Annotated in this window: 52 protein-coding genes and 1 pseudogene (2 of these 53 cut by a window edge); 23 read left to right on the top strand and 30 right to left on the bottom strand. The window is 67.4% G+C overall.

Annotated elements, in window-relative coordinates:
• The 6 genes from DM194_RS19930 to DM194_RS19955 all read right to left on the bottom strand — a co-directional run.
• Positions 1-378 carry the 5' end (the start) of an alpha-hydroxy acid oxidase gene (locus DM194_RS19930; RefSeq protein ID WP_111069323.1) on the bottom strand. 705 nt of this gene lie to the left of the window's left edge, so 378 of the gene's 1,083 nt are visible here — the first part of the coding sequence; the start codon lies at positions 376-378; its stop codon lies off the left edge, out of view.
• Positions 375-1,037, bottom strand: coding sequence for a tetratricopeptide repeat protein (locus tag DM194_RS19935; protein WP_246024526.1), 663 nt, complete (start codon positions 1,035-1,037; stop codon positions 375-377). The genes DM194_RS19930 and DM194_RS19935 overlap by 4 nt, the downstream gene beginning before the upstream one ends.
• A gap of 23 nt (positions 1,038-1,060) precedes the next feature.
• Complete coding sequence (locus DM194_RS19940) at positions 1,061-1,747, bottom strand: Fe2+-dependent dioxygenase (RefSeq protein ID WP_111069325.1); 687 nt, start codon at positions 1,745-1,747, stop codon at positions 1,061-1,063.
• A 90-nt stretch (positions 1,748-1,837) separates the two neighbouring features.
• The gene (locus DM194_RS19945; protein WP_111069326.1) at positions 1,838-4,135 is read right to left on the bottom strand and encodes a TonB-dependent receptor; all 2,298 of its coding nucleotides are present in this window, start codon (positions 4,133-4,135) and stop codon (positions 1,838-1,840) included.
• A gap of 356 nt (positions 4,136-4,491) precedes the next feature.
• On the bottom strand, positions 4,492-5,943 hold the full coding sequence (locus DM194_RS19950) for a glycosyl transferase family protein (RefSeq protein ID WP_246024527.1): 1,452 nt from the start codon (positions 5,941-5,943) through the stop codon (positions 4,492-4,494).
• Between the two features lie 168 nt (positions 5,944-6,111).
• Positions 6,112-6,549, bottom strand: coding sequence for an EamA family transporter (locus DM194_RS19955; protein ID WP_111069328.1), 438 nt, complete (start codon positions 6,547-6,549; stop codon positions 6,112-6,114).
• Between the two features lie 325 nt (positions 6,550-6,874).
• Here DM194_RS19955 and DM194_RS19960 point away from each other — a divergent pair, with 325 nt between their 5' ends.
• The 4 genes from DM194_RS19960 to DM194_RS19975 are packed head-to-tail and all read left to right on the top strand — an operon-like array spanning position 6,875 to position 10,553.
• Positions 6,875-7,828, top strand: coding sequence for a siderophore ABC transporter substrate-binding protein (locus DM194_RS19960; RefSeq protein WP_111069329.1), 954 nt, complete (start codon positions 6,875-6,877; stop codon positions 7,826-7,828).
• A 52-nt stretch (positions 7,829-7,880) separates the two neighbouring features.
• On the top strand, positions 7,881-8,840 hold the full coding sequence (locus DM194_RS19965; RefSeq protein WP_111069330.1) for an ABC transporter permease: 960 nt from the start codon (positions 7,881-7,883) through the stop codon (positions 8,838-8,840).
• Positions 8,830-9,798: an iron chelate uptake ABC transporter family permease subunit gene (locus tag DM194_RS19970; RefSeq protein ID WP_111069331.1), complete on the top strand. Its 969-nt coding sequence runs from the start codon at positions 8,830-8,832 to the stop codon at positions 9,796-9,798. Before DM194_RS19965 ends, DM194_RS19970 begins: the two co-directional genes overlap by 11 nt.
• Complete coding sequence (locus DM194_RS19975; protein ID WP_111069332.1) at positions 9,795-10,553, top strand: iron ABC transporter ATP-binding protein; 759 nt, start codon at positions 9,795-9,797, stop codon at positions 10,551-10,553. The genes DM194_RS19970 and DM194_RS19975 overlap by 4 nt, the downstream gene beginning before the upstream one ends.
• A 1-nt stretch (position 10,554) precedes the next feature.
• Here DM194_RS19975 and DM194_RS19980 read toward each other — a convergent pair whose 3' ends face one another.
• Together DM194_RS19980 and DM194_RS19985 are read right to left on the bottom strand one after the other, a co-directional pair.
• Positions 10,555-11,106 (bottom strand): DUF6655 family protein, encoded by a 552-nt coding sequence (locus tag DM194_RS19980; protein WP_111069333.1) that lies wholly within the window; start codon positions 11,104-11,106, stop codon positions 10,555-10,557.
• Positions 11,107-11,427: 321 nt separating this feature from the next.
• On the bottom strand, positions 11,428-12,030 hold the full coding sequence (locus DM194_RS19985; RefSeq protein ID WP_111069717.1) for a histidine phosphatase family protein: 603 nt from the start codon (positions 12,028-12,030) through the stop codon (positions 11,428-11,430).
• A gap of 101 nt (positions 12,031-12,131) precedes the next feature.
• Here DM194_RS19985 and DM194_RS19990 point away from each other — a divergent pair, with 101 nt between their 5' ends.
• Together DM194_RS19990 and DM194_RS19995 are read left to right on the top strand one after the other, a co-directional pair.
• Positions 12,132-12,515, top strand: a complete 384-nt coding sequence (locus DM194_RS19990; protein ID WP_246024528.1) for a DUF6152 family protein — start codon at positions 12,132-12,134, stop codon at positions 12,513-12,515.
• Positions 12,515-13,018 (top strand): DUF6644 family protein, encoded by a 504-nt coding sequence (locus DM194_RS19995; RefSeq protein WP_111069334.1) that lies wholly within the window; start codon positions 12,515-12,517, stop codon positions 13,016-13,018. The genes DM194_RS19990 and DM194_RS19995 overlap by 1 nt, the downstream gene beginning before the upstream one ends.
• On the opposite strand, the gene DM194_RS20000 is transcribed toward DM194_RS19995, so the two are convergent.
• From DM194_RS20000 to DM194_RS20025, 6 genes are all read right to left on the bottom strand, one after another.
• On the bottom strand, positions 13,015-16,077 hold the full coding sequence (locus tag DM194_RS20000) for a patatin-like phospholipase family protein (protein WP_111069335.1): 3,063 nt from the start codon (positions 16,075-16,077) through the stop codon (positions 13,015-13,017). The genes DM194_RS19995 and DM194_RS20000 overlap by 4 nt on opposite strands.
• 336 nt (positions 16,078-16,413) lie before the next feature.
• Positions 16,414-16,659: a hypothetical protein gene (locus tag DM194_RS20005; RefSeq protein ID WP_111069336.1), complete on the bottom strand. Its 246-nt coding sequence runs from the start codon at positions 16,657-16,659 to the stop codon at positions 16,414-16,416.
• A gap of 45 nt (positions 16,660-16,704) precedes the next feature.
• Entirely contained in the window at positions 16,705-17,712 is a 1,008-nt protein-coding gene (gap, locus tag DM194_RS20010) for a type I glyceraldehyde-3-phosphate dehydrogenase (RefSeq protein WP_111069337.1), read from the bottom strand.
• A 311-nt stretch (positions 17,713-18,023) separates the two neighbouring features.
• Positions 18,024-19,250: an acetate/propionate family kinase gene (locus DM194_RS20015; RefSeq protein WP_111069338.1), complete on the bottom strand. Its 1,227-nt coding sequence runs from the start codon at positions 19,248-19,250 to the stop codon at positions 18,024-18,026.
• Positions 19,251-19,262: 12 nt separating this feature from the next.
• Complete coding sequence (locus DM194_RS20020) at positions 19,263-20,705, bottom strand: bifunctional enoyl-CoA hydratase/phosphate acetyltransferase (RefSeq protein ID WP_111069339.1); 1,443 nt, start codon at positions 20,703-20,705, stop codon at positions 19,263-19,265.
• A 465-nt stretch (positions 20,706-21,170) separates the two neighbouring features.
• The gene (locus DM194_RS20025; RefSeq protein ID WP_111069340.1) at positions 21,171-22,052 is read right to left on the bottom strand and encodes a formate/nitrite transporter family protein; all 882 of its coding nucleotides are present in this window, start codon (positions 22,050-22,052) and stop codon (positions 21,171-21,173) included.
• Between the two features lie 380 nt (positions 22,053-22,432).
• Between DM194_RS20025 and DM194_RS20030 the strand changes: the two genes are divergently transcribed.
• Positions 22,433-23,359 (top strand): ABC transporter ATP-binding protein, encoded by a 927-nt coding sequence (locus DM194_RS20030; protein WP_111069341.1) that lies wholly within the window; start codon positions 22,433-22,435, stop codon positions 23,357-23,359.
• The gene (locus DM194_RS20035) at positions 23,356-24,117 is read left to right on the top strand and encodes an ABC transporter permease (RefSeq protein WP_111069342.1); all 762 of its coding nucleotides are present in this window, start codon (positions 23,356-23,358) and stop codon (positions 24,115-24,117) included. Before DM194_RS20030 ends, DM194_RS20035 begins: the two co-directional genes overlap by 4 nt.
• Positions 24,118-24,164: 47 nt before the next feature.
• On the opposite strand, the gene DM194_RS20040 is transcribed toward DM194_RS20035, so the two are convergent.
• The gene (locus tag DM194_RS20040) at positions 24,165-24,749 is read right to left on the bottom strand and encodes a gamma carbonic anhydrase family protein (RefSeq protein WP_111069343.1); all 585 of its coding nucleotides are present in this window, start codon (positions 24,747-24,749) and stop codon (positions 24,165-24,167) included.
• A gap of 472 nt (positions 24,750-25,221) precedes the next feature.
• On the opposite strand from DM194_RS20040, the gene DM194_RS20045 reads away from it, so the two are divergent.
• Together DM194_RS20045 and DM194_RS20050 are read left to right on the top strand one after the other, a co-directional pair.
• Complete coding sequence (locus DM194_RS20045; protein WP_111069344.1) at positions 25,222-25,776, top strand: hypothetical protein; 555 nt, start codon at positions 25,222-25,224, stop codon at positions 25,774-25,776.
• Between the two features lie 138 nt (positions 25,777-25,914).
• Positions 25,915-27,435 (top strand): AMP-binding protein, encoded by a 1,521-nt coding sequence (locus DM194_RS20050; RefSeq protein WP_111069345.1) that lies wholly within the window; start codon positions 25,915-25,917, stop codon positions 27,433-27,435.
• Positions 27,436-27,454: 19 nt separating this feature from the next.
• Here the strand turns inward: DM194_RS20050 and DM194_RS20055 are convergent, their stop codons facing one another.
• Positions 27,455-27,880 carry a PAS domain-containing protein gene (locus DM194_RS20055; protein WP_111069346.1) on the bottom strand — a complete coding sequence of 142 codons (426 nt, stop codon included), beginning with the start codon at positions 27,878-27,880 and terminating at the stop codon, positions 27,455-27,457.
• 227 nt (positions 27,881-28,107) lie between these two features.
• On the opposite strand from DM194_RS20055, the gene DM194_RS20060 reads away from it, so the two are divergent.
• The 3 genes from DM194_RS20060 (at position 28,108) to DM194_RS20070 (ending at position 32,093) form a co-directional block, all read left to right on the top strand.
• Positions 28,108-28,743, top strand: a complete 636-nt coding sequence (locus DM194_RS20060; protein WP_111069347.1) for an SH3 domain-containing protein — start codon at positions 28,108-28,110, stop codon at positions 28,741-28,743.
• A 200-nt stretch (positions 28,744-28,943) separates the two neighbouring features.
• Positions 28,944-30,437, top strand: a complete 1,494-nt coding sequence (locus DM194_RS20065) for an ATPase domain-containing protein (RefSeq protein WP_111069719.1) — start codon at positions 28,944-28,946, stop codon at positions 30,435-30,437.
• Positions 30,438-30,446: 9 nt separating this feature from the next.
• Positions 30,447-32,093 carry an ATP-binding protein gene (locus DM194_RS20070; RefSeq protein WP_111069348.1) on the top strand — a complete coding sequence of 549 codons (1,647 nt, stop codon included), beginning with the start codon at positions 30,447-30,449 and terminating at the stop codon, positions 32,091-32,093.
• Positions 32,094-32,219: 126 nt separating this feature from the next.
• Here the strand turns inward: DM194_RS20070 and DM194_RS20075 are convergent, their stop codons facing one another.
• The 5 genes from DM194_RS20075 to DM194_RS20095 all read right to left on the bottom strand — a co-directional run bounded on the left by DM194_RS20075 (position 32,220) and on the right by DM194_RS20095 (position 37,081).
• Positions 32,220-33,545 carry an MFS transporter gene (locus DM194_RS20075; protein ID WP_111069349.1) on the bottom strand — a complete coding sequence of 442 codons (1,326 nt, stop codon included), beginning with the start codon at positions 33,543-33,545 and terminating at the stop codon, positions 32,220-32,222.
• A 139-nt stretch (positions 33,546-33,684) separates the two neighbouring features.
• Entirely contained in the window at positions 33,685-34,326 is a 642-nt protein-coding gene (locus DM194_RS20080) for an N-carbamoylsarcosine amidohydrolase (protein WP_111069350.1), read from the bottom strand.
• 12 nt (positions 34,327-34,338) lie between these two features.
• Positions 34,339-35,091 (bottom strand): maleate cis-trans isomerase family protein, encoded by a 753-nt coding sequence (locus DM194_RS20085; RefSeq protein ID WP_111069351.1) that lies wholly within the window; start codon positions 35,089-35,091, stop codon positions 34,339-34,341.
• A 17-nt stretch (positions 35,092-35,108) separates the two neighbouring features.
• Entirely contained in the window at positions 35,109-35,936 is an 828-nt protein-coding gene (locus DM194_RS20090) for an alpha/beta fold hydrolase (protein ID WP_111069352.1), read from the bottom strand.
• Complete coding sequence (locus DM194_RS20095) at positions 35,933-37,081, bottom strand: FAD-dependent monooxygenase (protein ID WP_111069353.1); 1,149 nt, start codon at positions 37,079-37,081, stop codon at positions 35,933-35,935. Before DM194_RS20095 ends, DM194_RS20090 begins: the two co-directional genes overlap by 4 nt.
• A gap of 468 nt (positions 37,082-37,549) precedes the next feature.
• Here DM194_RS20095 and DM194_RS20100 point away from each other — a divergent pair, with 468 nt between their 5' ends.
• The 4 genes and pseudogenes from DM194_RS20100 (at position 37,550) to DM194_RS20115 (ending at position 43,395) form a co-directional block, all read left to right on the top strand.
• On the top strand, positions 37,550-38,599 hold the full coding sequence (locus DM194_RS20100; protein WP_111069354.1) for a 2,5-dihydroxypyridine 5,6-dioxygenase: 1,050 nt from the start codon (positions 37,550-37,552) through the stop codon (positions 38,597-38,599).
• A gap of 134 nt (positions 38,600-38,733) precedes the next feature.
• The gene (locus DM194_RS20105) at positions 38,734-39,204 is read left to right on the top strand and encodes a MarR family winged helix-turn-helix transcriptional regulator (RefSeq protein WP_111069720.1); all 471 of its coding nucleotides are present in this window, start codon (positions 38,734-38,736) and stop codon (positions 39,202-39,204) included.
• 80 nt (positions 39,205-39,284) lie between these two features.
• Positions 39,285-39,755 (top strand): annotated as a pseudogene (locus DM194_RS20110) ((2Fe-2S)-binding protein); the annotation flags it as partial.
• Positions 39,756-39,804: 49 nt separating this feature from the next.
• Positions 39,805-43,395, top strand: a complete 3,591-nt coding sequence (locus tag DM194_RS20115) for a molybdopterin cofactor-binding domain-containing protein (RefSeq protein WP_111069356.1) — start codon at positions 39,805-39,807, stop codon at positions 43,393-43,395.
• Positions 43,396-43,488: 93 nt separating this feature from the next.
• Here DM194_RS20115 and DM194_RS20120 read toward each other — a convergent pair whose 3' ends face one another.
• Entirely contained in the window at positions 43,489-44,883 is a 1,395-nt protein-coding gene (locus DM194_RS20120; RefSeq protein WP_111069357.1) for an aminotransferase-like domain-containing protein, read from the bottom strand.
• A 146-nt stretch (positions 44,884-45,029) separates the two neighbouring features.
• Between DM194_RS20120 and DM194_RS20125 the strand changes: the two genes are divergently transcribed.
• From DM194_RS20125 to DM194_RS20145, 6 genes are all read left to right on the top strand, one after another.
• On the top strand, positions 45,030-45,890 hold the full coding sequence (locus DM194_RS20125; RefSeq protein WP_111069358.1) for a DMT family transporter: 861 nt from the start codon (positions 45,030-45,032) through the stop codon (positions 45,888-45,890).
• A gap of 72 nt (positions 45,891-45,962) precedes the next feature.
• A complete protein-coding gene (locus DM194_RS28255) occupies positions 45,963-46,139 on the top strand; it encodes a small membrane protein YohP (protein ID WP_162630127.1) in 177 nt (58 codons plus the stop codon).
• A 513-nt stretch (positions 46,140-46,652) separates the two neighbouring features.
• Positions 46,653-48,896, top strand: a complete 2,244-nt coding sequence (locus DM194_RS20130) for an ATP-binding protein (protein WP_111069359.1) — start codon at positions 46,653-46,655, stop codon at positions 48,894-48,896.
• Between the two features lie 4 nt (positions 48,897-48,900).
• Positions 48,901-49,374, top strand: coding sequence for a response regulator (locus DM194_RS20135; protein ID WP_111069360.1), 474 nt, complete (start codon positions 48,901-48,903; stop codon positions 49,372-49,374).
• On the top strand, positions 49,374-50,864 hold the full coding sequence (locus DM194_RS20140) for a sensor histidine kinase (protein ID WP_111069361.1): 1,491 nt from the start codon (positions 49,374-49,376) through the stop codon (positions 50,862-50,864). Before DM194_RS20135 ends, DM194_RS20140 begins: the two co-directional genes overlap by 1 nt.
• The gene (locus tag DM194_RS20145; protein WP_111069362.1) at positions 50,861-51,229 is read left to right on the top strand and encodes a response regulator; all 369 of its coding nucleotides are present in this window, start codon (positions 50,861-50,863) and stop codon (positions 51,227-51,229) included. Before DM194_RS20140 ends, DM194_RS20145 begins: the two co-directional genes overlap by 4 nt.
• Before the next feature lie 75 nt (positions 51,230-51,304).
• Here the strand turns inward: DM194_RS20145 and DM194_RS20150 are convergent, their stop codons facing one another.
• The 8 genes from DM194_RS20150 to DM194_RS20185 form a co-directional block, all read right to left on the bottom strand.
• Positions 51,305-51,823, bottom strand: coding sequence for a copper chaperone PCu(A)C (locus DM194_RS20150; protein WP_111069363.1), 519 nt, complete (start codon positions 51,821-51,823; stop codon positions 51,305-51,307).
• 121 nt (positions 51,824-51,944) lie between these two features.
• Positions 51,945-52,382 (bottom strand): DUF2946 family protein, encoded by a 438-nt coding sequence (locus tag DM194_RS20155; RefSeq protein WP_246024529.1) that lies wholly within the window; start codon positions 52,380-52,382, stop codon positions 51,945-51,947.
• Between the two features lie 162 nt (positions 52,383-52,544).
• Positions 52,545-53,231: an ABC transporter ATP-binding protein gene (locus DM194_RS20160; protein WP_246024530.1), complete on the bottom strand. Its 687-nt coding sequence runs from the start codon at positions 53,229-53,231 to the stop codon at positions 52,545-52,547.
• Between the two features lie 25 nt (positions 53,232-53,256).
• Positions 53,257-53,997: an ABC transporter permease gene (locus DM194_RS20165; protein WP_111069722.1), complete on the bottom strand. Its 741-nt coding sequence runs from the start codon at positions 53,995-53,997 to the stop codon at positions 53,257-53,259.
• 18 nt (positions 53,998-54,015) lie between these two features.
• The gene (locus DM194_RS20170; protein WP_111069365.1) at positions 54,016-55,011 is read right to left on the bottom strand and encodes an ABC transporter substrate-binding protein; all 996 of its coding nucleotides are present in this window, start codon (positions 55,009-55,011) and stop codon (positions 54,016-54,018) included.
• A 147-nt stretch (positions 55,012-55,158) separates the two neighbouring features.
• Positions 55,159-55,626 (bottom strand): cache domain-containing protein, encoded by a 468-nt coding sequence (locus DM194_RS20175; protein WP_111069366.1) that lies wholly within the window; start codon positions 55,624-55,626, stop codon positions 55,159-55,161.
• 67 nt (positions 55,627-55,693) lie between these two features.
• Complete coding sequence (gene pedF, locus DM194_RS20180; protein ID WP_111069367.1) at positions 55,694-56,122, bottom strand: cytochrome c-550 PedF; 429 nt, start codon at positions 56,120-56,122, stop codon at positions 55,694-55,696.
• A gap of 217 nt (positions 56,123-56,339) precedes the next feature.
• Positions 56,340-56,627: the final stretch of a methanol/ethanol family PQQ-dependent dehydrogenase gene (locus DM194_RS20185; RefSeq protein ID WP_176581473.1), read on the bottom strand. It continues 1,479 nt past the right edge of the window; 288 of the gene's 1,767 nt are visible here — the last part of the coding sequence; its start codon lies off the right edge, out of view; its stop codon occupies positions 56,340-56,342.

Raw genomic sequence — 56,627 nt, forward strand, 5'->3', positions numbered from 1 at the left:
GGAGGTCGCCCGCGCGGCGATCTCGTCCAGGCGCACGCTGGCCTGGGTGCTGACGGTCATCCAGCTGCGGGTAAGGCCGGCGGCCTCCACCGTCGCCAGTTCGCCGTCGGGATGGACCAGCTTGTGATAGGCCATCGGCGCCAGGATGATCGGGTGATCGAGCGTCTCGCCGAACAGCTGCGATCGGGCGGTGGCGTTGGACAGGTCGCGCAGCACGCGCGGCATCAGGCGCAGGCGGTCGAAGGCCTCGCGGTTGGCGCGCTGGGTGATGCCGTCCGCCCCGGCGCCGCCGATATAGGCGCGGGTGGCCGGATCGACGCGGTGGTTGAAATGGCGTTCATAATCGAACAGCGAAACTGTGTCGGGCGGAACGCTCATCGATGGGCTTTCGCTTCCTGCGCCGGGGCCGGTTCGGCGAGCGCGGCGGCCCGGGCGGCCAGCGCCTGGATCCGCGGGTCGGGGTGCGGCGCCAGCGCGGCGGCCATGCTGCGGTAGAAATCGGGGAAACCGCTGTCGAGCGCAAGGCCGAACCAGCGCAGCGCCTCGTCGCTCTGTCCGGCGAGCAGCAGCATGCGGGCATGGTTGAAGCGGCCCCAGCAGTCGCCGCTCTCCGCCGCCGCCTTGAACAGGGCGCGGGCGGCGGCATCGTCGGCGGGCACCGCGCGGCCGCTCTCGTGGAACAGGCCCAGCATGTTCAGCGCCTTGGCGTTTCCCTTGGCGGCGGAGGCGGCGTAGAGGCGGTAGGCGGCCTCGTCATCGGCGGGCACGCCGACGCCGCGGCAATAAAGGTCCGCCAGATTGAACAGCGCCCAGCCGTCGCCGAGTTCGGCGGCCTTGCGGTAATGGGCCGCGGCCTGGAACGGATCGGCGGGAACGCCCCAGCCATGCTCAAGGCAGCGGCCCAGCATGTTGAGGGCACGCGCGTCGCCGCCGCGCGCGGCGCTGCGGAACCAGCCATAGGCCTGTTCGCCTTCGCCGCGGTCGAGGCAGGACTGGCCGAGCGCCAGCAGGGTGTCGGCGACAGTCAACCCCGGCATGGGGCTCCGCACGGGCTCCGTCATCACACCTCCGCCCAGCGGCGCAGCAGGTTGTGATAGTGGTTGACCAGCGACAGGACGGCGTGGTGGCCGTCGCCCAGTTCCTGCCGCAGTTCGATGATCGCCATGTCGAGGTCGTAGAGCATGGCGCGCAGCCCGTCGTCGCGGACCATCGACTGGGTGAAGAAGAAGGAGGCCCAGCGGGAGCCGCGCGTCACCGGGCTGACCTGATGCAGGCTGCTGGACGGATAGACCACGGCGTGGCCGGCCGGCAGCTTGACCGCTCTGGTGCCGTAGGTGTCCTCGACGATCAGTTCGCCGCCGTCGTAATCCTCGGGATCGCTGAGGAAGATGGTGGTCGAAACGTCGGCCCGCATGCGCATGCCGCCGGTGCCGGGGATGGCGCGGATGCTGTTGTCGACGTGGTTGCCGTAGGTCATCGCCCGGTCGTAGCGGTTGAACATCGGCGGCAGGACCCGCAGCGGCAGGGCGGCGGAATTGAAGGCCGGGCTGCGGGCGAGCGCGCGCAGGATGACCACGCCGAGTTCCCGCGCGGTCTCGCTTTCCTCGGGGATCTGCAGGTTGTGCTTGGCGCGGGCGGCCTGGTCGCCGGCGGTGACGCGCCCGTCGACCCAGGGCGATGAGTCCAGCACCGCCCGGCACTGCGCGACCTCGTCTGCGGTGAGGATGTCGGGGATCTGCAGGAGCAAGGCGTATTCCCTCGTACGATTTGCCGGTCCGCCTCGAAGGCCCCTCTCCCGCAAGGGGAGAGGGGCCTTCCTAAAGGCGACCGCGGTGGATCAGAACGTCAGCCCCGTCGTCAGCATGACGGTGCGGCCGGAGGCCGGGACCGCGCGGGCGGCGTTGAAGGCCGAGGTGTAGTTGCGATGATCGGTCAGGTTATAGCCGTTCAGCGCCACCGAGACGTTGCGGAACTCGTAGGACAGCATCGCGTCGGCGGTGAAGGTATCGGGCATGCGGGCCGTGTTGGCGCTGTCCGACCAGTATTCGGAGGCGTACTGGACTCCGCCGCCGATGGTGAACCTGCCGGGGACGCCGGCCTCGAACTGGTAGGTCGTCCACAGGTTGGCGTTGTGCTTCGGCACGTTGGGAGCGACATTGCCGACCAGCGCCGGGTTGGTGCGGGAATCCGTCACCTTGCCGTTCAGGTAGGCGTAGTTGGTGTAGATGCTCCAGTTCTCCGTCACCTTGCCGCTGATGCTGGCCTCGAAGCCGCGGACGCGGATGCCGAGACCGGCTTCGGAGAAGCCGTCGGTGATGGTGCCGGTGGCCGGATCGACCGAGTAGGTGTTCGCCTTCTCGGCCTGGAAGAGGGCGCCGCTGACGCCCAGGCGGCCGTTCAGGAAGTCGGCCTTGCCGCCGATCTCGTAGAGGTCGGTCTTTTCCGGCTCGAAGTCACGGGCGCTGTTCGGCGTTTCCGCCGTACCGTTGGTGACGGCCGCCGCGATGTCGGTGCCGATCGGCTTGTAGGAGCGCGAGTAGGAGGCGTAGATCGACGAATCCGGGGTCGGTTCATAGATCAGGCTGACCGACGGGCTCCAGGTGCGCTCGGATGCCGAGCCGTCGGCGATCGCCGGATCGGCCGCGCTGAAGGTGGTGCGGAAGTAATCCCAGCGCAGGCCGCCCTGGAGCGACAGCTGGTCGGACACCCACACGCGGTCGGTGACGAACAGGCCGGCGTTGGTCACGCTGGCTTCGCGCCCGCCGGTCGCCGGGTAGAGGATGGCGGTGTTGGCGCCATAGCTGTGCGACGGGTTGCGGATGGTCTGGGTGTTGGTGCGGTTGACCCAGCTGCCGGATTCGCGGTTGTCGCGCTGGTAGCTGACGTCGAGGCCGCCGTTGAACGCGTGGCGCAGGCCGAACAGCTCGCCGTTCACCTTCGCACCGGTGACGTTCTGGACGCCGAAGCCCTGCTGCTTGAAGGCCATGCCGCCGCCGGCGCCGTAGCCGATCAGCGGGTTGCCGCCGGCAAGGAACTGGTTGGCGGGGGCGCCGGTCAGCGCCGCCGGGGTGGTGGAGGCGAAATTGCGCTGGTAATGGCTGAAGCGGGAGTCGTTGTAGACCGCCAGCGCCTTGTTCACCTCATGCACGAAGCTCGAGGTGAGGATGTGGTTCGACGTGTCGTCGCGGTCGAGGTTGCGGACATAGGAGGTTTTCCGGTCCAGGCCGAATTCACCCGCCGGACGGAAGATGCCGTCGCGGCCCTGCACCATCGGCTGGCCCAGGTCGGGCGTCTTCTCGCCCTTCAGATAGGCGTAGTTCAGGTGCCAGGTGGTCGGCGTGCCGAGGCCCAGGCCGAGGTCGGCGGCGATGCCGCGGCGGTCGGCTTCCACCTCGTCGCGGTCGGCGACGTTCTGGGTGTGGTAGAGGCCGTTCACCCGCAGCGCCGCGGTGTCGCTGAGCGGCTGGTTGATGTCCACCGTGGTGCGGTACAGCGGGCCGGTGCCGATCGACTGGTCGATCTGGATCTTCGGCTGCAGCGACGCCTTCTTGGTGCCCTGGTTGATCACGCCGCCGGAGTTGCCGACGCCGAAGCCGTTGCCCGACGGACCCTTGAAGACCTGGACCGTCTCGGTGTTGAAGACGTCGTGGCTGTAGACGCCGAAGTCCTTCAGGCCGTCGGTGTAGATGTCGCCGCGAGCGGTCAGGCCGCGGATGCGGAACTGGTCGCCGGTCTGGCCGCCGTTGCCTTCACCGGACGAGATGGTGATGCCCGGCACGTTGCGCAGCGTCTGCTCCAGCGAGGTGGCGCGCTGCTGCTCGATGATCTCCTGCGGCACGACGTTGACGACGCGGGGCGTGTCCTTGACCGTTTCCGGCAGGCGGGACACGCCGGTGGGGGCGGCGTTGACGTTGCCGGTTTCCGGGGCAACCGCGTCGACCTTGATCGAATCGAGCTGGAGCGCGTCGGTCGAGGAGCGCTGCGGCGTCGCACCGGTCCCCGGAGCGCCCGTTCCCGTGCCGGCCGTCTGCGCATCGGCCGTCGCCGGAATGGCGAAGGTCATGGCCAGGCTGGCCGTGGCGGCCGCACCGGCCAGAAGGGGTCTCAGTCCGTGGGGGGACGTGGTCTGTCGCATCAAGCTCTCCCGAAATGCGCCAAGGTGTTTGGACGATCGTTGGACCGCCTTCTACCAATGGGATAGCTCCCTCCTACAACAGACGAAATTCAGAATCATTCTAAATTGCAAAATCGACATACCATCAAAGCGGGTGAGAGCGACCTTTTCTGCGACATACGAGCGTAGTCAGCCGGTCGGCTCCCGCCGTGGCCCGGCATCGGAGAAATAGCCATTTTCGATTTTATATCAGTGGATTAGAAGAGACGCCCAACTGTCCTTGGGCTGTCCCTGCCCGAGGTGAATCGGCGTCGAAACCGGCCATGTTGCAGAAAAGTCACGGAGTTAATAAGAATGATTTGCATCCGCATCCGGGATCAGCGGCAGCAACGATGCTTCCACAGTTCCTCCGCCAGACACAATGCAGCGTTGAAGTCTTCGGCGGCGCCCGGCAACGAATACAAAGCGAAGGCCGCGGTTCCCACGATGATCCGCTCCGCCCGCGCATCGCGCATTCCGCCGGCCCACACACCCTGCCAGTATTCCAGGCTGGTGCCGCGCGGGCGGGGCGTGGCCGGCGGTTCCGCCATGCGGGCGGGAAGGGCGAGGTCGTTCGGCTCGCCGTCGATCAGGCGATGGATGGTTGCCGGGCGGAAGGGCGCGTATTGCGCCACGTCGCGCAGGCTGCCCAGCACGGAGATATGAGGCAAGCCCAGCAGGCGCGCGGTGTCGCGATGCAGTTCGCGGTAATACGGCTTGGTCACGCCCAGCAGGCTGGTGCGCCCGCCGGCCGGCCGCAGCAGATGGACCGCCTCCAGGGCTGCGTTGCGGAACTGGGTCAGCCGGTGCAGGCCGATCAGCCGGTGAATCTGAGGAGCGAGCGCCGTCAGCGGAACATAGGCGATCCGCTGCGTCGCCAGGGCGGCGCCGATGTCGTCCGCCGTCGAGCAGACCGGAATCCCGAGCGCGGCGGCCACCACCTCGTACCGCCCGGCGGCGGGACCGCTGCCGGTGTTGCCGTGCAGAAGAACCCGATACCCGGCCTCCGCCACCAGCTTGGCGGCGTGAAAGAACCAGGGCGGGTTGTGGTAGTTGGGCGAAGTGAAGCAGGGCCAGTCCAGATCCGCTTCGAGACGGGATGCCGGTTCGCTGCCCGGTTGGCTGCCCAATCGGCCATCCAATCGGCCGCCGAACCGGGCGGCGACATGGCCCTGCATCGCCCGCACGAAGCCGGCGAGTTCCGGCGCGGTGGCGCCGCGCACGCGCATCATGCCGAACAATGCGCCGGTCTGGATCGGGTCCGCCTCGCCCGCCAGCACGATGCCCATCGCCTCTTCCGCTTCCTCCATGGTCAACGGGCGGCCATGGCCGCCGCCGGCGATGCCGAGAATGCCGATGTTCCGGGCCAGCCGGTCATGGGGGGAACTGCTTTGCCCGACCCGATCCAGATTGGAGGCGACCTCCGCCGGGGAGGGCTGGCCGTCCAGCAGGTTGGCCGGCCGCGTCGCCAGTGGCGGGACCGGAACCGAGGACGGGACGTTCCAGCCGGGATCGAAGGGCTCGGACTGCAGGTTGGCGACGGTCGGCTGGAACAGGTCGTCGATGGCCGCCGCCAATGCCTGCACCTTCGGCCGCAGCGCTTCGGCGAAGGGGGTGGGGACGAGCCCGCGGCCGGACCGGACGAACAGCGGATCGCCGAACTCCTCCCGCATCTGGCCGAGCAGGCGGCTGAGCGCCGGCGTCTGCATATCCAGTTGCCGGGCGGCCAGGGTGACGTTCCGCTTCGACAGCAGGGCATCCAGCGCCACGATCATGCGCCCGCGCGTCAACTTGTCGCTCGCTTGCCGGCACCCCCGGCGGCATTCGAGAGGGTCCGCAGGCCGGTCCGCAGCCATGGAAGGACGATCGCCGATGCTGCCCATCTGGTGTTCTCTTCGGTCTTTGCAGGCCAGCGATAATGATACGCAGTCGCGCCGTGGGGCAAGCCGTTGCGGCGCCTACTTGAAGGCCAGCAGGATCACGCCGGCGGCGATCAGGACGACGCCGAGCCAGTTCGGCGCCGACAGCTTCTCGCCGAGGAACAGCACGCCGAACAGGGCGACCAGCACCACGCTGAGCTTGTCGACCGGCGCCACCTGCGAGGCGGGGCCGAGCTTCAGCGCTCGGAAATAGCAGAGCCAGGACGCTCCGGTGGCGAGGCCCGACAGAACCAGGAACAACCAGGTCTTTCCCGACACCGCGGACGGCGACAGCGACTGTCCCGACCAGACGACGATGCCGATCAGCATCAGGAAGATGACGGCCGTCCGGATCAACGTCGCCATGTCGGAGCCGACACCCTCCACCCCGACCTTGGCGAAGATGGCGGTCAGCGCCGCGAAGCAGGCCGACAACAGGGCCCACAGCATCCATGAGGGAAACAGGCCATCGGTCATTCTCTCGGTTTCCTTCAGATCGCGTCCCGCGCCGCCCGCGGCATTGAAGGCATGAATCCTGCGGTCGATGCATAGGCCACGGCAAGCCCGCCGGTCGCCATGGGGCAGGGCGGAAGAAGCCAGGGGTGGGGATAGGCATGGCCGCCATTCGCGCTGCGTCGCATCGTCTCAGGCGGAAGTTTTTGCAAGTGAGAATTAGAGTCGTTAGCATGTGGCATCGGATCGGTCCCAGGGGGGCGCACCGATCCCTCCTGCCGTTCGGACCTGTCCCACGCCCATCGGCGTCCGCAGGTTCGGCCTATTCCGGATATTTTTGGGAGTTGTGATGACCATCGTGACGCGCCGCAGGGAACTGTTGACCGCAGGTCTGGCGATCGGGGTTTCCGGCTTGGCCCCCTTCCTGATGCCGCGTGCGGCCTTCGGCCAGACCGCAGCCGCCGGCACCATCCGCCATGCCCAGGGCGAGACGAAGCTGACCAAGCCGGTCGAGAAGGTGCTGTGCTTCGACATGGCGTCGCTCGACACGCTGGATGCGCTGGGCGTTCCGGTGGCGGGGGTGCCGACCCAGCCGAAGCCGGCTCATCTCGCCAAGTATGACGGCCCCCGCTATGCCAAGATCGGCACGCTGTTCGAACCGGACTACGAGGCGGTGAACGCCGCCGAGCCCGACCTGATCATCATCGGCAGCCGGACCGCCCCGAAATACGCCGAGCTGTCGGCCATAGCCCCCACCATCGACCTGACGGTGAAGCCCGAACGCTTCTTCGACAGCGCGCTGGAGAATGCCGAAATCCTGGGCCGCATCTTCGGCAAGAGCGCCGAGGTGAAGGCCCGCGCCGACAATCTGCGCGCATCGGTCGCCGAGGTGAAGTCGATCGCGGCGGGGGCGGGCAAAGGCCTGCTGATCCTGACCACCGGCGGCAAGATCAGCGCCTATGGTCCGGGGTCGCGCTTCGGCGCGCTCCATACCGATTATGGCGTGGTGCCGGCGGCCGAGAAGCTGGACACCTCCAACCACGGCCAGGCCGTCAACTTCGAGTTCATCCTGCAGACCAACCCGGACTGGCTGTACGTGATCGACCGCGATTCCGCCATCGGGCGCGAAGGCCAGTCGGCGAAGCAGTTGCTGGACAACGAGATCGTGCGCCGGACCACCGCATGGCAGAAGGGGCAGGTGGTCTATCTGAACGCGGCGAACTGGTACCTGCTCGGCGGCGGGCTGAACGCCATGCAGAAGGATGCCGACGCCCTCAAGGCGGCGCTGACGGGTAAGGCGTGACGATGTCCGCCTTAGCTAACGTGGCTATCGGCGCCGGCGGCGGGTCGCCGGCATGAGAGGGATCGTCCTGGCCGCCGCCGGAGTCATCGCGCTGGCGGCGGTCAGCCTGTTCGTCGGCGTCAGCGACGTGACGATCGGCGAGATCCTGAGCGGGAGCTCGGACGAGGCGACTCAGGTGCTGCTGGCCAGCCGCATCCCGCGCACGCTTGCCCTGGTGCTGGCCGGGGCCGGCATGGCGGTGTCGGGCCTGATCCTGCAGATGCTCGCCCGCAACAAATTCGTCGAGCCGTCCACCGCCGGGACCGCGGAATCGGCGGTGTTCGGCATGCTGATGGTGACGCTGCTGGCGCCGGAAACCCCGATGCTGGGCCGGATGCTGGTGGCGGGCGTCTGCGCTCTGGCGGGAACCGCGCTTTTCCTGGGCATCCTGCGGCGGATGCCGCTGCGCTCGCCGCTGATCGTGCCGCTGGTCGGCATCATGCTCGGGGCGGTCATCACCGCCTCGACGGAGTTCGTCGGCTATCGTTTCGACATGCTGCAGTCGGTGCGGGCGTGGGAAACCGGCGATTTCTCCGGCGTGCTGCGCGGCCGGTACGAGCTGCTGTGGATCGGCGCCGTGCTGACCGCCGTCGCCTATGTCGCGGCGGACCGTTTCACCGTCGCCGGGCTGGGGGAGGATTTCACCACCAATCTGGGCCTGAACCACCGGCGCGTGGTGTCGCTCGGGCTGGTCATCGTGTCGCTGGTGACGGCGGCGGTGATCGCCACCTGCGGCATGATCCCCTTCCTGGGCCTGATCGTGCCCAACCTGATCAGCCTGATGCGCGGCGACAACATGCGCCAGTCGCTGCCCTGGGTGGCGCTGTTCGGCGCCGGGCTGGTGCTGGCCTGCGACATCGCCGGCCGGCTGGTGATCCGCCCCTACGAGATTCCGATCGGCACGACCATGGGCATCGTCGGCAGCGCGATCTTCCTTTACCTGCTGCTGCGGAAGAACCGCCATGCCGCCTGATCGCCGTTCGCTGCCTCCGGCCGTCCTGATCGCGGGGCTGGGCGGGCTGGCGGCCGCGTCCATCGTCCTGTTCATGACCGTCGGCGCCAAGGGAAGCTGGAGCTTCATCCTGACCTTCCGCGGCACCAAGGTCGCGGCGATGGTGCTGGTCGGCTATGCCATCGCCATGTCGACGGTGCTGTTCCAGACCATCACCAACAACCGGATCCTGACCCCGTCGATCATGGGCTTCGACGCCCTCTACCGGCTGATCCAGACGGTTCTGGTGTTCCAGCTGGGTTCCGCCACGGTGGCGGTCCTCGACCCGCGCCTGCGCTTCGGCGCCGAGGTCGTGGCGATGGTGGCCTTTTCCTGGCTGCTCTATCGCTGGCTGTTTTCGGGGAGCCTGCGCGGGCTCCACCTGCTGATGCTGGTCGGCATCGTCTTCGGCGTGATGTTCCGCAGCATCACCAGCTTCCTGTACCGGGTGATCGACCCCAACGAGTTCCTTGTGCTTCAGGACCGCATGTTCGCCAGCTTCAACCGGGTGGACGGCCAGCTTCTGGCGGTTTCGGCCCTGGTGGTGCTGGCGGTGTCGGTGGCGGTGTGGCGCAAGGCCGGCGTGCTGGACGTGCTGGCGCTGGGACGGGACGCCGCCATCAACCTGGGTGTCGATCACCGGCGCGAGGTGATGTGGGTGCTGGTGATGGTGTCGGTGCTGGTCGCCGTCTCCACCGCCCTGGTCGGTCCGGTCACCTTCTTCGGCCTGCTGGTCGCCAACCTGGCCTATCTGCTGGTCGACACGCACCGCCACCGCGTGATCCTGCCGGTGGCGGCGCTGATCGCCATCCTGGTGCTGATGGGCGGCCAGCTTGTCCTGGAACGGCTGCTGGGCTTCAACGGCGCCCTCAGCATCGTCATCGAGTTCCTGGGCGGAATCGTCTTCCTCATCATCCTTGTGCGGAGAGCGGCCCGATGATCGAGGTCCGGAATGCCAGCAAGCGCTATGGCGAAACCGTCGTCGTCGACGACGTGTCGATCACCCTGCCGGCCGGCGGCGTCATCTCGCTGATCGGGGCGAACGGGGCTGGAAAATCGACCCTGCTGTCGATGATCAGCCGCCTGCTGCCGGTGCCGGCCGGCACGGTGACGGTGGAGGGCATGGACGTCACGACGACGCCCGGCGACGTGCTGGCGCGGCACCTGTCGATCCTGCGGCAGGACAACCAGATGACGGCGCGCCTGACCGTGCGCGACCTGATCGCCTTCGGCCGCTATCCCCACAGCAAGGGGCGGCTGACGGTGGAGGACCAGGGCCATATCGAGCGGGTGATCCGCTATCTGGAACTGGAGGCGGTCGCCCACCGCTTCCTGGACGAGCTGTCGGGCGGCCAGCGCCAGCGCGCCTTCATCGCCATGGTGCTGTGCCAGGACACCGATTATGTCCTGCTGGACGAGCCGCTGAACAATTTGGACGTCAAGCATGCGGTGGCGATGATGAAGCTGTTCCGCCGCACCGCCGACGAGTTCCGCAAGACCATCATCCTGGTGCTGCACGACATCAATTTCGCCTCCTGCTATTCGGACCGGATCGTGGCGATGCGCAACGGACGCATCGCCTACCAGGGCCCGCCGGAGGACATCATCACCCCCTGCGTCATCCGCGACGTCTATGGCGTGGAGGCCGACATCCATGAGATCGACGGCAAGCGCGTGGCGCTGTATTTCCGTTGACCTAATTGTCCCAGGGTTTCGGATCGGGGCGGGTGTCGGGCGGCAGCAGGTCGTTGGTGTCCCAGCTCAGCATCAGCAGCAGCACCCACTCCGCCCGGTTGGAGAAGCCGTATTGCGGCCCGCTGGAGGCGACCAGCTCGCCGCTGTTCCTGTCATAGGCGGTGGCGGCAATCTTGGCGACGCCCTGCGTCAGCTCCTTCTTGAACAGCGAGATCTCCGGGGTGGAGGAGCTGCCGCCGACCGGCATCGGGATGTCGATGCTGGGGATGCCCAGGAGCGAGCGTTCGCTGTCCACCGACAGGGCGCCGACGCGCAGTTCGACGACGGTGGCGGCGGCGTCGCGCGTCTCCGCCATGGCGGCGCCGTGGCGGAGCAGCGCGTCGCGCACGGCGAAGACCGCGTATTTGGTGTCGTAGCCCTCCACGCCGCTGGCATCGACAAAGATGCTGCCCTTCACCGCCAGCTGGGCGGCCAGCCGCTCCGCCGCCTGGTCCGCGGCGGTGGAGATCAGAAGCTGCTCGGTGGCGGATCGCGCGGGTGTCGTGACCTGCACGGAGGAGCATCCGGCGAGACCAAACCCGACAGCTGCGAATAACATGGGTTGGAATGCCCCGTATAGACGGCGCCATGCCCTATCTCTGCCAAGTACGGGCATGTGAAACAAACCGGTCCGTCTGAAGAACATTAGATTTTTCCCGGCCTCTACCAGCGGCGGCCGTGCGAACTGCGGGGTGCCACCTGAAGCGGCCTATCCAGACCGACAGGTCCGCCCCGGTCAATGGCGCAGATGTTCAGGTCCGACGTTACCCGCAAGGAGCACGCCAATGGTTCCGTTTTGCAGGCGGCGGTGGCGCTCCGGGGTTGGGCGGGGCCTTCAGCGGGTCTGCAGGCGGTCGATGCGGTCGGGATTGGGGGTGCCGTTCGCCCGCAGCAGGATCGCCTCGCCCGAGGCCGGAAAGATGCCGGTCAGCGCGGTGATGTTGACCTGATGCGTCACCAGCACGACCGGCTGGCCGTCGCGCGGCAGGTCGGCCAGGAACTGGCGGAGTTCGGTGGTCTTGTCCTTTTCCTCGGCCGGGTTGCCGATGAAGGAGTTGAGGGCGGACATCTCCTTCACCGGGCCGAGGTCCAGCAGCCGCGCCGTCTCCAGGCAGCGGCACCATTGGCTGGACAGCACGCTGGCCTTGCCGATGCCGAGCTGCCGCAGTTGCTCGCCGATCCGCCCGGCCTGGGCGCGGCCATCGTCGCTGAGCGTGCGCTGGGTCGCGCAGTCGTCCAGCCTGAAACCGGGCGGGTCGCCGGTGCCGGGAGCCTCCGCATGGCGCAGCAGCACGACGAGACCGGCGGTTTCCAGCGTGGTGGCCGGGACTGTGGCGGCCAGGACTGGGGTGGCCAGGACTGTGGCGGCCAGGACGGCGAGCAGCGCGGCGGCAAGCGCCATCAGGGTGCGGCGGGGGATGGACATCGATACGGGCATCGGCATCTCCGTTGGCGGTGCGGTTCTCCGCCCGCCACTTGCCGGGACGGCGGCCCACCCCATGTGTGGCGAGGATGCCTGATGAGAGGGAGTGCGTCACCATGGTCCGCAGCCACCTGCTCAACACCCGATCCCGTGTCTTTGTTGCCGCAAGCTTCGCAGCCGCTACCGCGGCGGTGGCGCTGCCGGCCCTCGCCCATCATGGCTGGGGCGGCTACGATTCCGAAAAGACGCTGACCCTGACCGGCACGGTGGAACAGTTCGCCTTCAGCAACCCGCACGCCATGCTGAACCTGCAATCGGACGGCAAGCTGTGGCATGTGGTGCTGGCGCCGCCCGGCCGCATGACCGCGCGCGGCCTGCCGGACGGGACGATCAAGCCCGGCCAGACGGTGACTGTCGTCGGCTATGCCCACAAGTCCGAGCCGGCGGAGTTGCGGGCGGAGCGCATCACCGCGGGCGGCCAGACCGTCGAGCTGCGCTGATGGACCACAGCCAGGGCCCCACCGGACCCGGCTGGCTGGTGGCGCTGGAGACCTCCGGCCTGGGTCAGGCATTGCGCCAGTCGCTCTGGCTCTATCCGCTGGTCGAGGTGCTGCACATCCTGGGGCTGGCGCTGCTGGTCGGGGCGATCGTGGCCTTCGATCTGCGGCTGATGGGTCTGCGCGCCGGCCTGCCGGTCGAGGCGCTGTCGCGCCTGCTGCTGCCGGTGGCGGTCGTCGGCTTCGTCCTGGCGGTGCCGACCGGAATGCTGCTGTTCATCAGCGAGGCGACCGCCCTGGCCGGCAATCCGGCTTTCCTGATCAAGATGGTGCTTCTGGTCGCCGCGCTCGCCAACATCTTGCTGTTCCATCGCGGCGTCGGGCGGCGGATCCTCGATTGGGGCGGGGGAGGGCGGCCGCCGCCGGCGGCGCGTCTGGCCGGCGCGGCCTCGCTGCTGCTGTGGGTCGCGGTTCTGGCGTCCGGGCGGCTGATCGCCTACGTTTAGACGGAGCCGCAGGGCGTCGATCGAATCGCCGCGTTGCAGAGCGCCTTCAACAGGCCTTTCAGGTCGTGCTGTCCGGGCTGGACGACGTTGCAGGCGCCAGCGGCCTCGTTGAGGATCATGGTCATGATTTCGAATCCCAGGGAGCGGTAGCTCTCGAACTGCGCCTCGTCGAACCATTGGTCGGTCGTCGGCTCATGGGGGAAGTCCGGATGGGCCTTGGCATAGGCCTTGACGCCCGCGCTCTCATTGCAGTTGTGGAAACTGGCCTTGACGTAAAGAATGAGGCCGCATTCGGCGTCGGCACCGTCGACCGCCGGATAATCGATGATGCCGATGGAGTGATAAGGGATGTCGGGCAGCGACATGCCCGGCTCGGCCGGCCGCGGCTTCAAATCCTGCAGCCGGATGAAGCGGATCGGAATGCCGAAGTCGATTTCCACCTTGCGCACGGCATTGCCCAAATCCTCGAAGGCGAAATCGGCATCGCAGCCGGCGTCGCTGACCACGATGTAGCGGCAGCGGCGCCTGACCATTTCATAAAGCCCGAGATTCTCGAAATGCCCGCCGTCGGACAGGTTGACATAGGCTAGCGCTTCGGTCGTAAGGCCGAACGCTTCACTGACGATCGCTTTCGCAGCATCGGGAGGCCCACTGTGCTGCCAGGTATCGGCGCCGGCCTTGCCGGGATTGCCCAGCCACCAGCCGAGACGAACGTTCAGCATCGTCAGCAACAGCGTCACCACCGGCGACGAGTGGTAGCCCATGTTCGGGTTGACCGCCGCGCCGGAAACCGCCATGGCGGTGCCGAGCGTGATGCCGTTGGCCCCGCCGTAATGCTTGGAATCCCGATAGGCGCCGAGATAGAGCGACCGGGCGACGCCATCGACGTTCGGCCGTGGTTCCAGCCCCGCCGCGCCGGAATGGAGGGGCGACACGGTGAAGGACATCGCCTTGCGCTGCTGCCAGGCGAGTTCCCGGCTCGACACCACGTTGAGGGTCAGGTTCAGGATATGGAAGGGGCGCCAGTTGTCGCCGCGGTGCGGCGTGGCGTCGGCCCCCCACAGCTGGGACATGTAGACGTTGTCGTTCATGTCGAAGCCGGTGAAGCGGTCGGGCTTCCGGTTGGGGTACGACGGCCCCAGAAAGGCGCGGACCAGCCGGTTGCGGTAGAGGCCATGCAATGAGAAGCGGTTGATGTTCACGAATCGGGACGCGAACCGTGCGACGGCCGCAAGGAGGACGCCCAGAATGCAAAGCTGCAGGAATGCGCCGGGATAGGAGGTCACGCTGCAGCAGGGGTCCGGTTCAACCGCTGCCGCGCGGAGAAAAATATACCATTCCTGCGGAAATCCGATGAGCGGAGCATTCAATGCGACCAAATCGATCCAGGCGGAACCGAGCACCACGAGGAAGCCGAAGAACAACGTGGCGGCCACCATCGCCAGGGCGCTGAAGATCTTCCCGGTCAGGTTGTTGGCCGCTCCTTCGGCCGGCGTGCGGGCACTCGCCCCCGCAAGCCAGCCGACGACGGTGCTGACCGCCGCCCCGACCGCCGACAGTTCGATGGGCAGGCTCCATTCCGCCTGCGCCAGCGCCAGGGCCAGCGACCCCAGGAGGGTGAGCGCGGTGCCCAGTATCCAGAAGACGGATACGGCGATGAACCATCCGGCCGACCGCGCGAACCACTCCCGCTGCTCGTCGGTGCGGGCCTCGCTGCTGGTCAGCGCGACATAGACGGACTCGGCCGCCATCTGCGACATCAGGAACCAGGGCAGGCCGAACAGCACGAGCAGGATTTGCTGCTGCGGATCCGGCCAGTGCGACACCGGATCGAATGCAGGCGGCAGAACACGCGTTCCGAAGCCGATGAGCGCGCCGTAGCAGGCGCCCGCCACCAGCCATCCCCAGGATTTCAGCTTGAGGAGGTCGAGAATCCCAGGCCGTTTCTCGGCATACTGACCCGATCGCAAACGCCCATACAGCCGTGCGGCGCCGAAGATGACAATCCCGAACAGGACGCCGATGACGAGGATGAGATGCCCGGAACCGGCCGATGCCGAGCAACAGTCCGCGGGCAGCGCATCTGAAACGTATCTGCTGTCCAGGATTGCCGTCCAAAACAATCCGGCCAGGATCGCCGGTATGAGGCTGCGACCGATGAATTGCTTTTGCGAGAAGCTCTCGGCCGTCTTCCCAGTGTTTTCCTGCCTTCCGCCTTCCTCACCGCTCTCATGGTTGAAATCCAGGCGTTGGGAGAGGGAAAGCGCGAAGGCCGCGAGGACCGCCGACAGCAGGCCGACGCCCCAGGTCCCAAGCGCGCCGAACCACGGCCGCCCCGAATCGCCGACCATGGCGGGGGCCGTCTCGCCGAGGACGACCAGCTTGACGAACAGGATGCTCAGCAGGAACAGCGGCAGCAGCAGCGTCCAGTTCAGCCGCAGGTTCCGCGCCATCATCGCCGCCGCCGCCCAGGTGTCGGCCGACAGCAACCCGACCTTGGGCGTCAGGTAGTTGCCGTAACGTCTGATGTCGTTGATCTGGGAAGGTTCGACGCCGCCGATGGCGCCATCGCGGCTGCGCAGGGCCGGCAGCACCTTTGCAAAGCCATCGTGCATCAGCCATGCGGACAGCCAGCCGCCGATGTAGCCGCCGCCTGACACGGTGGAAAGATAGTTGAACTGACCGAGAAGCGCCTGTCCGGTATCGGGCGGCGGAACACACGTCTTCTGGTGGCGTTCGTTGCGGGACGGCCAGCTCGCAAGCGCCTGGATGATGCCAAGCGCGAAGGAGGCGCTGCGGATGCCGCCGCCCGACAGGCAAAGGGCGGTCGATTCCAGCCTTCCCAGATGGGCGCTGACCTTGCGTCCCATCGCCTTCGCGGCTTCGTCGTCGAGGCGCGACAAGTCCGGCGGCAGGGTCGGCAGTTCCTTCAACGCCTCCTCGCCGTGGATCGCCTCCGCCTCGGCACATAAAACGGCAATGGTGTTCAGAGGTTCTGCCATACCGGTGCCCCCTCGTCTTATACCGTCAACGCAATCATGGATGGTGGCAGTGGGCATTCGAACGCCCTGCGGGCGTGGGTGTCCGCTTCAGGCGTCCGTTGAGGCTGATAAAGGGTACGGGGCGCGAATCAATGGCTATCGGGATCCGCATACCATTGCACACCCGCAAAGATTGGCTTACGATTATGAATTTATATCGATAATCAGTGTATGAAAAAGGAAAATCTCGTAAAACGATTGACCGAGGGCCGAGTTCCACCATTCCCAAGCCGCCAGTTCATGAAAGGGGAGGCGGCACCGAAGGCTGCCGGTTCATGGGAATGTTCGGAGAAGGCAAAAAAAGGGCCGGGCCGCTTCGATCGCGGTCCCGGCCCCCTTTCGGATTCACTGAATTCAGCGGTCGCCCAGTTCGTGCTCGATCTCGGTGACCAGCCGTTCGGCAATCTGCAGGGCATGCTGGCGGTCCTCGTCGGTCATCCCCTGCATGGGGTCGGATTGTGCCGGAAAGGACTCCGACCTGCAGAGCCGGCGACCCGATGCGCAGACCATCACTTCGTACTGGCGGCTGTCCTCGTTGAACAGGCATTCGGACTCGAAGCCCTTGGCGTCGGTTTCAGCCCACATGATCGTCTTGCTCATCGTCCGGCTCCTTTGGTCTGGGTCGGTATTTTTGTTCGGCGCAGCTTACTTGGCGTTCGCCATCGCCACGGCGGTGTCAGCCATGCGGCAGGAGAAGCCCCATTCGTTATCATACCATGCCATGACGCGCACGAAATTGCCGTCGATAACTTTCGTTTCCGTCAGCGCGAATATCGAGCTGTGCGGGTCGTGGTTGAAGTCGGTCGACACCAGATCCTCGGTGTAGGCACCCAGCACGCCCTTCAGCGGACCGTTGGTGGCGTCGGAGATCGCCTTGGTGATCTCCTCGACCGAGGTGGGGCGCTTGGACGTGAACTTGAAGTCGACGACCGACACGTTCGGGGTCGGGACGCGCATGGCGGTGCCGTCCAGCCTGCCCTTCAGTTCCGGCAGCACCTTGCCGACCGCCTTGGCCGCGCCGGTGGAGGTCGGGATCATGTTCAGGGCCGCCGCGCGGGCGCGGTGCAGATCCCGGTGGTTGGTGTCGACGATCCGCTGGTCACCCGTGTAGGAGTGGATCGTGGTCATGAAGCCCTTTTCGATGCCCACCAGGTTGTGGAGGACATGGGCGACCGGCGCCAGGCAGTTGGTGGTGCAGGAGGCGTTCGAGACGATCCTGTGCTCGGCCGTCAGCTTGTCGTGGTTGACGCCGTAGACGACGGTGATGTCCTCGTCGGTGGCCGGGGCGGAGATCAGCACCTTCTCGGCCCCGGCTTCCAGATGCTTGGACGCGTCGGGGCGCTTGGTGAAGATGCCCGAGCATTCCATGGCGATCTGGACGCCCAGATCCCTCCACGGCAGCTTGGCCGGGTCACGCTCCTGCATGACCTTGATGGAGTGGCCGTTGACGATCAGCACGCCGTCGCCGGTTTCGATGGTGCCGGGGAAGCGGCCGTGGACGCTGTCGTACTTCAGCAGGTGGGCGTTGGCCTTCAGATCGGCCAGATCGTTGATGGCCACGACCTCCAGATCCTTGCGGTCGCCCTCGTAGAGGGCGCGCAGAACCAGACGGCCGATGCGGCCAAAACCGTTGATCGCTACCCGTATAGCCATGATCGTGCTCCAGTCATTCCGTTGCGGTCTCGTACCGATTGGGGCGGAGACTCGTTTTAACCGGGAAGGACGGGTTTCGACCCGCTGGGGGCTGCGTTTTAGGGCGGGGGTCTGCCGTCAGGCCGGGAGACGGATTGTCCCGGGCATGGGGCGTGGCGGCCGATGCGAATGGCGGAACTCCGGTCCGCCGCAGGCGGGGAGAGGGCCGGGGGAGGGGATGCGTGGCGGGACTTCAACCAAAATCCAACATGTGCGCATCCCCCTCCCCCGAACCTTCTTCCCCGGCCCTCTCCTTGGGGTGGAGAGGGCGCTTAAGCCGCCTGGCTCATCGTCTCGGCGGCGATGACGCCCAGGGTGTGGCGGGCGATCATCCGTTCCTCGTCGGTCGGGATGATGAACACCGGCACCCGGCTGTCCTCGGCGGAGATGCGCGTCGCCTTCGCCCGGTTGGCCGCCGCGTCGATCGACACGCCGAGCCAGCCCAGCTTCTCCGCGACCCGCTCACGGACCAGCGTGGAGTTCTCGCCCACGCCCGCGGTGAACACCACGGCGTCAAGCCCGCCCATCGAGCCGGCGAGCGCCGCCACCTGCTTGGCGACGTTGTGGCAGAACAGCTCGACAGCCTCGGCCGCGGCCGGCAGGTCGGAACTCTCCAGGTCGCGCATGTCGTTGGAGATGCCCGACACGCCCAGCATGCCCGACTTGTGGTAGAGCAGCTTTTCCAGCTCGTCGGCGCCGTAGCCCTTCTCGCGCATCAGGTAGATCAGCACGCCGGGGTCGATCGCGCCCGGCCGGGTGCCCATCGGCACGCCGTCCAGCGCGGTGAAGCCCATGGAGGTGTCGACGCTGCGCCCGGCATGCATGGCGCACAGGCTGGCGCCGCTGCCGAGATGACAGACCACCACATGGCCGTCGGCCAGTTCCGGCGCCAGCTGCGGCAGGCGATGGGCGATGTACTCGTAGCTGAGGCCGTGGAAGCCGTAGCGCCGGATGCCTTCCGCCGTCAGTTCGCGCGGGATGGCGAAGGTCTGCGACTGCCAGGGCTGGGTCTGGTGGAAGGCGGTGTCGAAGCAGGCCACCTGCGGCAGCGACGGATAGACCTGCGCCAGCGCCCGGATGGCGGCGATGTTGTGCGGCTCGTGCAGCGGCGCCAGCGGGATCAGCTCCTCCAACTGGTCGAGCACCGTCGGGGTGACGCGCACCGGGGCCGAGAAGCGGGTGCCGCCATGAACGACGCGATGGCCGGCGGCGACCAGCGTGGCGCCCTTCAGCGTGTCGCCGATCCAGTCGAGCAGATGGTGCAGAAGCTCGGCGCGGCCCGGAGTCTCACCGCCGGCCCAGCTGTGGTCGGCGATCTTGTGGCGGGCGGCGTCCTTCGCCTCGAAGCGGGGAGCCGTGCCGATGCCGGAGATCTGGCCGGTGACGACCGGCTTCAGCTCGGCGTCGGCGCCATCCTGGAAGACCGAGAATTTCAGGCTTGAGGAGCCGGCATTGATGACGAGGCAGGCGTTGCTGCCGGAATGGGAATGTGCAACCATGGCGATAGCGTCCTATTCGGCGGCCAGCGCGAGCTTCGGCTGGCGTTGAGCAGCGGCGACCTGCGAGGCGACCGCGCAAGAGGCAAGCCGCGCCCGCACATTGTCGGCCCGGCTGGTGAGGATGATCGGCACCTTGGCGCCCAGAACGATGCCGGCGGCATCGGCATGGGCCAGGAAGGACAGCTGCTTGACCAGCATGTTGCCGGCTTCCAGGTCGGGGGCGAGCAGGATGTCGGGCTGCCCGGCGACCGGGGAGGTGATGCCCTTGGTGCGGGCGGCCTCGGCGGAGATGGCGTTGTCGAAGGCCAGCGGGCCGTCCAGGATGCCTCCGGTGATCTGGCCGCGGTCGGCCATCTTGCACAGCGCGGCGGCTTCCAGCGTGGTGTTGATCTTCGGGTTGATCGTCTCGACCGCCGACAGGATGGCGACGCGCGGGGTCTCGACGCCCAGCACCTTGGCGAGGTTGATGGAGTTCTGGACGATGTGGACCTTGTCCTCCAGCGTCGGGTAGATGTTGATCGCAGCGTCGGTGATCAGCAGCGTCTTGGGGTAGGTCGGGACGTTCATCACGAAGACGTGGCTGATGCGGCTGCCGGTGCGCAGGCCGGTCTCCTTCTTCACCACCTCGGCCATCAGCTCGTCGGTGTGCAGGCTGCCCTTCATCACCGCCTCGGCTTCGCCGGTCCGGGCCAGCGCCACGGCGGCTGCCGCGGCGGCGCGGCTGTGGGCGGCGTCGACGATGCGGTAGCCGCCGATGTCGAGCCCGTTGGAGGCGGCGACCTCGCGGATGAGGGCTTCCGGCCCGACGAGGATCGGCTCGATCAGCCCGGCCTGGGCGGCCTCGACCGCACCCTGGAGCGAGCTGGCGTCGCAGGGATAGGCCACGGCGGTGACGACCGGCGGCAGTTCATCGCACTTGGCGAGCAGCGCGTCGTGCTTGTCGTGGCGGATCATCTGGATCTGCGGCAGCTCATGCGCCGGGCGGATGACCTTCTGGGTGGGGGCGATCACCTCGGCGGTGCCGAGGACGACGACCTCGCCATCCTGGTTGGTGCAGACGCATTCGAAGACGACGAGGTTCTTGGCCGGGCGCTTCTCGATCACGGTGACGGTGGCGGTGACGACGTCGCCGAGACCGACCGGGCGGCGGAACTGCAGGCTCTGGCCGGCGTAGAGCGAGCCGGCGCCGGGCAGGTAGGTGCCGAGCACGCCGGAGATCAGCGAGCCCGACCACATGCCCGGCCCGATGACCTTCTGGAAGCGGCTGTCGGCCGCGAATTTCGGGTCCAGATGGGCCGGGTTGATGTTGCCCGACACGGTCGCGAACAGCTCCACATCCATCAGCGTCAGCTGGCGGGAAAGGCTGGCCGTCTGGCCGATCTGGATTTCGTCGAAGGTCACATTCTCGACCACGGCGCCGACGCCGTTGCCGACCGCATCACCACTGGCAAGCATTGCTTGAACACTCCGATTGACGTTTGAACTCTCGGTTTGACCGGGTCGATCGCGCGGGCCGCCATTCGCGGTCCGACAGGGCAGCGCCTGGAAAATCGGAAACGTTCCGCCGCCGGCCTGTGCCGGCTATCCGCGCCGCAGGGGAACTATTGATATATTAGTATATCAAAAGTGTATATCAAGAGGGGCCGATGGAAATTTCCGGCCCATGACACAATGCCGCAGGTCTGTGGCGCGGCCGGGCGGGGAGCCCCCTTCCCCCGGGGAGAGAGACGGGGGAGAGGGGCAGAAAGGCGAGCAGTCTCAACGATCGCGATGCTCGCCGCCCGTCCTGGAAGCCCCTTTGGGCGCGGTCCTTCCGGCCCTCGTCATCTCTCCGGGGGCGGAAGAGAGCGGGGAGGGTCGGTCGCGGGGCAGGGGGCTTCCCGAACTCTGGAAATCAAGCCTTCAGTATGCCGCCGCCGCTCAGCGCAGCTTGGGACGGCGGTAGATGAACCAGTAGACCGCACCCACCATGAGCGCACCGCCGATCCAGTTGCCGACGGTGACCGCGGCGAGGTTGACCACATATTGGCCGACCGGGATGGAGGGGACGGAGCGGCCGAGGTCGGCCCAGAAGCTGTCCGGCGCGCCCCATTCGATCAAAAGGCCGAGCGGGACGAAGTACATGTTGGCGACGCAGTGCTCGAAGCCGGCGGCGACGAAGGCCGCGACCGGGAAGGCGATCGCCATGATCTTGTCGCCGACGCTGCGCGCCCCCAGGGCCAGCCAGACGGCAAGGCAGACCAGCACGTTGCAGAGGATGCCGAGGAAGAAGGCCTGGCCGACCGGAAGCGAGCTTTTGGCCACCGCGAAATACAGCGCCGATGAACCGACCGCGCCGTGCCCGAAGGTGTATTGCCCCGACAGGAAGACCAGCAGCGCCGTGCCGGCGGCGCCGATGAAATTGCCGATCCACACGATCGTCCACACCCGCAGCATCTGGCGGGCGCGCAGCCGGCCGCTGGCCCAGGCCATCACCATCAGCGCGTCGCCGGTGAACAGCTGCGCGCCGCCGACGATCACCAGGATCAGGCCCATGGAGAAGACCAGCCCGCCCAGCAGCCGGGTCAGGCCGTAGGGCAGCATGCCTTCCGCCCCCGACATGGTGACGGTGGCGAACAGGCCCCCCAGCGCGATGAAGGCGCCGGCGAGCACGGCCAGGGCGAGCAGGGTGGGGGTGTCGTAATGAGCCTTCTTGACGCCGAGGTTCTCGGCGGCAAGAGCAATGGCGTCGGGCATAAGTGCGTCGAGAGTCTGCGGAGTCGGCTGGCTCCAGCCCCCCACGTCCTTGCTGTCCATGTTCATCGGTCGTTGTCCTTGCTGCCGCGCATCGGTGCAAGCCAATTGGCGGGAGCGGTTCCGGCCCCCGCCGGCTTCCGCCTCCACCTTGTAGCTTTACTACATACTCCTGTCGGGGCGGCCCTTGCAAGCATGCCCGTCAGATAATCTCATCGCATGGAATCTACGGACAAAAGGTTAAGAAACAAGGGGTTTTCAGGGAAAAATGTCGATCCTTGCTGCGGTTGCGGTCCTGTAGTGTTCCTACATCATGCCTGGGCCCGGCCGGCGCTGGCCGCATATGGGCTGTTCCCGGCAACGCGGGTGCGGCATGGTCCGTCAGACGCTATGCTGGCGCCCGCTCCAATGGCGCCCGCACCCGGCGCAGCCGCAAGCCGAGGGGAGATATGCAGCCAATCATTCAGATCCGTGGGTTGGAGAAAACCTACGCATCAGGATTCCAGGCCCTGAAGGGCGTCGATCTCGACATCCGCCGCGGCGAGATCTTCGCGCTGCTGGGCCCCAATGGCGCCGGCAAGACGACGCTGATCAGCATCGTCTGCGGCATCGTCCGGGCGACCGCCGGCAGCGTGACGGTGGACGGCCACGACATCATGCGCGACTGGCGCGCCGCGCGGTCCCTGATCGGCCTCGTCCCGCAGGAGCTGACGACGGAATCGTTCGAGAGCGTCTGGGCGACCGTCAGCTTCAGCCGCGGCCTGTTCGGCAAGCCGCCCGCCCCGGCGGTGATCGAGCGGATTCTGAAGGATCTGTCCCTGTGGGACAAGAAGGACACCAAGGTCATGGCGCTGTCCGGCGGCATGAAGCGGCGCGTGCTGATCGCCAAGGCGCTATCGCACGAGCCGCGCGTGCTGTTCCTGGACGAGCCGACCGCCGGCGTGGACGTGGAGCTTCGCCGCGGCATGTGGGAGATGATCGGGCGCCTGCGCGACAGCGGCGTCACCATCATCCTGACCACCCACTACATCGAAGAGGCCGAGGAGATGGCCGACAGCATCGGCGTGATCTCCGGCGGGCGGATCATCCTGGTGGAGGAGAAGGCCGCGCTGATGCAAAAGCTGGGCAAGCGTCTGCTGACCCTGCAGCTGCTGAACCCGCTCGACGCCATTCCGCCCGAATTCGCCGGCTATCCGCTGACCCTGTCGGCCGATGGGCGGGAACTGGTCTACACCTTCGACACGCAGGGCGAGCGGACCGGCATCGCCGGGCTGCTGCGCAAGCTGGGCGACCACGGCATCAACTATACGAACCTGCGCACCGAGGAGAGCTCCCTGGAGGAGATCTTCGTCAGCCTCGTGAAGGAGCGGGCATGAACCTGCATGCGATCAAGGCCATCTACGTCTTCGAGCTGGCCCGCACCTGGCGCACGCTGTTCCAGAGCATCGCCGGGCCGGTGATCTCCACTTCGCTGTACTTCATCGTCTTCGGGGCGGCGATCGGCGGACGCTTCGCGTCGGTGGAGGGCGTCAGCTACGGCGCCTTCCTCGTCCCCGGCCTCGTCATGATGTCGGTGCTGACGGAAAGCGTGTCGAACGCCTCCTTCGGCATCTACATGCCGCGCTATTCCGGCACGATCTACGAACTGCTGTCGGCCCCCGTCTCAGCCTTCGAGACGGTGATCGGCTATGTCGGGGCGGCGGCGACCAAATCCGTCATCCTCGGAACGCTGATCCTGCTGACCGCGAGGCTGTTCGTGGATTTCTCCATCGCCCACCCGTTCTGGATGGTGGCCTTCCTGGTGATGACGTCGGTGACCTTCAGCCTGCTGGGCTTCATCCTCGGCATCTGGGCCGATGGCTGGGAAAAGCTGCAGATCGTGCCGATGCTGATCGTCACGCCGCTGGCCTTCCTGGGCGGCAGCTTCTACTCGATCAGCATGCTGCCGCCCTTCTGGCAGAACGTCACCCTGTTCAACCCGGTCGTCTATCTGGTCAGCGGCTTCCGCTGGAGCTTCTACGGCACCGCCGACGTGCCCGTCGGACTGAGCCTCGCCATGGTCGCGCTGATGATGACGATCTGCCTCGCCATCGTGTGGTGGATCTTCCGCACGGGCTACAAGCTGAAGAACTGAGGGCGTGTTTCACGGGTCAGGCGCCCGCCGTTCCGGCCGCAAGCGCCTCACCCACGACCCGAGGCGATCCGTGCAAGCCCGGCATAATGCCGGACGTCGAAGGCGATGAACTCGACCTCCGCGTCGGTGACGTCGCGCAGATGCTTGGCCGGGCTGCCGGCCCAGAGCTGGCGGGCGGGGATGCGCTTGCGCGGGGTCAGGACGGCGCCGGCGGCCAGCATGGCGCCGCTTTCCACCACGGCCCCGTCCAGCACGATGGAGCCGATGCCGATCAGGCAGCCGTCCGCCAGTGTGCAGCCATGCATCCGCACGCCATGGCCGATCACCACGTCGGCGCCGATGACGGTGGGATATTCGTTCAGCATGACATGGATGATGGTGCCGTCCTGGATGTTGGTTCGCGGCCCCACCGTGATGCTGTGATCGTCGCCGCGCAGCACGCAGCCGTACCAGACGCTGGCCTCCGCGCCGATGGTGACGTCGCCCACCACCACCGCCCCGGGGGCGATGTAGGCGTCGGCGGCGATGCGCGGCCACACCCCCTTGAAGGGCTGGATGATGGCGCCGGGGTGGCGGGCGGGCAGGGTTTCGCCCGTCACGAAGGCCGTTTCTGGTGCGCTCTCGGAGGTCATCGATTCTTTCCTTTCTTACCAATCAGGAGACGAGCCGTTCCTCTCCCGCCTTCGCCTTCGGCCGCATCGGCGACCATCCCGGCCGCAAGCCCGCGGATGGTCGCCTTGAGGCTCTGCGGCCAGCCATCGACCGGGCCGACAGGGGGGCGCGACCAATCGAGTTCCCGCATGAGCGCAGCGACGGCACCGGCCCGGTCGAACACCCCCGCTTGCTCTGGCTGCCCACGCTCATTCAGGCCCGAATCTTCAGTTAAGCTGCAAGCATATAGAGAGACGATGCACGGCCTGCCAGCAATCGTGGTGCCCGCGCCGCCCCGAAAGGAGACCCCTTGCGGGCGGCTGCGGCCCCCGCGTCGGGGCTGCGGTCGAATGACCTTTCGCCGGCTGCTCATGCCTCAAGCGCTGCATTTCGGTTGACGCGGCTTGCAGCCGCCCACCACTCTGACTGTTCGCACAGACGGAGAGTGCTGCGATGGTGATGCTGACCGAACAGTTCCTGATCGACTATCTCCTGATCACAGCCGGTCTGTTCACCGTTGCCAGCTGTGTCCTGGGCGGCCTGTTCCTCGGCACGGTTTACCAGCAGCGGAAGATGTGGCTGCGTTTGCTTCTCTGGGGGCTGCCGGCCACCTTGCTCACCACCGCGCCATGGTCGCTTCTCCTGCCGATGCAAACGGCGCTGCTGATCGGTGCGGCCACCGCGGCCGCGATGATCGGCGGGCTGTTCCTGATGCCCTGCCGCATCAGCCGGCCTGAACGGGGGTGGCCCGGACTGATTGCCGACGGTCTGTCCGGCATCGGCCGGACGATGCTGATGCTGGCGCCTGCGGTCGTGATCGGGGAAGCCCCGAACTGGGTGCTGTGGCTTTCGCTGAGCGCCCTCGTTCCATCCCTTTATTGCGCGATCGTCCATTTCCGTGACGTTGGCGGCCATGGCGGAGGCTCGCCTGCCGATGACAGCATCGTTTGGGGAGGCACCCAGGGCGCCGTGATGGCCGGCGTCCCGGCGCTCCTGATGGTGCTGTGACGCCACGGTCATCGTCCGGTTGATACATCCCGCCTACGCCGTTGATAAATCTCCCGATTTGCGTCTATTGGTCTACAATCCGCCAAGCCAGCGGATGGGCCGCAGGAATGGACCGCAAAAACGGAAGGAACGGCACCGGTGAATTTGTTCTCGCTTCTCGATCAGGCCGCGGCCCGATTCCCTGACCGGGGGGCGGTGTTCCGCGGCACCGAAGAGGTCCACAGCTTCGCATCGCTGCGCTCGCGGGCCTTGCGCATCGCGGCAGGGTTTCGGGCAAGCGGACAGCCGGGCGACCGCATCGCCATCGCGACCGAGAATGTGCCGGAGTATGTCGAGCTGTTCTTCGCCATCTGGGCCGCCGGCATGGCCGCGACTCCGGTGAACGCCAAGCTGCATCCGCGCGAACTGGTGCAGATCCTGGAGGATTCGGCGGCCTCCGCCGTCTTCGTTTCGCCCAAGCTCGCCGGAGGGCTGGAACAGGCGCTGGCCGGGTCGCCGGCGGCGTCCTGCCGCCGCATCGTCATCGGCGGGACGGACCATGCGGCGCTGGCGGCCGGGGAGGAATGGGCCGGACCGATCGACCCCGACCCGGAGGCACTGGGCTGGCTGTTCTACACCAGCGGTACCACCGGGCGGTCCAAGGGGGCGATGCTGTCGCACCGCAACCTGCTGGCCATGACCATCGCCCATCTCGCCGATGTCGAGGCGGTGGACGAGGACTGCAGCCTGCTGCACGCCGCACCGATGTCGCATGGCTCCGGCCTCTACATGGCGGCCTATGTCGCCCGCGGCGCCCGGCAGGTGGTTCCGGCCTCCTCGGCCTTCGAGCCGGCGGAGTTCCTCGACCTCTGCGACCATCATCCCGGCTGCGGCGCCTTCCTGGCCCCGACCATGGTGCAGCGGCTGCGGCTGGAGGCGGAGCGCGGCGGGCGCAGGCCGGCGAATCTGCGATCCATCGTCTATGGCGGCGGTCCGATGTATGTGGAGGAGCTGCGCCGGTCGCTCTCCACCTTCGGTCCGGTCTTCGTCCAGATCTACGGCCAGGGCGAGGCGCCGATGACCATCACGTCCTTGCGCCGCCGCGACCATGACGCCGATGACGATGCCGTGCTGGGATCGGTCGGCTTCGCCCGCAGCGGCGTCGAGGTGGCGGTGGTGGATGCCGAAGGCCGGCCGCTACCCCCCGGCGAGGTGGGCGAGATCGTCTGCCGCGGCGACGTGGTGATGGCCGGATACTGGAACAACGCCGGGGCGACGGCCGAGGCGCTGCGCGACGGCTGGCTCTACACCGGCGATATGGGATCCTTCGACCGGCGCGGCTACCTGACGCTGCGCGACCGGTCGAAGGACGTCATCATAAGCGGCGGCACCAACATCTACCCGCGCGAGGTGGAGGAGGTGCTGCTGCGCCATGCCGACGTCGCCGAGGTCTGCGTCACCGGCCAGCCGGACCCGGAATGGGGCGAGATCGTCGTCGCCTTCATCGTCGCCGAACCCGGCCGCGAGATTTCCCCCGACAGCCTCGACGCCCACTGCAACGCCAGCATCGCCCGTTTCAAGCGGCCCAAGCGCTACCTGTTCGTCGAGGGGCTGCCGAAGAACAATTACGGCAAGGTGGTCAAGCGCGAACTGCGGGCGCGCCTGTCCGGCGGGGCGTAGGGCAGGGGAGGGGCCCTTCTCAGCGTCCGGCCGCCTGCCGCCGCAGGGTCTTCAACTCCTCGAAGCGTGCCGATACGTCGCGCATGACCGCCGCCATTCCCATCATCGTGCCGTCGGCGCCCTTCAGGGGCACGATGGTGAACTCGACGGAGATGCGGCTGCCGTCCTTGCGCGTTGCCGGCACCGACAGCAAGTCGCCGCTGCCATAGCGGCTTGTCCCCGTCCGCATCACCTCGTCATAGCCCTGCCAATGGCGTTGGCGCTGGCGTTCGGGGATGATGATGTCCAGCGACTGGCCGAGCGCGTCTTCGGCGGTGAAGCCGAACACACGCTCTGCCCCCTCGTTCCAGAACCGGATCAGGCCCTCCCGGTCGGAATAGACGATGGCCTCGGCCGGGCTGTTCAACAGCGCCAGTCCGAGCCGCTGCAGGTCTTCCTCGTTCATCGTTCCTCCCAAAATCCTGTGGGGAATTGTCCTGCGGTGAACCGCCCGCCGGCAGGGCGGCGCGGACGCGGGTGTGGCATGCCATATCCCAGACCCACAGCCTAAAACCTCAAGTTAACTTCAGGTCAAGTGGAAATGGCGGAGAACCGATGATGGATCATCCACCCGTTGGCGAGCGTTGTTCGCGAAACGGTGCGCACTGGCACCCCACAGCGGGAGGAACGGTCATGTCACGGAAAACGATGCTGGCCCTGGTTGCGGCAGTCGGCTTGGCGGGAACACCGGTGGTGCCGGCATTGGCCGCGCCGGGAGATGTGCATGCGGTGGTGGGCGAGAAGGTGAACCTGCGTGCCGGCCCCTCGGACGACGCGGCGGTTCGCTCCACCATCGCGCGTGGGGACGAGGTCGTCGAGCTGCGGCGGGACGGCAGTTGGATGGGCGTCCGGGTGCTGCGCACCGGCGAGGAAGGGTGGCTGTTCACCGATCTCGTCAAGCGCAACTCCGCCAGCACGCTGGGCGGCGGTGATGCGGCACCGGCGCAGGCCGGCTTCGGGCGGCTGTCGCCCGGCTTCGACGGGCTGGTCGCAAACATCAGCGACAAGCTCGGCTACCGCTTCGCCGATAAGGTCGAGCAGTCCGGCAACGGCACCCTGCGCGTCGTGCCGACCCAGGAATGGCAATACAACACCGGCCGCGACGGCAAGATGTTCGCCGCGCTGGCCCTGTACCAGATGTGGAAGAACTACAACAACGGACGCCCGGTGACGCTGACGCTGGGTGCCCAGGGTCCGAACGCCATCACGATCGCCGATGCCGCGAACGGCCCCGAACTGACCGGGCCGATGTTGAATGCGGCACGCTGAATTGGAGGAGGCGCGGTCGGCCGGGGTCGACCGCGTCACCTGCGCCGCCAGAACACATAAGTTGAATTATGGAAATATTGGGCCGAATGCCGTTCTTCGAGTTTCACGCTATGGGTCAAATTCAGGCCGTGGGCAAGTCCTGACGGAACATTCTCGCTGCATTGTGTTTGTCAACGGGTGTGGAAGTGAAGGAGCCGTTCGTGCCTGAGACGATCCCGATGGAAAAAGTGCAGACCGGAATTCCCGAGCTGGATTTGATTTTGCGGGGAGGACTGCCGCGGGGCCGAATACATCTTCTGGAAGGTGCGCCCGGAACAGGGAAGACGACCATTGCCCTGCAGCTTCTGATCCAGGCCCGCGAGGAAGGCCGGAAAGGCCTCTACATCACACTGTCGGAAAATGTGAAGGAACTGGAGGCGACCGCCCTCAGCCATGGCTGGACCCTGGACGGCATTGCCGTGTTCGACATCGTGCCCGTCGAAGCCCAGTTGGGCCGGCAGCAGAGCGTGCTCTATCCGTCGGAGGTCGAACTCGGCGAGACGGTCAGCCTGATCATCGACCGCATCGAGGAGGAAAACCCCGAACTGGTGGTGATCGACACCGTATCCGAGCTTCGGCTGCTCACGCAGGACCAGCTCAGCTACCGCCGGCAAATCCTGGCGCTCAAGCAGTTCCTGCAGGGCCGCCGCTGCACCACCCTGATCCTCGACGACATGACCCAGCAGTACAGCACGACCGAGTTGCACAGCCTGATGCACAGCGTGATCGTGCTGGAACAGATCGAACGCTCCTATGGCGCGGCGCGGCGCCGGCTGCGCATCGCGAAGATGCGCGGCGCCGAGTACCAGAGCGGTTGGCACGATTTCGCCATCACCAGGGAGAATGTGCTGGTCTTCCCCGGCCTGATCGCCGAAGAGCACCGGAGCGACTTCGATGCGGCCACCATGGAAAGCGGCCTGTCGGCCCTGGACCAGTTGATGGGGGGCGGCCTGACGCACGGAACGACGACGATGCTCGTCGGGCCGTCGGGAGTCGGAAAATCGTCGATCGCCCTGCAATATGTCACGGCCGCGGTCAAACGCGGCGAATATGCCGCCTATTTCTCCTTCGACGAAACCTTCAAGACGCTGGCCCTGCGCAGCATCGCGCTGGGGATCGACATCGCCGAAGCGGTGGACCAGAAGCGCGTGGGCTGGCGGCGGGCAAACCCGTCCCGGCTGTCGCCCGGCGAGTTCGTCTGGCAGGTGCGCCGCGAGGTCGAGGACCGCAATGCGCGCATCGTGGTGATCGACAGCCTGAACTCCTATCTCAGCACCATGCCCGAGGAGCAGGCGCTCGCCCTCCAGATGCACGAATTGCTGACCTACCTGAACAACAAGGGCGTGGTGACCATCCTGATCCTGGCCCAGCAGGGGATCATCGGCGACGTGCAGAATCCGGTCGACCTGTCCTTCATGAGCGACAGCGTGGTCCTGTTGCGGTTCTTCGAAGCGGAAGGCGAGGTGCGCAAGGCCATTTCCGTGGTCAAGAAGCGCACCGGCGTCCACGAACTGTCGATCCGCGAATTCCGCCTGTTCCCCGACGGCATGCAGGTGGGGCCGCAGCTGATGGATTTCCGCGGCGTGCTGACCGGAGTGCCCGAATATCGGGGTGCGGCGGACCCGCTGCTCGGCAGCTCGGTCGAGAGTGGATGACCGACGCCGATGCGCACGTCATTCCTGATCCTGGCACCCGAAGGGCGGGACGCCGAGGTGATCGCCTCAGTCCTCGGCGAGAGTGGGCTGGAAGCGCAGCCCTGTGCCGATATGGCGGCGCTCCACCGGAATCTGGGCGATGCGACCACGGCGCTGGTGCTCTCCGAAAGCGCGCTGACCGACGTGGAGCCTCTGGCCGTCTGGCTGGAGGACCAGCCGCCATGGTCGGACCTGCCGATCGTCGTCCTGACCTCCCGCCGAAGCCGTCGCGGCGGGATGGGCCGGCAAGCGTTCTTCCAGTCGCTCGGCAACGTCACGCTGCTGGACCGGCCGCTGCACCGCGAGACGCTGCAGAGCGCCGCATTGGCCGCGCTGCGCAGCCGGGCGCGCCAGCACCGGACGCGCTGCTATCTGGAAGAGATCACCCAGGCGACCAACCGCCTGGAGGAGCGGGTCGCGGACCGGACGCGGGAATTGCAGACCGAGATGGCGGACCGCCGGCGCACGGAGCTGGCGCTGCATCAGGCCCAGAAGATGGAAGCGCTCGGGCAGCTGACCGGCGGCGTGGCGCATGACTTCAACAACCTGCTCCAGGGCATCGTCAGCTGCCTCGCCGTTCTCGAGGCCACGGTGCCCGACGGCGTGCCCCGCCAGCTGTTCGACGCGGCGAACAGCTCCATCGAGCGGGGAGCGCGGCTGACACAGTCCCTGCTGTCCTTCGCGCGGCGACAGGCGTTGATGCCCGAACCCACCGATCTGGGGGAACTGCTTTCCGGCATGAGCTCCCTTCTGGAACGCACGCTGGGCGGCCAGATCACGGTGACGATCCAGGTGCCGTCGGATCTTCCGGCGGCGCTGATCGACCGGGCGCAGCTGGAATCCGCCATCCTGAACCTCGTCATCAACGCGCGCGACGCGATGCCGGCCGGAGGGTGCCTTTCCGTGACCGCCTTCACGGCGGAGGTCGGCGGCAGCGGCGATGCAGGCGGGGATGCCGACAGGCCGGCCGATCTGCTGGACGGCACTTTCGTGGCGATCCGGGTCAAGGATACCGGCGCCGGCATCGATCCCTCGGTGCTGCCGCACGTTTTCGAGCCATTCTTCACCACCAAGCCGATCGACAAGGGGTCCGGCCTCGGGCTGTCGATGGTCCACGGCATGGCCAAGCAATCGGGCGGCGGCGTCCGCATCGAGAGCACGCCCGGGCTCGGCACCGCGATCACGCTGTATCTGCCGAGCGTCTCCGGCGCCCCCGCAACACCGGCCGACCGCCCCGTCGCCAGGATCGACCGCGCCGCCGGGCGCACCATCCTGCTGGTGGAGGACGACGCGATCGTGCGGATGGGGACGATGGCCGTGTTGGAGACCCTCGGCCACCGGGTCATCGAGGCCGGCAGCGGAGAGGAGGCGCTGGAGGTTCTTCGCGATGGCTCGGAGGTCGATGCCCTGGTCACCGACTTCGCCATGCCCGGCATGAACGGAGCAGCCGTGGTGCGGCACGTCCGGCAGCTGCGCCCCGGGATTCCGGCACTGATCGTGACGGGCTATGCCGATACGCCGGAATTCGCGGAGTCCGTGCGCCTGTTGCGCAAACCTTTTTCCCCCAACCAGATCGCCGAGTGCCTGGCGGTCATGCTGGCCGAGGTGCCGATGTGACGTCCCGGGATACGGGTGTTTCCCCCTCCCCTGCCCTACCTTCGGGCAATGGAATGCCTCCGGGATCATGCGACGCCGCATGATCCCGGAGGCTTGTGAACCGTTACGCCTGAACCCTGGTGACGGTCAGCGGTTCACCACCTTGGGCGGAAGAGCATAGACCAGCAGGGCGCCGATGATGAGACAGCCGGAGAAGAACCACAAGGCAGCGCCGCTGCTGCCGGTCAGGTCGATGACCAGGCCGATCAGCGAGTTGCTGACCAGACCGGCGATGCTGGCGAGCGAGATCGCCATGGCGAAGCCGGTGGCCGCCGCCGTGCCCTTCAGGAAGGTCGCCGGCAGGCTGAAATAGGCAGGAAGCGGACCCAGCACGCCGACCGACGCGACGGTGAACAGCGCCACGGTGGCGATGAGGTTGTCGGCGAAGAAGGTGCTGGTCGCCATGGCGGCCGAAGCGGCCAGGAAGGGGATGATGATGTGCCAGCGGCGCTCGCGCATCCGGTCGGAACTGGCGCCGATCAGCAGGATGCCGACAACCGCGACGATGTTGGGGATCATCGTCAGCAGGCCGATATGGAACGTGTCGACCACGCCGGTGTTGCGGATGAAGGTGGGCAGCCAGAAGCCGATGGCGTAGGCGGTCAGCAGGATCGCGAAGTCGATGCCGCCCAGCATCCAGACCTTCAGGTTCAGAAGCCCTTCCTTGAAGCTGTGGCCGACATTCTTGGCATCGGCATCGTCGCCATGCAGGTCGGCGGCCAACCGGGCCTTCTCGTCGCCCGACAGCCACTTGGCGTCCTTGTAGGAATTGGGCAGGGCCTTGAAGGTCAGGAAGCCCAGGAAGACGCTGGGCAGCGCCTCCAGCAGGAACAGCCACTGCCAGCCGCGCAGGCCGTAGAAATTGTCGAAATAGCTCATGATCCAGCCCGACAGCGGACCGCCGATCACGCTGGACAGCGGCAGGCCGATGACGAACAGCGCCATGATGCGGCCGCGGCGGTAGGTGGGGAACCACAGCGTCAGGTAATAGAGCACGCCGGGCAGGAAGCCGGCCTCGGCGGCGCCGAGCAGGAAACGGACGATGTAGAACTGCGTCGGCGTGGTGACCAGCATGGTGGCGGCCGACAGCAGGCCCCAGGTGATCATGATGCGGGCGATCCACAGCCGCGCGCCGACCTTGGTCAGCACGAGGTTGCTCGGCACCTCGAACAGGATGTAGCCGACGAAGAACAGGCCGGCGCCCAGACCGTAAGCGGCCTCGCTGAACTGCAGGTCGCCCATCATCTGCAGCTTGGCGAAGCCGATGTTGATACGGTCGAGATAGGCCGCCAGATAGCAGAAACAGAGGAAGGGAATGAGGCGCCAGGTGATCTTCTTGTAGAGCTGGTCCGCATCGACGGACTGCGCTGCGCCAAGCTCCGCATTCGCTGTTGTCGTCTGGGCATAGGACATGTCGTCTGTCTCCTTACGCTGATCGCGTTGTGAACCCGTCCCGTCTTGCATGCCGGCGCCGCCTGTCTCGGTTGCGGCGCCGGGTGTTGGCCCCAGTTTTCTTCTTCTTATTGGTCCTGATATCAACGGCCGCCTTTTTTCAGTCGGCCTTTTCAGCGAAGCGGTCGATTACCTCCCGCTTGCTCACCACATCGCCGTATTTGCTGTCGATGTCGAACAGGTTGGCCTCGTGCGGGCCGTCGTGGCGGTCGCCGACGCATTCGCGCACCACGATGGTGCGGAAGCCGTGCTGGAGCGCATCGACGGCGCTGGCGCGGATGCAGCCGCTGGTCGAGCAGCCGGTCAGCACCACCGTGTCCACCCCCATGGCATGCAGCATCGGCGCGAGGCTGGTGCCGAAGAAGGCGCTGGCATACTGCTTGGAGATAACCACCTCCTCCGCCCGCGGCGTGACCTCCGGGCAGAAGGCGGCGAGCGGGTTGCCCTCCACCATGTCCTTCATCACCGGGGCCTTGCGCACCCAGACGCCGCCATCGGCGAAATGGCCGGGATGATAGCGGATGTTGGTGTGGACGACCGGGATGCCGGAGCGGCGGGCGGCGTCCAGCAGCTCCACCGTCTCCGCCACCGCGCTCACCACGCCGGGGGCGTAGAGCGGCGCGCCTTCGGTGGTGTAGCCCTGCATGAAGTCGATCACCAGCAGGGCCGGCCGCTCGCCGAAGCCGATCCGGTTGCCCCAGACGCCCTTGTAGTTGTCGGATGCGCTCTGCCCGTCGGTCATGGGGCTTGCTCCTCAGTACGCGCCGGACAGCAGGGCGCCGGCGCCGGGAACGACCGGCTCCAGCTTCAACGACTTCAGCATGGCGTAGGTCGTGGCGATGGCGGCGGTCAGCACCGGCTTGCCGGTCTCGGCCTCCACCCGCGGCACCACCGGCAGCGACGGCATCTGAACGCAGGCGGACAGGACCACCACGTCCACGCCGTCCAGGTTCATGCCGCGCACGATGTCCGGCAGGTTGTTGGGGTCGTGGCGGGCGACGTCGAGATTGTCCGGGATCTCCAGCGCGCGCCAGTCCTGCACCTCGAAGCCTTCGGCGCGGATGTAGTCCACCACCAGCTCGGTCAGCGGGCGCATGTAGGGGGCGACGATGGCGATGCGCTTGGCGCCCATCACCTTCAGCCCGTCCACCAGGGCGCCGGCGCTGGTGACGACCGGGGCCGGCGCGTCGTTCTCCAGCGTCTTGCGGGCGAGGCGCGCCTCGGAATCGCGGTGGTAGCCGAGGCCCATCGACATGATGGCGACGAGGCAGGCATAGCCCAGCACATCGACGCGGGCGTCCGACAGCTCGACGGCGCAGCGGTCGGATTCGGCGTCCATCGCCGCCAGCTCGTCCTTCTTGACCGTCTTCATCCGCATGCGGGCGGAATGGAAGGTGAAGCGTTCCGGGCGGATCGCCTGGCGCGCGGTCAGCATGGCCGGGATTTCCGTTTCCATGGTGATGTTGGAGCTGGGGACGATCTGGCCGATGCGGTACAGCGAAGACATGGATTGGTTCCTATCGATCAGGCGAGATGGGTGCCGAGGCTGTCGCCGAAGGCGGCGAAGAAGCCGTCGAGGTCATCCCAGGGGATCATGTGCCCGGCATCGGGGACGCGGGCGATGCGGACGGCCGGCTGGAGGCGGGCGATCTCCTCCTCGTCCTCCGGCAGGATCACGCCGCCGCGGCCGGCGACGATCAGCAGGGCCGGGGCCGGCAGCTTCGGCAGGTCGGCGTGGATGTCGTCCTGGTGGAAGCCTTCATAGGTCTGGACGATGGCCGGCTCGTAGCAGGTGTGCAGCCATTCGGCGCGCAGGCGCAGCTGCTCCTCCGTCCAGGTCGGGCAGAAGGCGCGCATGGCGTCGGCGTCCATGCCCTTCAGCGACTGGCGGATCGAATCGACGTACCAGGGCAGGCCGCTGGGATAAGGCCGGCGGCCGGGGCCGGAAACCGGCGGATCGACCAGCACAAGCTGGCGCAGCCCCCTGGCATCGCCGCGCACCGAGGCGCGGATGGCGAAGCGCGCGCCCATGGAATGGCCGACCAGGATGTAATCGGTCAGGCCCAGCGCGGCGACGAAGGCGTTCACGTCGTCGGCGCAGGCGTCGATGCCGTAATCCAGATGCGGACCGCTTTCGGACAATCCGCGCCCGCGCACGTCCAGCACATAGGTGTCGAACTGCCGGCCGAAGCGTTCGGCGACGAAGCCCCAGGTGACGGCCGGGCTGGTGATGCCGGGGATCAGCACGATGGCCGGGCGTTCCGCATGCCGCTCCCCGCCATAGCGCAGGTAGTGCTGGCGGATGCCGTTGGCCTGGACGTTGGCGCCGTAGAGGAAGGTCGAGGCGCTCATGCCGCGATCCCTTCGCGCAGCGGCTGCTCATAGACGTCGTAGCCGAAGACCCAGGCCGGATCCTCCTGCGTGCGCAGGAAGGTGTTGGCGTTGGACACCGCCTGCACCCGCGTCGCGCGGTCCTTGCGGTTGGCCTCGTACAGCGCGAAGGCGGTGCGGTAGTCGCTCAGGCCGGTCTCGGACAGGCAGCGGGTCAGCATCGCCGCGTCCTCGATCGCCATGCCGGCGCCCTGGGCCATGTGCGGCTTCATCGGATGGCAGGCGTCGCCCAGCAGGACCAGCCGTCCACGGCTCCACAGCGGCAGCGGGTTGCGGTTGCGCAGCGGCCATTTGGTGACCTCCTCCGTGCACTCGATCAGCGCCTGGACGGTCGGATGATAGCCCTGGAAGGCCTCGTACATCTCCTCGCGGCTGCTGTCGACGAAGGCCTCCTGGAAGTCCCAGGCCGGGTGCGGCACGCCGGTGACGTAGTAGTATTCGTCGCGCTTCCCGGTGGTGAAATAGACCATCATGTGACGGTCCTCGGTCCACCACTTGATGCAGTCCTCGAAGGTCAGGTCGTACTTGGCGAGCTGGTCGCCGCGGATCAGCGCGCGGTGCGCGACCCAGCCGCTGTAGTTCGGCGCCTCGACGCCCAGCAGGGCCTCGCGGATGCGGGAGTTGATGCCGTCGGCACCGATGACGATGTCGGCGCGCGCCTCGGTCCCGTCGGCGAAGGTCAGATGCACGTCGTCGCCGCTGTCGGTGATCGTCTGCAGCCGCTTGTCGAAATGGACGGAGCCGGGGGCCAGCGTGTCCATCTGCAGCAGGTGCATGTCGCCGCGGTGGACGGTGACGTAGGCGGCGCCGTATTCGCGCTTGGCGAAGTCGCCCAGCGGGATGCGCGACAGGTAATCGCCTGTGAAGCCGTCGCGGCTGAACCAGAAGTCGGGCTTGGACCCCATCGCCTCAAGCGGCTTTTCGATGCCCAGCCGGCGGAACACCTTCATCACGTTGGGACCGACGTGAATCCCCGCGCCCAGCCGGGAGAATTCAGGGGCCTGTTCGTAGACATCCACCTGGAACCCGGCCTGCTGCAGGAGCCCGGCGGCGGCGGCTCCACCCAGACCGGCCCCGACAATGGCGATTCTCTGAGTCTTTCCCATGGGTATGGCCCTTTGCTGACGTGGGGGTGTTCGGTCGGCGCCGCCGAAGGGCTCGCGACCGGATGCGAGGGGGCGGGAGGAGCGTCCGGGGGCTTCTTGCCCGGGCTCCGGCCGTCGACCGTCGCATTGAACTCGATATGAAGCGTGTACGCTGTTTTAGCTTGCCATGCAACACAATTCGTCATACAAGGTTACTCAGGATTTTTGGAGCCGCCAAGGCCGTTCGCGGCACTGAGTGGCTGCGAAATAGCCTTATAGAGCCTTATTTTTTATCATTGATGCCTATTTGTTGTTCAGAATGGCGCAGCCCCGCCAAAGGGTTTATCCCCTTATTGTTCATGATCGAATAAAGCCTATACGCTCTATATGGCCTGATCTGCCCCCGCAATGACGGGCGGATGGCCACCCGGAAACACGGCCCGGATCGCGCATTCAGCGGCTGCGGCCACCAAGGTTGGGAGAGATGAGATGCCGGTGAGCGATCGCGAACTGACGCAGATGTTCGAACGGGTTCTGACCCTGTCCAAGGTGGACAAGACCCAGAGCGTCGCTGTGCTGAAAAGCGACTATTCCAACCCGCGCATCGTGCGCGCCGCCATGGACGCGGCCCAGCGCCTCGGCGCGAACGTCTACGGGGTCGAACTGCCGGCCTTCAACCACCCGCGCGCCATGGGCATGGACATGACCGCGTATTGCGGCGACACGCCGCTGACCGGAAACCTCGCCGCCCAGCGCGCGCTGGAGGCGGCCGACATGATCGTCGACACCATGATGCTGCTGCATTCGCCGGAGCAGGAGCAGATCCTGAAGACCGGCACCCGCATCCTGCTGGCGGTCGAGCCGCCGGAGGTTCTGGCCCGCATCATGCCGACGGAGGAGGACAAGATCCGCGTCAACGCCGCGGCGGAACGGCTGAAGCGCGCCCACTCCATCGCCGTCACCTCCAAGGCCGGCAGCGATTTCCGCGCGACGCTCGGCCAGTATCCGACAGTGACGGAATACGGTTTCGCCGACGAGCCCGGCCGCTGGGACCATTGGCCGAGCGGCTTCCTGTTCTCCTGGCCGGACGAGGGCAGCGCCGAAGGCACGCTGGTGCTCGACGTCGGCGACATCCTGCTGCCCTTCAAGACCTATGTCCGGGAAAAGGTTACGCTGGAGATCGAGGAGGGCTTCATCCGCCGCATCCATGGCGGGTTCGAGGCGGAATACCTGCGCGACTACATGGCCTACTTCAAGGATCCGGAGGTCTACGGCATCTCGCATATCGGCTGGGGCCTGCAGCCGCGGGCGCAATGGACGGCGATGGGCCTGCACGACAAGAACGACGGCATGTGCATGGACGCCCGCGCCTTCTACGGCAACTTCCTGTTCTCCACCGGCCCGAACACCGAGGTCGGCGGCAGCCGCAAGACCCCCTGCCACATGGACATTCCCCTGCGCGGCTGCGACATCCTGCTGGACGGCGAACCGGTGGTGCTGGCCGGCGACGTGGTGGCGCCGGAGGCGTCCAGGGCATGATGGGCGGCATGATGGGCGGCATGATGGGCATGAGGGGCGGCATGAGGGGCGATCCGGAAGCCCGCCGCCCTTCCCTGCCCCCGCCGCCGCTGCTATCGTTCGCCACACACCCGGTCCACCGCATGTTGTTCTCGATGACCCAAGACCTGCCGCCCGGAACTGGCTCCGGTGAAGCCGATTACGTCTTCTCCGACCAGATCGGCCATCTGCTGCGGCGGGCCTATCAGCGGCACCTCGCCATCTTCCAGCGCAACGCCTGCGACCCGCAGCTGACCTCGGTGCAGTTCGTCACGCTCTGCGCCATCCGCGACAACGGGCCGAGTTCGCTGATCGAGCTGGTGAAGTCCACCGCCATCGATCAGGCGACGATCCGCGGCATCGTCGACCGGCTGAAGGCTCGTGGACTGATCCGCCAGACCTCCGACGCGCAGGACCGGCGCAAGGTCATCAACTGCCTGACCGACGAGGGACGGCAGCTGCTGGCGGACATGGTGCCCTGCGCCAAGCGGATCAGCGAGCTGACGATGGGACAGCTGAACCCGGCGGAGCGGCTGGCGGTCACCCACGTCCTGCAGAAGATGATCGCGCAGGACGGGGAGGAGTAACCCCCGCAGGTCGGCATTCAGGCCATTCCACCCCGCTTTGCAGCGGGAATGCGGAACCTATCGCACCGGACGGACGCCTTATGGAAAATACCATCGCGCTGCGGGTGAATGGCCGCGCCGTCTCGGTGACGGCGATGGCCGACACGCCGCTGCTCTACATCCTGCGCAACGACCTGGCCCTGAACGGGCCGAAATACGGCTGCGGGCTCGGCGAATGCGGGGCCTGCACCGTCATCCTCGACGGCGTCGCCGCACGGTCCTGCGTGATCCCGCTGGCCGGGGCGGAAGGGCGCGAGGTGGTGACGCTGGAAGGGCTGGGCAGCAGCAGCGCCCCCCACCCGGTCCAGCAGGCCTTCATCGAGGAACAGGCGGCCCAGTGCGGCTATTGCATGAACGGCATGATCATGACCGCCAAGGCCCTTCTCGACCGCAACCCGGACCCGACGATGGACGAGGTGCGACGCGCCCTGTCCGGCAACCTGTGCCGCTGCGGCACCCATGTCGAAATCCTGCGCGCCGTCATGCGGGCCGCGCGGCTTCTCTCCTCCCCCGGAGCACAACATGACGATCAACCCAGCGACCGGCACCACGCCCGGCCCGATGACCGAATTGCAGTCCCAGCCGACGCCGACCTGTGCGGAGCTGATGGCGGCGAACGGCGTCCTGCTGATCGTTGACGAGATCCAGCCGCCCTCCGGCCCGGTCGCCAAGGGGGCGACCGCGACGCCCAAGCCGCCGGAAACCGCGCTGTTCCTGGCGGTGCGCGAGGATGGACAGGTCTTCGCCTTCAACGGCCATGTCGATCTCGGCACCGGCATCCAGACGGCGCTGACCCAGATCGTCGCGGAGGAGCTGGACCTGCGGATGGACCAGCTGCGCATGGTGCTGGGCGACACCGGCCGGACGCCGAACCAGGGCGCCACCATCGCCAGCGCCACCATCCAGATCTCCGCCGTGCCGCTGCGCAACGCCGCGGCGGAGGCGCGCCGCTACCTGCTGGACCGCGCCGCCGCCCTGTTCGGCGTGCCGGCGGGCGAGCTGCGGGTCGAAGAGGGGGTGGTGATCGCCCCGGAAACCGGTGGAATCGGCAACCGCCGCGTCTCCTACGGCGAACTGGTGCGGGGCGAGCGGGTGGAGCTGCGCATCAGCGGAAAGGCCCCGCTGAAGCCGCGGGAGCAGTACAAGCTGGTCGGCAAGGCCGCGCCGCGCGTCGACATCCCGGCCAAGGCGACCGGCGAATTCTCCTACGTCCACGACCTGCGGCTGCCGGGGATGCTGCATGGCCGGGTGGTCCGCCCCCCCTATGCCGGCATCGACAGCGGCGAATTCGTCGGCAACAGCCTGGAAAGCGTCGACGAGGGCTCCATCGCCCACATTCCCGGCGTCGTCAAGGTGGTGGTGCTGCGCGACTTCGTCGGCGTGGTGGCGGAACGCGAGGAACAGGCGATCAAGGCGGCGCGCGAGCTGAAGATCACCTGGAGACCCTGGACCCGCAAGCTGCCGGACCTGTCGAACCTCGCCCAGGCCCTGCGCGAGAATCCCAGCACGCCGCGCAAGGTGCTGGACAAGGGCGACGTCGATGCCGCGCTCGCCGCCGCCGACCAGCGGATGACGCGCACCTATGTCTGGCCCTACCAGATGCACGGCTCCATCGGGCCGTCCTGCGCGGTGGCCGACTGCAAGGCGGACCGCGCGACCGTCTGGTCCGGCACCCAGAATCCGCATCTGCTGCGCGCCGACCTCGCCTGGCTGCTGGAATGGCCGGAGGAACGGATCGACGTGGTGCGGATGGAGGCGGCCGGCTGCTATGGCCGCAACTGCGCCGACGACGTGGCGGCGGATGCGCTTCTGCTGTCGCAGGCGGTCGGCCGTCCGGTGCGCGTCCAGCTGACCCGCGAGCAGGAGCATCTGTGGGAGCCGAAGGGCACCGCCCAGCTGATGGAGGTCGATGGCGGGATCGACGCCAATGGCGGCATCGTCGCCTACGACTTCGCCACCAGCTACCCGTCGAACGGCGCGCCGACGCTGGCGCTGCTGCTGACCGGGCGGGTCGATCCGGTGGCCGCCGTGTTCGAGATGGGCGACCGCACCTCCATTCCGCCTTACGATTACGAGAACATGCGGGTCGTCATCAACGACATGGCCCCCATCGTCCGCGCCTCCTGGATGCGCGGGGTGTCGGCGATGCCCAACAGCTTCGCCCATGACAGTTACATCGACGAATTGGCCTTCGCCGCCGGGGTCGATCCGGTGGAGTTCCGCCTGCGCCACCTGCGCGACGACGAACGCGCCGCCGACCTGATCCGCGCCGTCGCCGGCCGCGCCGGCTGGCAGCCGCGCACCGCCCCGCAGCAGACCCCGCCGGAGGGCGACGTGCTGCGCGGCCGCGGCTTCGCCTATGCCCGCTACATCCACAGCAAGTTCCCCGGCTTCGGCGCCGCCTGGGCGGCCTGGGTGGCCGACGTGGCGGTGGACCGCAAGACCGGCGAGATCGCGGTGACCCGCGTGGTCGTCGGCCATGACGCCGGGCAGATGATCAACCCCGACGGCGTGCGCCACCAGATCCACGGCAACGTCATCCAGTCGACCAGCCGGGTGCTGAAGGAACAGGTGGAGTTCGAGGACTCGGTCGTCGCCGCCAAGGAATGGGGCGGCTACCCGATCATGACCTTCCCCGAGGTGCCGGACATCGACGTGGTGATGATGCCGCGCGAGACCGAGCCGCCGTTGGGATCCGGGGAATCCGCCTCCGTCCCCAGCGCGGCGGCCATCGCCAACGCCATCTTCGACGCCACCGGCATCCGCTTCCGCGAATTGCCGATCACCGCGGAACGGGTGCGCGAGGCGCTGAACGGCCCCTCCGAGCCGGTCCCGCCCGCGCCGCCGGAAGCCGCCAAGCCGCGCAAGCGCGGGTGGAAGGCATGGCTCGGCGCTTCGCTGACCGGCTTATGCGGGGTGATGATCGGCATGGCGAGCAGCGCCCTGCCCTTCCGCGCCGAGATCGCTCCCGTCTCGCCGCCGTCCGCCGGGCTGTGGTCGTCGGCCACCATCGAACGCGGGCGGCAGCTGGCGGCGCTCGGCGACTGCGCGGTCTGCCACACGGCGGAGAACGGCGCCACCAATGCCGGCGGCCGGCCGTTCGAGACGCCGTTCGGCACCGTCTTCAGCACCAACATCACGCCGGACCCGGACAGCGGGATCGGGCGCTGGTCCTTCGCCGCCTTCGACCGGGCGATGCGCGAGGGGATCAGCCGCGACGGCCGGCATCTCTACCCGGCCTTCCCGTACACCGCCTTCCGCAACATGACCGACGACGACATGCAGGCGCTCTACGCCTACATGATGACGCAGCAGCCGGTGCGCGCCGAGACGCCGGCCAACACCATGCGCTTCCCCTTCAACCTGCGCCCGATGATGGCGGGCTGGAACACGCTGTTCCTCAACCGCGAGACCTACCGGCCCGATCCGCAGAAGAGCGCGGAGTGGAACCGCGGCAACTATCTGGTCAACGGGCTCGGACACTGCGCCGCCTGCCACAGCCCGCGCAACGCGCTGGGGGCGGAGAAGCTGGGCGAATCCTTCCTGGCCGGCGGCACCGTCGACGGCTGGGAGGCGCCGGCCCTGACCGCGCTGTCCAAGGCGCCGAAGCCCTGGACGGAGGACGACCTGTTCACCTACCTGCGCACCGGCTTCTCCCCGCGCCATGGCGTCGCCGCCGGCCCGATGGCCGCCGTGGTGCACGAGCTGTCCACCGTGCCGGAAGCCGATGTGCGGGCGATGGCGGTCTATCTCGCCTCGCTTGGTGGCGATGCGGTCGAAGCGCCCGCGGCCACGGCATCCCCCACCCCCGCCAGCTCCGCCAATGGAGAGCGCATCTTCAACGGCGCCTGCCAGGCCTGCCACAGCGACGGCAACGGACCGACGCTGTTCGGCGTCAGCCCCTCCATGGCGGTGAACAGCAACGTCCACAGCGACAGCCCGGACAATCTGGCCCGCGTCATCCTGCACGGCATCCAGAACCCGGCGACCCGCGACCTCGGCTATATGCCGGCCTTCCGCGACAGCCTGTCCGACAAGCAGGTGGCGGACCTGATGGCATATCTGCGCGGCCGTTTCGCACCCGACAAACCGGCCTGGGCGGACATTGCGACTGTGGTGGCCAAGGCGCGGGCCAATCCGGGAACGCACTGATCGGGCATCGGTGAAGCACCGCCGGTCCATGCGATGTCGCATAGCGTAGGGGATGGGCGGCCGAGCCGGCGGAAGGGTGGAGCGTCCGCAGGCCTATCCGCCGTCCTTCATCGCGCGCGCCAGCACGTCGAACACCCGCGGATCCTCCATCTGGGCGACGTTGAAGCGCAGGAACGCCGAAGCCGATCGGGACACGCTGAAGACGTCTCCGGGAGCGAGAACCACATTTTCGCGCAAGGCTGCCCGGGCGACGCCGGCGGCGTTCCGGCCGTCGGGCAGGCTGCACCACAGATAGAATCCGCCGCGCGGCATCAGCCATGGCTGCAGGCCGAGCGCGTCCAGTCTGGCCGCAACCTCGCGGCGGCTCCGCGCCAGCCGCCGGCGAAGGGCGTCGAGATGCTTGCGATAGCTGCCGTCGCTCAAAGCCGCCAGGACGAGTTCGGCGGCAACGGGACTGGGACCGCCGAAACTGGTCGCGACCTGCAGATCGACCAGCGCCTCCACCCAGTCCGGCCGGGCCGCGATGTAGCCGCAGCGGATCGAGGCGGACAGCGTCTTGGAAAAGCTGCCGATGCGGATGACCTGCGCCAACCCGTCGAGGACGGCCAGCCGCGGCGACGGTTCATGCTCGAAACCGGCGAAGATGTCGTCCTCGACGATGGTGAGGTCATGAGCGGCGGCGGCGGCGAGCAGCTTGTGGGCGGTTTGCGGCGACATCGTCGCGCCGGTCGGGTTGTGGAGCGCCGAGTTGGTGATGTAGAGCCTTGGCCGGTGCACCGTCAGGGCTTCGGTGAACAGGGGCACGTCAGGTCCCTGCCTCGTATAGGGAACACCGACGATCCGGGCCTGATGGGCGCGCAGCAGCGCCTGAAAATTGAAGTAGCAGGGATCGTCGACGAGCACCGCGTCGCCGGGACGCAACAGAAAGCGGCAGATCAGGTCGATGGCCTGGGTTCCTGAACCGGTCAGTAGGATTTGATCGGCGCCCGCCGATATCCCTTCGTCCGCGAACTGGCGGGCAAGCAGACGGCGCAGGGACAGCGAACCGCGCGTGCCGCCATAATCCGCCAGCACGGCGTCGTCGGCGGCCGCGAGACGGCGGATCGCCCGGCGGATCGCCGCGTTGGGCATCCAGCCGGCCGGCAGCCAGCCGCATCCCGGCTTCGGAATTCCCGCCGCCGCATCGAGCGACTGGCGCGACACCCAGAACGGATCAATGGTCCGGTCCAGCCGGGGCTCGACCTCGCTCAGGGCGAGCGGCGGCATGGCGCCGGACACGTAGAAGCCCGAGCCGGGGCGCGAGCGGATCACACCTTCCGCAGCGAGCCGGTCGTAAGCCTCCACCACCGTCGATGGCGACACGCCCATGGTGGCGGCGAAGCTGCGGATCGAGGGCAGCCTTTCACCCGGTGTCAGCGTGCGGCTTGCCATCCTGCGGCGGATCGCGTCCATCACCTCGCCTGTCCGCGTGCCTGTCCGGCTGCTCATTCTGCACCCGCCGCCATCGGCTCCGTCCCCATCTGTATGGCTTCCGTCATCAGTACAGCTCGGCGGAATTGTATGGGACCGTCACTGTCTTGGCCAGGGAGCATGACGCTAGGATCATCGCATACGAAAGCCAAAAGGGGTCGAGGATGCGGTGGGGTTCGGCGGGATGGGGCAGCGGGATGATGGGCGTGGTCATCTTCAGCGGGTCGTTGCCGGCGACGCGCGTCGCGGTGGCGGGCTTCCCGCCGCTGTTCCTGACCTCGGCTCGGGCGGTGATCGCGGCCGTGCTGGCGGTCGCCCTGCTTTCGATCCTACGGCAGACACGCCCCGCGCGCAGCGACCTGCGCCCGCTGGCGGTGGTGGCGCTCGGGGTCGTTGTCGGCTTTCCCCTGCTGACGGCGCTGGCGCTTCAACGGATCACCTCGGCGCAGTCGATCGTGTTCATCGGGCTGCTGCCGCTCGCCACCGCATTGTTCGGCGTACTGCGGTCGAGAGAGCGGCCGAAACCCGCCTTCTGGCTGTTCTCGACGCTCGGCGGATTCGCCGTCGCCGGCTTCGCCCTGGCCCAAGGTGGCGGCGCCTCGCTTGCCGGCGGCCTGCTGATGGTCGCGGCGATTCTGCTCTGCGGGCTCGGATATGCCGAGGGTGCCGTCCTGTCCCGGCGGCTGGGCGGCTGGCAGGTCATTTCCTGGGCGCTGGTGCTGGCATCGCCGGCCATGGTGGCGGCAGCGATCCTGACGATGCCGGACGACTGGACCGGTGTCGGTGCGCCGGCCTGGATCGGGCTCGGTTACGTTTCGGTCTTCAGCATGCTGGTGGGGTTCGTCTTCTGGTATCGCGGGCTGGCGCTCGGCGGCATCGCAGGCGTGGGGCAACTGCAGCTGCTTCAGCCCCTTCTCGGCCTCGCGCTGGCGGGGTTGCTGCTGCACGAGCCGGTCGCCTGGACCATGATCGCGGTGACCGGGCTGGTGGTGCTGTGCGTCGCAGGCGCCAGGAAATTCGCCTGAACGGCAAGCAGCCCGGCACCTATTGCGGCGGGTCATCGACTGGCGTCATACGCCTCCCACGGGAACCGAAGCGTGGCTGGCCGGTTGATCCAAGCATGGGCGTGGCGCCACCGCGGAGCGGAAGCGTCACGCAGCGAGCGAAGCCACACGGGAACCGACGCCATGCTCAAGATCCTAGGCTGGGTCATTCTGATCATCTTCATCATCGGCCTGCTGGTCGTCACCGGCATCCTCAAGCTGATCTTCTGACCGCCACTTCCCTCGTCATTGCCTGCGCACGGCGCAGGTGGGTCCGGCACTCCGCGACCATGCGGCGGATCAATTCGTCGCAGGTCGGGATGTCGCCCCCTCCCCAAGCTCAACCTTTGCCTCTCCCCCGCCGCTTCCGGTCAGCCATGCGGCGCAATGGGAGTATACGAACTTATGGACCGGCCCATAAGACGAACCGGCATATGATCTTCGGTCTATGATTTAAGCCGATGATCAGACAAAATCATGGGAACAGGCTGTAAACTTGTCCTATGATAATGAAAGTATAGGGTCTGATGAACATCCTGCTGCACCGGGCGCCGTGATGCGACGTCTGCGGCCGGGGCCGGGTTTTGCATCGTGGACTGTTCAGACTGCCGTCGAACTGCCGACGGGAATCCGGCAGACTCTGGTGACGAGAGCCTGATTCGAGCGGGCCTGCCGGATTGTGACCGAGACGAGCAAAGGACGATCGTGACGCCTGCAACCGGACCGGAACCATGGCCCCAGACCATGGCGGGCAGCTTTGACCTCGACGCCTGCGCGCGCGAACCGATTCACATTCCCGGCAGCATCCAGCCGCACGGCCATCTCCTGGCGCTCGAACCCGACGGCCTGTGTCTGGTCCGGGCGAGTGCGGAAGCCGGCGCGGTGCTCAACCGCCCCCTCTCCGAGGCCTTCGGCCAGCCGATCGACCGGCTGGTCGATGCCAACGGCATGGCGTCGCTCGCCCGCCGGCTACGCACCGCTCCGGCCGAGCCGGTGCAGCTCGACATCCTGCATCTGCGCGGCGGCAGCGACCATCAGGCCATCGCCCACCGCTCCGGCGGGCTGGTGATCCTGGAACTGGAGGATCTCGCCGCCACCGGCATCGGCACGCTGGAGGCGCTCTACCCGCAGATGCGCGAAGGCATCCGGCGGATGCAGTCGTCCCATGATTTCGAGACGCTGCTGACCTGCACGGCGGAGGAGGTGCGGTCGCTGACCGGCTTCGACCGCGTCCTGATCTATCGCTTCGACGAACAGTGGAACGGCACCGTCATCGCCGAGGACGGCAACGGCCGCCTGCCCTCCTACCGCGGCCTGCGCTTTCCCGCCTCCGACATCCCGGAACAGGCGAGGCGCCTCTATGCGCTGAACCGCCTGCGGCTGATCGCCGACGCCCGCTACCGCCCGGTCCCCATCCTGGCAGCGGCAGGCGCGGTACAGGCAACGGCAGATAGCGCGGCGGAGCCTCTCGACCTCAGCTTCGCCGTTCTGCGCAGCGTGTCGCCCGTGCATCTGGAATACATGCGCAACATGGGCACGCCGGCTTCGATGTCGATCTCCGTCATGGACGGCGAGCGGCTATGGGGCCTGATCTCCTGCCATCATGCCGAACCACGGCAGGTGTCCTTCGCCATCCGCACCGCCTGCGACCTGCTGGGACAGGTGCTGTCCAGCCAGATGATCGCGCTGGAGCGGGCGGAGGATGCCGACCACCGCATCCGTTCCAAGAGCATCCAGGCCCGGCTGCTGGCCCATATGGCTGCGGCGGAACGCTTCATCGACGGGCTGGCGGAGGATGGCGAGGATCTGCTGTCGCTGGTGAATGCCGAGGGCGCCGCCATCCTGTTCGACGGCGATTGCCGCCTGATCGGCCGCACCCCGCCGCAGGCGGTGGTGGAGGCCATCGGCGCCGAGCTGGCCGGCCAGGGCATCAAGGATCTGTTCGCCAGCCACCAGCTGCCCGTGGAGATGGAGGCCGCCGCCGGGATGGACGCCAGCGCCAGCGGGCTGCTTGCGATCTCCATCTCACAGCTGCATCCCAGCTACCTCCTGTGGTTCCGGCCGGAGATCGTGCGCTCCATCGAATGGGCCGGCGATCCCACCAAGCCCATCGACGGCAGCGGCAGGCTGTCGCCGCGCAATTCCTTCGAGATCTGGAAGGAGACGGTGCGCGGCCAATCCCTGCCCTGGCGCCATGGCGAGATCGAGGCGGCCGGAGACTTCCGCAACGCCATCGTCAGCATCGTGCTGCGCAAGGCCGAGGAAATGGCCGCGTTGAGCGAGGAGCTTCGCCGCAGCAACGGCGAGCTTGCCGCCTTCTCCTACTCCGTCTCGCACGACCTGCGGGCACCCTTCCGCCACGTCTCCAGCTATGCCGAGCTTCTGCGCTCCCGTGCCGCCGACAAGCTGAACGACCGGGAGCGCCACTACCTGGACAGCATCATCGAAGCGGCGGGTTCGGCCGGCACGCTGGTCGACGGGCTTCTGCACTTCTCGCAGCTCGGCCGCGCCACGCTGGCGCGGGTGGAGGTCGACCTGCTCCGGCTGGTGGAGGAGATCCGAAACCTGCTGGAGCCCGATCTGCGGGAGCGCAATGTCCATTGGACCGTGCATCCGCTCCCGATCGTCACCGGCGATCCGACCATGCTGCGGCTGGTGGTGCAGAATTTGCTGTCCAACGCCATCAAGTATTCCCGCGACCGTGCCGTACCGGAGATCGAGATCGGCTGCCGGAGCACGCCCGAGGCGCATGAGTTTTATGTGCGCGATAATGGGCGTGGATTCGATATGGCCTATGCCGGTAAACTCTTCGGCGTCTTCCAGCGCCTGCACCGCGAGGAGGAATTCGAAGGCATCGGGATCGGCTTGGCCAACGTTCGCCGCATCGTGGAGCGCCACGGTGGCCGGGTTTGGGCGGAGGGCAGGCTGGATCACGGCGCGACCTTCCATTTCTCCCTGCCGCGGTCCGCAACCGCTGAATCGAGGTAGCCCGATGGCCACGCTGAAACCGATCCTGCTGGTCGAGGACAACCCGAAAGACCTGGAGCTGACGCTGGAAGCCTTCGAGGAGGCCCAGCTCGCCAACGACATCGTCGTCGCCCGCGACGGGGCGGAAGCGTTGTCCTACCTGTTCGATGAGGATGGACAGCCGGTGTCGAAGCCGACGGATCCGAAATATCCGGCCGTCATCATCCTCGACATCAAGCTGCCGAAGGTGGATGGGATCGAGGTGCTGCAGCGGATCAAGGCCAACGACAGCACCCGCGCCATCCCGGTGGTCATGCTGACCTCCTCCAAGGAGGAGCAGGATCTGGTCCGCAGCTACCGGCTGGGGGTGAACGCCTTCGTCGTCAAGCCGGTCGGCTTCAAGGAGTTCTTCGACGCCATCCGCGACATCGGCAGCTTCTGGGCGATCCTGAACGAGCCGCCGCCCGGCTGCCATCCCCGACGTCCGCGCGGCACCTGATGACCAGGCTGCTCGACCCGCACTCGGGAAACTTCGCATCGGACGGCACGCCCGCCGAACCGGGGCCGCCGATTCCCTGCCGTGTCCTGCTGCTGGAAGACAACGGCATGGACGCCGATCTGGTGCGCGAGCACCTGCTGATGATCGACGACCATGATTTCGACATCCAGCGGGTCGATGCCCGGCAACCCTTCATCGACGCGGTGGCGGCCGGCGGCCCGTACGACCTGATCCTGTCGGACTTCGACCTGCCCGACTTCGACGGCATGTCGGCGCTGGCCATCGCACGCGAACGGCTGCCGCGGGTGCCCTTCATCTTCGTGTCCGGCATGCTGGGCGAGGAGAACGCCATCGAGGCGCTGAAGAAGGGCGCCACCGATTACGTGGTCAAGCTGCGGATGGAGCGCCTGCAGGTCGTGGTGCGCCGCGCCCTGGTGGAGGCGCGCGACCGCAACGAGCTGGCCGACAAGCGCCAGGCGCTGGCGGAGAGCGAGGCGCGGCTGCGCTTCGCGCTGGAGGCCGGGCGGCTCGGCTCGTGGGAATTGACGCTGGCGGACAACCGGCTGCACGTCTCCTCGATCTGCGCAGCGAACCTGGGGCTGTCGGACCCGGATGAACTCTCCAGCTATGACCGCTTGCTGGCGCATGTCCACCCCGAGGACCGCGGCTATCAGCAGGCGATGGTCCAGCAGGCGCTGAGCAGCGGATCGCCGCTGGACATGGAATACCGCACCGTCTGGCCCGACGGCAGCGTTCATTGGGTGCAGGTGCGTGGACGCGCCGTTTATGACCGCGACGGCGCGCCGACCGCACTGGCCGGCGTCTCGCTGAACATCACCGACCGCAAGAAGGCGGAGGAGCGGCAGCTTCTGCTGCTGGAGGAACTGAACCACCGGGTCAAGAACACCCTTGCGATGGTGCAGTCCATCGCCAAGCAGACCCTGCGCGCCGCCCCTTCGGTGGATGCCTTTCCCGATGCCTTTCAGTCCCGTCTGCGCGCGCTGGCCCAGGCCCATGACCTGCTGACCCGCCGCCAGTGGCAGGGCGCCTCGCTGAGCGAGATCGCCGCCTTGACGCTGGAGCCCCATGTCCATGCCGGCCGCGTCAAGGTCGGCGGACCCCCGGTCAGCCTGACGACCGGGGTGGCCGTGTCCCTCCACCTCGCCTTCCACGAGCTTGCCACCAACGCCGCGAAATATGGCGCCCTGTCCGCGGAAAACGGGCGGGTGGATCTCGATTGGGAGATCGCGAATCCGGCCCAGCCGCCGGTCCGCGCCGCCAGGGATGGCAATGCGGGCGCGCTCGTGCTGCGCTGGAGCGAGAGCGGCGGTCCGCCGGTGGTCACGCCGACCCGCCGCGGCTTCGGCTCACGACTGATCGAAAGGGGCCTTGCTCACGAGTTGGAGGGCGACGTGTCGCTTGCTTTCGATCCTGCCGGCGTGCGATGCCGGCTCGTCATCCCCCTGTCGTCGCGAGTGAGCCCGCAGTGACCGACGCGAATATTTCCGACCTGACCGTCCTGATCGTCGAGGACGAGCCGCTGATCGCCATGAGCCTGGAGGATGCGCTGCTCGACCAGGGCGTGACCTGCCTCGGCCCGGCCGGCTCGGTCGCGGCGGCGCTGGACATGATCGAGACGGGCGGCTTCGACATCGCCCTGCTCGACGTCAACCTGCGCGGCGAGCGGGTGGATGCGGTGGCCGACCGGCTGGCCGCAGCCGGCATTCCCTTCATCTTCACCACAGGCCATGGGGCGGAGGGGCTGCCCGACGCCCACCGGATGCGCCCGGTGATCGGCAAGCCCTTCCGCGACCTCGACATCACCGACGCGCTGGCCCGTCACCGTCCGCACTGAACGGTTCCGTCGGGGTCTTATGCTGGTATCGGATTAAGCCTGCCGGCAGGGGTGACCTGCCGGCAGGCTTTTCCGTTACTGCTTCTGGGTGTGGCCATGCGCGGCACCGGCCGCGGCGCCCATATGGCCGTGGCCGTGGTCGGAACCGCTCTGACCGGCGGCCTCGATGGAGAGTTCGACATCGACGGTCCCGGCCTTTTCGAAGCGCAGGGTCAGCGGCACCTGCTCGCCCTTCACCAGCGGCTTCTTGAGGCCGAGCAGCATGACGTGCAGCCCGCCCGGTGCCAGCTTCATCGTCTCGCCGGGGGCGATGGCGATATAGGGCACCTCGCGCATCTTCATCACGCCGTTCTCGTTCAGATGGGTGTGCAGTTCAGCCTTTTCGGCGACAGGGGTGGAGGCGGCGACCAGACGGTCTTCCTCCGTGCCGGTGTTGGTCAGCGACAGATAGCCGACGCCGTTGGGCGCCGACGGCGCGGTGGCACGGGCCCAGGGATGGCCGATGTCGATCGGACCGGCCTTGTAGCTGTGGGCCAGCGCGGCACCGGCGCCGAACAGAGCGAGGGCGGTGGCGATGCCGAGAATGCGCTTCATTGACTTGTGCTCCTGAACAGGATGGGGGCATGGCATCCGGCCGGCACGGATCCCTCTTTGGGATCGGGCACGCGATGCGCAGCGAACTGAATGGCTGAAGAGGAAGGTCCGGCGTGCGGGATCACACGTGGGACGGGGGTCCGCGGGCCTGGAGCGTCGACAGGAACCAGCCGGCGGCGATGCGCTCGCCCGGCAGCAGGCGGGTGTCGCCGGCGGCGGCCATGGCAGGTTCGACCGTCAGGAGCGGCGGGGGCAAGGCAAGCCCGGCAATCAGCGGACAAAGCGGGCAATGGCCGCTGCCGAAGGGGTTCGGGTCGGAGCTGCCGCCGTGGTTGTCGCCGCCTGCGTGATCCATGCCGGCCAAGGCGATGCCGGCCAGGACCATACCGTAAATCGCCGGCCCGTATTCCGCAGGATCGACGTCGATCGTCGCGAAGCCGCCGGCCGAACAGATCTGCAGGGGGGTCGTCTCTCCCGTCCGCGCGGCGGCGGTCGCCTCTCCGCTCAGCGCGATCGGCATCCAGCCCCAGGCGAAGACCTGCAGCAACAGCGCGGCCATGCCGGCAAACAGGCCGAGCCTCCGCACCTGCCGCACTGTCCACCGACCGAACGCCATCCGGCTCCGCGCCCTTCGATACCGCCGGACCAAGCCGGCACGACAGCACCATAACGCAGCCGGCCGGACCGGACGAGGGGCAAATGCACCGGCACTCGGCCGGACTCACGCCAGCAGGCGGAAGGCCGGCTCGGGGCGGGACAGCAGGCCGCGGCGCAGGTCCTCGATTGCGGCATCGTCGCGGGCGGCACGGGGGATGGGCACCGGCACCTCGGCGACCACCCGCCCGGGCGACGGCGCCAGCAGAAGCAGCCGGTCGGCCAGCGCCAGCGCCTCGCGCAGGTTGTGGGTCACCAGCAGGACGGTGGTCGGCCGCCGTTCCAGCAGTCCGGCCAGCAGGCCGCGCAGCCGCAGCGCCGTCGGCTCGTCCAGCGAGACGAAGGGCTCGTCCATCAGCAGCAGGTCGGGCTCCACGACAAAGGCGCGGGCCAGCGCCACCCGCCGCGCCATGCCCAGCGACAGCTGGGTCGGGAAGCGGTCGGCGAAGGGCGTCAACTCCAGCGCGTCCAGCATGACGCCGACCGCCGGCCCCCTGCGCTGCGCCCTGGGCATGACCAGAGCCAGATTCTGCCGAACGGTGCGCCAGGGCAGCAGCCGCGGTTCCTGGAACACATAGCCCAACCGCGCCGGTTCGCCGTCGGGTCGCGCGCCGATGCTGACCTCGCCCTCGAAGGCGCGGTCCAGCCCGGCGACGATGCCGAGCGCCGTCGTCTTGCCGCAGCCGCTGGGGCCGACCAGGGCCACGACCTCCCCCGCCGCGGCGGACAGCGACAGGCCGCGCACGGCCTCCACCGCGCCGAAGCGCTTGGAGCGGATCTCAAGCGTCAGCGGGCAAGCGCCGCCAGCGCTGGCAGCGCCGCTCGACCGGTTGGAGGACGCCGTATTCCAAAAGCTGGACCACGGCCACGAACGCGGTGGTGTAAGCCAGGATTCCTGCGACATCGAACGTCTGGAAAAGGAGGTTGATCTGGAATCCGACACCGTCGCTGCGGCCCAGCAGTTCGACCACGAGCACGATCTTCCAGATCAGCGCAAGGCCGGACCGCGAGGCGGCGGCGATGGTGGGGGTGAGTTGCGGCAGCAGCACATGCCGCAGCCGGTCGGCGGGCGACATGCGATAGACCTGGGCCATGTCGATCAGCCCCTCGTCGATGGCGCGCGCGCCGGCACGCACCAGGACGACCGTGTTGGGAATCTTGTTGACGGCCACCGCGCCGATGGCCGCCGCCTCGGTCAGGCCGAACCAGACATAGGCCAGCACGATCACCACCAGCGCCGGCAGGTTCAGGAAGAAGACCAGCCACGGCCCGAACAGCCGGTCGACGAAGAGGGAGCGGCCCATCGGCACCCCCAGCGCGACACCGATGGACATGGCGAGCGCGAAGGCGCCCAGCACCCGCAGCAGGGTGGCGCCGAGATGGTGGAACAACGCCCCGCTCTCCGCCTCGCGCAGAAGGGATTCGGCGACCGGCAGCGGCCCCGGCAGCAGGCGTCCGCCGACCAGCATCGCCGCCGCCTGCCAGACGGCCAGCAGCAGCAGGATCGACAGCAGCGGCATCAGGGCGCGGCGCACCGGCTATGCCCCGCCGGTCCAGAAGGTGCCGGGCGCGATGGTCGCCGCGTCGCCGACCAGTTCCCGCCCGCCGAGCCGGGCCAGCAGCGCATAGAGCCGCGCGGCGCCGGCCTGCTCCTCCGCGGTCCAGCGGCGGGGGATGCCCTCGCGGTAACGGTCGCGCAGGGTGCGGAAGGTGGCGTCGTCCTCCGCCTGCATCAGCGGGGCCAGCCGCTCCCAGGCGGCATCCGATTGCGCCAGCAGATCCTTCGCCTTGCCGGTGGCCGCCTGGAAACCGGCGAGCGCGGCCGGGTTGGCGCGCGCCCACTCCTCGCGGAAGACATAGCCAATGGACGGGACGCTGGCCGGCTGGCCCAGCGCGGTCATCATGTCCGACACCGTGACCAGCACCCGCATGCCCCGCGCCTCCAGCCGGGCGGCGAAGGGCCAGTAGGTCAGCACCGCGTCCAGGCCGCCGTCGGCGATCTTGCTGTTCAGCAACGGCGGCGCACCGTAGAAGGGCTGGGCGTCGCGGTCGAGCGCAAGGCCGTGCCGGTCGCCGGCAAGCGCCTTCAGCAGGAGCCAGCTCTTGTCCAGCGGGCTTCCGGCGACGCCGATCCGCTTGCCGCGCAGATCGGCGATTCCGATGATCGGCGAGCCGGCCGGCACCACCAGGGCACCGACGGCGGTCGAATAGGGGATGAAGGACAGCGCCTCCCCCTTGTCGCGCATCCGCGACACCCACAGCCAGTCGGAAACGATGACCTCCACCCCGCCCGCCTGCAGCGCGACCTGAGTGGCCGGACTGCCCGCCAGCTCCACCAGCCGCAGGTCGATCCCCGCCTGTTCGTCGAAGCGGTTGGCGCGGACAGTGTCGAGTTCCCAGCTGACCGTGCCGAACTTCAGCACCCCGGCGCGGACGACCGGCCGTTCGGCGGCGAAGCCGGGCCGGAGCGCGGCCGAGGCCATCAGCGCACCCGCGGCCAGCAGCGTCGCCCGTCTCGTACAGCCTACCGACATGGTGCCATCCCCGGCGTTTTGTTGAACCGACAGTCTAGGAGGTTTGGATATGTTCGTATATTCAACAATAGGAGGATGGGGCGGGCTATGCGGAGGGGCCGGCCCGCGACACCGCCGCCCCGCCCCTGCCCCGCTCCCCCTGCCCCGTCACTGGTCGTAGGTTCCCGCCCCGACGATGTAGTTGCCGTCGCGGGTGACGTAGGAATGCTTGTGCTCGACCTTGTTGGTCTGGCGGTTCAGCCAGACATAGTCGATGACGGCGCTGGGCTTGTCGGTTGTCTCGGTGATCATCGCCCGGACGATGGGCTTGCCCTCGGCATCCGTCAGGTCGGCGGCCTCGGAGCCGGCAAGGCGCGGGTTGGCGCCGGACGCCACGTAACGGCCCTTGGTGTCGAAGACGAAGACATACAGCTCGCCACGATGGAAGCTGCCCTTCGGGTCCTGAAAGGCCTTGGTGGCTTCCTCCGGCCCCTTGGCCTTCAGATAGGCGACGGCGTCGGCGACCAGCGATTTGGCCTGTTCGGGGGTGGCGCGGTCGGCGGCGAAGGACGTGGCGGCCGGCGCCACCAGCAGGGCCGCGGCAACGGCGACCAGGGAAGCGGTTCTGCGGATCATGGATAACCACCTTGGAAGGGAAAGGACGGGAAAGGGGAGCCGGTGCCTGACGGCCGGCGGCAGGGGATCAGTCCTCGTGCACGGTTTCCAGCCAGGAGCGGATCGACCACAGCGCCTCCTGCCCGAGCGCCTCGCCGAAGGCCGGCATGTAGGTGACGCCGTTGCGGATCGAGCCGTTGATGACGCGCTCCTTGAACCACTCGTCGCCGGCGTCGCCCTTCTCCAGATAGCGCAGGTCGGGAGCGATGCCGCCGGACACCGCGCCCAGCCCATGGCAGCGCGCGCAGTTCTGGTTGAAGGCCGACGCGCCGATCTCGATGGCGCGCTGGTTGCTGCGGTAGGGGTTGCTGTCGCGCCATTTGTCGCCCAGCTTCTCCAGCCCGGTGGTATCGACCGCCTGCGGGACGACATCGCCATGGGCATAGACAAGGCCGGGCAGCGCCACGGCGCCGATCAGACCAACTGCGGCTGCAATCCGAATAATCCGTGCATTCATGGGTAAGACGTTCCCTCTGTTTCTCGCCGCCCTGCGGCTTCTGCTTCGCATGAACGGACGTTACCAGCAGTGGGGAAGGCAAATAATTGGACTATGGTAGGACAAGGCAATTGATGCGAAGATTTCGACTGGCAGTCATCTGCACATGGAAATGAGCGGACTGGATTGCTCCGGCCCGCTCCTTCTCCATCGGACTGTCCGCCCAGCCGAAGACCGATCAGGCCTTGGGCAGCTTGAAGACCCAGAGCGAGCCGCCCTGGTTGATGTCCTTCACCAGCTTGGCGACGTCGCCGCCCCACAGCGGCACCGCGCCGCCCCAGCCGGACACGACGGCGACATACTGCTCGCCATCCATCTTCCAGGTGACCGGGCTGCCGACCACGCCGGAGCCGGTCTGGAACTTCCAGACCTCCTGGCCGGACTTGGCGTCGAAGGCCTTCAGGAAGCCTTCCGGCGTGCCGGTGAAGACGAGGTTGCCGGCGGTGGTCAGGACGCCGCCCCACAG

It is taken from the genome of Azospirillum ramasamyi (genome assembly GCF_003233655.1).
GTDB lineage: Bacteria > Pseudomonadota > Alphaproteobacteria > Azospirillales > Azospirillaceae > Azospirillum > Azospirillum ramasamyi.

What these genes read in the sequence shown, in the direction of transcription:
- DM194_RS19935 (WP_246024526.1), bottom strand. Translation starts at nt 1,037, where the DNA reads ATGCCGGGGTTGACTGTCGCCGACACCCTGCTGGCGCTCGGCCAGTCC.
- DM194_RS19945 (WP_111069326.1), bottom strand. Translation starts at nt 4,135, where the DNA reads ATGCGACAGACCACGTCCCCCCACGGACTGAGACCCCTTCTGGCCGGT.
- DM194_RS19955 (WP_111069328.1), bottom strand. Translation starts at nt 6,549, where the DNA reads ATGACCGATGGCCTGTTTCCCTCATGGATGCTGTGGGCCCTGTTGTCG.
- DM194_RS19960 (WP_111069329.1), top strand. Translation starts at nt 6,875, where the DNA reads ATGACCATCGTGACGCGCCGCAGGGAACTGTTGACCGCAGGTCTGGCG.
- DM194_RS19965 (WP_111069330.1), top strand. Translation starts at nt 7,881, where the DNA reads ATGAGAGGGATCGTCCTGGCCGCCGCCGGAGTCATCGCGCTGGCGGCG.
- DM194_RS19970 (WP_111069331.1), top strand. Translation starts at nt 8,830, where the DNA reads ATGCCGCCTGATCGCCGTTCGCTGCCTCCGGCCGTCCTGATCGCGGGG.
- DM194_RS19975 (WP_111069332.1), top strand. Translation starts at nt 9,795, where the DNA reads ATGATCGAGGTCCGGAATGCCAGCAAGCGCTATGGCGAAACCGTCGTC.
- DM194_RS19985 (WP_111069717.1), bottom strand. Translation starts at nt 12,030, where the DNA reads ATGCCCGTATCGATGTCCATCCCCCGCCGCACCCTGATGGCGCTTGCC.
- DM194_RS19990 (WP_246024528.1), top strand. Translation starts at nt 12,132, where the DNA reads ATGGTCCGCAGCCACCTGCTCAACACCCGATCCCGTGTCTTTGTTGCC.
- DM194_RS19995 (WP_111069334.1), top strand. Translation starts at nt 12,515, where the DNA reads ATGGACCACAGCCAGGGCCCCACCGGACCCGGCTGGCTGGTGGCGCTG.
- DM194_RS20000 (WP_111069335.1), bottom strand. Translation starts at nt 16,077, where the DNA reads ATGCCCACTGCCACCATCCATGATTGCGTTGACGGTATAAGACGAGGG.
- DM194_RS20005 (WP_111069336.1), bottom strand. Translation starts at nt 16,659, where the DNA reads ATGAGCAAGACGATCATGTGGGCTGAAACCGACGCCAAGGGCTTCGAG.
- gap (WP_111069337.1), bottom strand. Translation starts at nt 17,712, where the DNA reads ATGGCTATACGGGTAGCGATCAACGGTTTTGGCCGCATCGGCCGTCTG.
- DM194_RS20015 (WP_111069338.1), bottom strand. Translation starts at nt 19,250, where the DNA reads ATGGTTGCACATTCCCATTCCGGCAGCAACGCCTGCCTCGTCATCAAT.
- DM194_RS20020 (WP_111069339.1), bottom strand. Translation starts at nt 20,705, where the DNA reads ATGCTTGCCAGTGGTGATGCGGTCGGCAACGGCGTCGGCGCCGTGGTC.
- DM194_RS20025 (WP_111069340.1), bottom strand. Translation starts at nt 22,052, where the DNA reads ATGAACATGGACAGCAAGGACGTGGGGGGCTGGAGCCAGCCGACTCCG.
- DM194_RS20030 (WP_111069341.1), top strand. Translation starts at nt 22,433, where the DNA reads ATGCAGCCAATCATTCAGATCCGTGGGTTGGAGAAAACCTACGCATCA.
- DM194_RS20035 (WP_111069342.1), top strand. Translation starts at nt 23,356, where the DNA reads ATGAACCTGCATGCGATCAAGGCCATCTACGTCTTCGAGCTGGCCCGC.
- DM194_RS20040 (WP_111069343.1), bottom strand. Translation starts at nt 24,749, where the DNA reads ATGACCTCCGAGAGCGCACCAGAAACGGCCTTCGTGACGGGCGAAACC.
- DM194_RS20045 (WP_111069344.1), top strand. Translation starts at nt 25,222, where the DNA reads ATGGTGATGCTGACCGAACAGTTCCTGATCGACTATCTCCTGATCACA.
- DM194_RS20055 (WP_111069346.1), bottom strand. Translation starts at nt 27,880, where the DNA reads ATGAACGAGGAAGACCTGCAGCGGCTCGGACTGGCGCTGTTGAACAGC.
- DM194_RS20060 (WP_111069347.1), top strand. Translation starts at nt 28,108, where the DNA reads ATGTCACGGAAAACGATGCTGGCCCTGGTTGCGGCAGTCGGCTTGGCG.
- DM194_RS20070 (WP_111069348.1), top strand. Translation starts at nt 30,447, where the DNA reads ATGCGCACGTCATTCCTGATCCTGGCACCCGAAGGGCGGGACGCCGAG.
- DM194_RS20075 (WP_111069349.1), bottom strand. Translation starts at nt 33,545, where the DNA reads ATGTCCTATGCCCAGACGACAACAGCGAATGCGGAGCTTGGCGCAGCG.
- DM194_RS20080 (WP_111069350.1), bottom strand. Translation starts at nt 34,326, where the DNA reads ATGACCGACGGGCAGAGCGCATCCGACAACTACAAGGGCGTCTGGGGC.
- DM194_RS20085 (WP_111069351.1), bottom strand. Translation starts at nt 35,091, where the DNA reads ATGTCTTCGCTGTACCGCATCGGCCAGATCGTCCCCAGCTCCAACATC.
- DM194_RS20090 (WP_111069352.1), bottom strand. Translation starts at nt 35,936, where the DNA reads ATGAGCGCCTCGACCTTCCTCTACGGCGCCAACGTCCAGGCCAACGGC.
- DM194_RS20095 (WP_111069353.1), bottom strand. Translation starts at nt 37,081, where the DNA reads ATGGGAAAGACTCAGAGAATCGCCATTGTCGGGGCCGGTCTGGGTGGA.
- DM194_RS20100 (WP_111069354.1), top strand. Translation starts at nt 37,550, where the DNA reads ATGCCGGTGAGCGATCGCGAACTGACGCAGATGTTCGAACGGGTTCTG.
- DM194_RS20105 (WP_111069720.1), top strand. Translation starts at nt 38,734, where the DNA reads ATGACCCAAGACCTGCCGCCCGGAACTGGCTCCGGTGAAGCCGATTAC.
- DM194_RS20115 (WP_111069356.1), top strand. Translation starts at nt 39,805, where the DNA reads ATGACCGAATTGCAGTCCCAGCCGACGCCGACCTGTGCGGAGCTGATG.
- DM194_RS20120 (WP_111069357.1), bottom strand. Translation starts at nt 44,883, where the DNA reads ATGAGCAGCCGGACAGGCACGCGGACAGGCGAGGTGATGGACGCGATC.
- DM194_RS20125 (WP_111069358.1), top strand. Translation starts at nt 45,030, where the DNA reads ATGCGGTGGGGTTCGGCGGGATGGGGCAGCGGGATGATGGGCGTGGTC.
- DM194_RS20130 (WP_111069359.1), top strand. Translation starts at nt 46,653, where the DNA reads ATGGCGGGCAGCTTTGACCTCGACGCCTGCGCGCGCGAACCGATTCAC.
- DM194_RS20135 (WP_111069360.1), top strand. Translation starts at nt 48,901, where the DNA reads ATGGCCACGCTGAAACCGATCCTGCTGGTCGAGGACAACCCGAAAGAC.
- DM194_RS20140 (WP_111069361.1), top strand. Translation starts at nt 49,374, where the DNA reads ATGACCAGGCTGCTCGACCCGCACTCGGGAAACTTCGCATCGGACGGC.
- DM194_RS20150 (WP_111069363.1), bottom strand. Translation starts at nt 51,823, where the DNA reads ATGAAGCGCATTCTCGGCATCGCCACCGCCCTCGCTCTGTTCGGCGCC.
- DM194_RS20155 (WP_246024529.1), bottom strand. Translation starts at nt 52,382, where the DNA reads ATGGCCGCGCTGTTGCTGCAGGTCTTCGCCTGGGGCTGGATGCCGATC.
- DM194_RS20165 (WP_111069722.1), bottom strand. Translation starts at nt 53,997, where the DNA reads ATGCCGCTGCTGTCGATCCTGCTGCTGCTGGCCGTCTGGCAGGCGGCG.
- DM194_RS20170 (WP_111069365.1), bottom strand. Translation starts at nt 55,011, where the DNA reads ATGTCGGTAGGCTGTACGAGACGGGCGACGCTGCTGGCCGCGGGTGCG.
- DM194_RS20175 (WP_111069366.1), bottom strand. Translation starts at nt 55,626, where the DNA reads ATGATCCGCAGAACCGCTTCCCTGGTCGCCGTTGCCGCGGCCCTGCTG.
- pedF (WP_111069367.1), bottom strand. Translation starts at nt 56,122, where the DNA reads ATGAATGCACGGATTATTCGGATTGCAGCCGCAGTTGGTCTGATCGGC.